This window comes from Streptomyces monomycini, assembly GCF_022271435.1.
Classification (GTDB): domain Bacteria; phylum Actinomycetota; class Actinomycetes; order Streptomycetales; family Streptomycetaceae; genus Streptomyces; species Streptomyces monomycini.
Genome location: NZ_JAFIQY010000049.1, coordinates 1 through 55,411, shown reverse-complemented (window position 1 = coordinate 55,411; position 55,411 = coordinate 1). Strand labels below are relative to the sequence as shown.

At 72.1% G+C, this 55,411-nt stretch carries 59 protein-coding genes and 1 rRNA gene (1 of these 60 cut by a window edge); 43 read left to right on the top strand and 17 right to left on the bottom strand.

The genetic code is table 11. The features are described 5' to 3' along the window. Window positions 1–924: the 5' portion of an ABC transporter ATP-binding protein gene (locus JXZ78_RS35370; RefSeq protein WP_030021039.1), read on the bottom strand. The gene continues 810 nt to the left of window position 1, outside the view; 924 of the gene's 1,734 nt are visible here — the first part of the coding sequence; the start codon lies at window positions 922–924; its stop codon lies beyond the left edge, outside the window. A gap of 204 nt (window positions 925–1,128) precedes the next feature. Here JXZ78_RS35370 and JXZ78_RS35365 point away from each other — a divergent pair, with 204 nt between their 5' ends. The 7 genes from JXZ78_RS35365 to JXZ78_RS35340 all read left to right on the top strand — a co-directional run bounded on the left by JXZ78_RS35365 (window position 1,129) and on the right by JXZ78_RS35340 (window position 6,645). Continuing rightward, window positions 1,129–1,374 carry a MoaD/ThiS family protein gene (locus JXZ78_RS35365; protein WP_030021040.1) on the top strand — a complete coding sequence of 82 codons (246 nt, stop codon included), beginning with the start codon at window positions 1,129–1,131 and terminating at the stop codon, window positions 1,372–1,374. Window positions 1,375–1,382: 8 nt separating this feature from the next. Beyond that, window positions 1,383–3,062, top strand: coding sequence for a hypothetical protein (locus JXZ78_RS35360; protein ID WP_238783585.1), 1,680 nt, complete (start codon window positions 1,383–1,385; stop codon window positions 3,060–3,062). A 724-nt stretch (window positions 3,063–3,786) separates the two neighbouring features. Next, the gene (locus JXZ78_RS35355; protein ID WP_030021042.1) at window positions 3,787–4,497 is read left to right on the top strand and encodes an LmeA family phospholipid-binding protein; all 711 of its coding nucleotides are present in this window, start codon (window positions 3,787–3,789) and stop codon (window positions 4,495–4,497) included. Between the two features lie 285 nt (window positions 4,498–4,782). Beyond that, window positions 4,783–4,890, top strand: a complete 108-nt coding sequence (locus JXZ78_RS41200) for a putative leader peptide (RefSeq protein WP_360125604.1) — start codon at window positions 4,783–4,785, stop codon at window positions 4,888–4,890. Window positions 4,891–5,024: 134 nt separating this feature from the next. After that, entirely contained in the window at window positions 5,025–5,870 is an 846-nt protein-coding gene (locus tag JXZ78_RS35350; RefSeq protein WP_030021043.1) for a sulfurtransferase, read from the top strand. Window positions 5,871–5,926: 56 nt separating this feature from the next. Next, window positions 5,927–6,214 carry a DUF1416 domain-containing protein gene (locus tag JXZ78_RS35345; protein WP_030021044.1) on the top strand — a complete coding sequence of 96 codons (288 nt, stop codon included), beginning with the start codon at window positions 5,927–5,929 and terminating at the stop codon, window positions 6,212–6,214. A 119-nt stretch (window positions 6,215–6,333) separates the two neighbouring features. Next, window positions 6,334–6,645: a DUF3099 domain-containing protein gene (locus JXZ78_RS35340; RefSeq protein ID WP_078624352.1), complete on the top strand. Its 312-nt coding sequence runs from the start codon at window positions 6,334–6,336 to the stop codon at window positions 6,643–6,645. 31 nt (window positions 6,646–6,676) lie between these two features. On the opposite strand, the gene JXZ78_RS35335 is transcribed toward JXZ78_RS35340, so the two are convergent. Next, window positions 6,677–7,042 carry a DsrE family protein gene (locus JXZ78_RS35335; RefSeq protein WP_030021046.1) on the bottom strand — a complete coding sequence of 122 codons (366 nt, stop codon included), beginning with the start codon at window positions 7,040–7,042 and terminating at the stop codon, window positions 6,677–6,679. 89 nt (window positions 7,043–7,131) lie between these two features. Between JXZ78_RS35335 and JXZ78_RS35330 the strand changes: the two genes are divergently transcribed. The 8 genes from JXZ78_RS35330 to ygfZ all read left to right on the top strand — a co-directional run bounded on the left by JXZ78_RS35330 (window position 7,132) and on the right by ygfZ (window position 15,019). After that, window positions 7,132–8,454 (top strand): hypothetical protein, encoded by a 1,323-nt coding sequence (locus JXZ78_RS35330; RefSeq protein ID WP_030021047.1) that lies wholly within the window; start codon window positions 7,132–7,134, stop codon window positions 8,452–8,454. After that, window positions 8,451–9,353, top strand: a complete 903-nt coding sequence (locus JXZ78_RS35325; RefSeq protein WP_030021048.1) for a hypothetical protein — start codon at window positions 8,451–8,453, stop codon at window positions 9,351–9,353. The genes JXZ78_RS35330 and JXZ78_RS35325 overlap by 4 nt, the downstream gene beginning before the upstream one ends. Window positions 9,354–9,639: 286 nt before the next feature. Next, a complete protein-coding gene (locus JXZ78_RS35320) occupies window positions 9,640–10,203 on the top strand; it encodes a heme-binding beta-barrel domain-containing protein (RefSeq protein WP_030021049.1) in 564 nt (187 codons plus the stop codon). 243 nt (window positions 10,204–10,446) lie between these two features. Beyond that, window positions 10,447–11,559: a FecCD family ABC transporter permease gene (locus tag JXZ78_RS35315; RefSeq protein ID WP_030021050.1), complete on the top strand. Its 1,113-nt coding sequence runs from the start codon at window positions 10,447–10,449 to the stop codon at window positions 11,557–11,559. A gap of 73 nt (window positions 11,560–11,632) precedes the next feature. Beyond that, complete coding sequence (locus JXZ78_RS35310) at window positions 11,633–12,427, top strand: ABC transporter ATP-binding protein (RefSeq protein ID WP_030021051.1); 795 nt, start codon at window positions 11,633–11,635, stop codon at window positions 12,425–12,427. Between the two features lie 8 nt (window positions 12,428–12,435). Further along, entirely contained in the window at window positions 12,436–13,494 is a 1,059-nt protein-coding gene (locus JXZ78_RS35305; RefSeq protein WP_030021052.1) for an ABC transporter substrate-binding protein, read from the top strand. 21 nt (window positions 13,495–13,515) lie between these two features. Beyond that, window positions 13,516–14,019, top strand: coding sequence for a Fur family transcriptional regulator (locus JXZ78_RS35300; protein ID WP_050502611.1), 504 nt, complete (start codon window positions 13,516–13,518; stop codon window positions 14,017–14,019). A gap of 19 nt (window positions 14,020–14,038) precedes the next feature. Beyond that, window positions 14,039–15,019, top strand: a complete 981-nt coding sequence (gene ygfZ / locus JXZ78_RS35295; protein WP_030021054.1) for a CAF17-like 4Fe-4S cluster assembly/insertion protein YgfZ — start codon at window positions 14,039–14,041, stop codon at window positions 15,017–15,019. 69 nt (window positions 15,020–15,088) lie between these two features. On the opposite strand, the gene dtd is transcribed toward ygfZ, so the two are convergent. Then, window positions 15,089–15,514: a D-aminoacyl-tRNA deacylase gene (dtd, locus tag JXZ78_RS35290; RefSeq protein WP_030021055.1), complete on the bottom strand. Its 426-nt coding sequence runs from the start codon at window positions 15,512–15,514 to the stop codon at window positions 15,089–15,091. Between the two features lie 183 nt (window positions 15,515–15,697). Here dtd and JXZ78_RS35285 point away from each other — a divergent pair, with 183 nt between their 5' ends. The 5 genes from JXZ78_RS35285 to JXZ78_RS35265 all read left to right on the top strand — a co-directional run bounded on the left by JXZ78_RS35285 (window position 15,698) and on the right by JXZ78_RS35265 (window position 20,148). Continuing rightward, window positions 15,698–16,366 (top strand): RsiG family protein, encoded by a 669-nt coding sequence (locus tag JXZ78_RS35285; protein WP_030021056.1) that lies wholly within the window; start codon window positions 15,698–15,700, stop codon window positions 16,364–16,366. Window positions 16,367–16,420: 54 nt separating this feature from the next. Then, on the top strand, window positions 16,421–17,401 hold the full coding sequence (locus tag JXZ78_RS35280) for an asparaginase (RefSeq protein ID WP_030021057.1): 981 nt from the start codon (window positions 16,421–16,423) through the stop codon (window positions 17,399–17,401). Between the two features lie 132 nt (window positions 17,402–17,533). Then, complete coding sequence (locus JXZ78_RS35275) at window positions 17,534–18,775, top strand: GNAT family N-acetyltransferase (protein ID WP_030021058.1); 1,242 nt, start codon at window positions 17,534–17,536, stop codon at window positions 18,773–18,775. Between the two features lie 135 nt (window positions 18,776–18,910). Next, entirely contained in the window at window positions 18,911–19,342 is a 432-nt protein-coding gene (locus JXZ78_RS35270; RefSeq protein WP_030021059.1) for an ankyrin repeat domain-containing protein, read from the top strand. 239 nt (window positions 19,343–19,581) lie between these two features. After that, window positions 19,582–20,148 carry an NADPH-dependent FMN reductase gene (locus tag JXZ78_RS35265; protein ID WP_030021060.1) on the top strand — a complete coding sequence of 189 codons (567 nt, stop codon included), beginning with the start codon at window positions 19,582–19,584 and terminating at the stop codon, window positions 20,146–20,148. Between the two features lie 143 nt (window positions 20,149–20,291). Here the strand turns inward: JXZ78_RS35265 and JXZ78_RS35260 are convergent, their stop codons facing one another. Further along, window positions 20,292–20,495, bottom strand: a complete 204-nt coding sequence (locus JXZ78_RS35260; protein ID WP_030021061.1) for a hypothetical protein — start codon at window positions 20,493–20,495, stop codon at window positions 20,292–20,294. Between the two features lie 88 nt (window positions 20,496–20,583). Then, window positions 20,584–21,969, bottom strand: a complete 1,386-nt coding sequence (locus JXZ78_RS35255) for a carotenoid oxygenase family protein (protein WP_030021062.1) — start codon at window positions 21,967–21,969, stop codon at window positions 20,584–20,586. Window positions 21,970–22,321: 352 nt separating this feature from the next. Between JXZ78_RS35255 and JXZ78_RS35250 the strand changes: the two genes are divergently transcribed. Beyond that, a complete protein-coding gene (locus tag JXZ78_RS35250; RefSeq protein ID WP_033038229.1) occupies window positions 22,322–23,215 on the top strand; it encodes a putative protein N(5)-glutamine methyltransferase in 894 nt (297 codons plus the stop codon). A 28-nt stretch (window positions 23,216–23,243) separates the two neighbouring features. Here the strand turns inward: JXZ78_RS35250 and JXZ78_RS35245 are convergent, their stop codons facing one another. Beyond that, window positions 23,244–23,963, bottom strand: a complete 720-nt coding sequence (locus tag JXZ78_RS35245) for a DUF5710 domain-containing protein (protein WP_030021064.1) — start codon at window positions 23,961–23,963, stop codon at window positions 23,244–23,246. A 177-nt stretch (window positions 23,964–24,140) separates the two neighbouring features. Between JXZ78_RS35245 and JXZ78_RS35240 the strand changes: the two genes are divergently transcribed. The 6 genes from JXZ78_RS35240 to JXZ78_RS35215 all read left to right on the top strand — a co-directional run bounded on the left by JXZ78_RS35240 (window position 24,141) and on the right by JXZ78_RS35215 (window position 28,716). Further along, entirely contained in the window at window positions 24,141–25,061 is a 921-nt protein-coding gene (locus tag JXZ78_RS35240; protein ID WP_030021065.1) for an RNA polymerase sigma-70 factor, read from the top strand. Beyond that, window positions 25,049–25,507: an SRPBCC family protein gene (locus JXZ78_RS35235; protein ID WP_030021066.1), complete on the top strand. Its 459-nt coding sequence runs from the start codon at window positions 25,049–25,051 to the stop codon at window positions 25,505–25,507. The genes JXZ78_RS35240 and JXZ78_RS35235 overlap by 13 nt, the downstream gene beginning before the upstream one ends. Window positions 25,508–25,519: 12 nt before the next feature. Next, window positions 25,520–26,473, top strand: coding sequence for a phosphotransferase family protein (locus JXZ78_RS35230; protein ID WP_030021067.1), 954 nt, complete (start codon window positions 25,520–25,522; stop codon window positions 26,471–26,473). A gap of 729 nt (window positions 26,474–27,202) precedes the next feature. Further along, complete coding sequence (locus tag JXZ78_RS35225) at window positions 27,203–27,637, top strand: helix-turn-helix domain-containing protein (RefSeq protein ID WP_030021068.1); 435 nt, start codon at window positions 27,203–27,205, stop codon at window positions 27,635–27,637. A 34-nt stretch (window positions 27,638–27,671) separates the two neighbouring features. Beyond that, window positions 27,672–28,277: a hypothetical protein gene (locus tag JXZ78_RS35220; protein WP_030021069.1), complete on the top strand. Its 606-nt coding sequence runs from the start codon at window positions 27,672–27,674 to the stop codon at window positions 28,275–28,277. A 97-nt stretch (window positions 28,278–28,374) separates the two neighbouring features. Beyond that, window positions 28,375–28,716, top strand: a complete 342-nt coding sequence (locus tag JXZ78_RS35215) for a DUF2516 family protein (RefSeq protein ID WP_030021070.1) — start codon at window positions 28,375–28,377, stop codon at window positions 28,714–28,716. Window positions 28,717–28,828: 112 nt separating this feature from the next. Here the strand turns inward: JXZ78_RS35215 and JXZ78_RS35210 are convergent, their stop codons facing one another. Together JXZ78_RS35210 and JXZ78_RS35205 are read right to left on the bottom strand one after the other, a co-directional pair. Continuing rightward, a complete protein-coding gene (locus JXZ78_RS35210) occupies window positions 28,829–30,250 on the bottom strand; it encodes a PP2C family protein-serine/threonine phosphatase (RefSeq protein WP_030021071.1) in 1,422 nt (473 codons plus the stop codon). Between the two features lie 416 nt (window positions 30,251–30,666). After that, a complete protein-coding gene (locus JXZ78_RS35205; RefSeq protein WP_030021072.1) occupies window positions 30,667–31,692 on the bottom strand; it encodes a C40 family peptidase in 1,026 nt (341 codons plus the stop codon). A 682-nt stretch (window positions 31,693–32,374) separates the two neighbouring features. Between JXZ78_RS35205 and pstS the strand changes: the two genes are divergently transcribed. The 4 genes from pstS (at window position 32,375) to pstB (ending at window position 36,488) form a co-directional block, all read left to right on the top strand. Then, window positions 32,375–33,502, top strand: a complete 1,128-nt coding sequence (gene pstS, locus JXZ78_RS35200) for a phosphate ABC transporter substrate-binding protein PstS (RefSeq protein WP_030021073.1) — start codon at window positions 32,375–32,377, stop codon at window positions 33,500–33,502. 95 nt (window positions 33,503–33,597) lie between these two features. Next, window positions 33,598–34,599, top strand: a complete 1,002-nt coding sequence (gene pstC / locus JXZ78_RS35195) for a phosphate ABC transporter permease subunit PstC (RefSeq protein WP_030021074.1) — start codon at window positions 33,598–33,600, stop codon at window positions 34,597–34,599. Next, window positions 34,596–35,675, top strand: a complete 1,080-nt coding sequence (gene pstA / locus JXZ78_RS35190) for a phosphate ABC transporter permease PstA (RefSeq protein WP_030021075.1) — start codon at window positions 34,596–34,598, stop codon at window positions 35,673–35,675. The genes pstC and pstA overlap by 4 nt, the downstream gene beginning before the upstream one ends. Window positions 35,676–35,708: 33 nt before the next feature. Next, window positions 35,709–36,488 (top strand): phosphate ABC transporter ATP-binding protein PstB, encoded by a 780-nt coding sequence (gene pstB, locus JXZ78_RS35185; protein ID WP_030021076.1) that lies wholly within the window; start codon window positions 35,709–35,711, stop codon window positions 36,486–36,488. A 151-nt stretch (window positions 36,489–36,639) separates the two neighbouring features. On the opposite strand, the gene JXZ78_RS35180 is transcribed toward pstB, so the two are convergent. Both JXZ78_RS35180 and JXZ78_RS35175 read right to left on the bottom strand, forming a co-directional pair. Continuing rightward, the gene (locus tag JXZ78_RS35180) at window positions 36,640–37,638 is read right to left on the bottom strand and encodes an inorganic phosphate transporter (RefSeq protein WP_030021077.1); all 999 of its coding nucleotides are present in this window, start codon (window positions 37,636–37,638) and stop codon (window positions 36,640–36,642) included. 6 nt (window positions 37,639–37,644) lie between these two features. Beyond that, window positions 37,645–38,265, bottom strand: a complete 621-nt coding sequence (locus JXZ78_RS35175; protein WP_030021078.1) for a DUF47 domain-containing protein — start codon at window positions 38,263–38,265, stop codon at window positions 37,645–37,647. A 194-nt stretch (window positions 38,266–38,459) separates the two neighbouring features. Here JXZ78_RS35175 and JXZ78_RS35170 point away from each other — a divergent pair, with 194 nt between their 5' ends. After that, complete coding sequence (locus JXZ78_RS35170) at window positions 38,460–38,861, top strand: metal-sensitive transcriptional regulator (protein ID WP_030021079.1); 402 nt, start codon at window positions 38,460–38,462, stop codon at window positions 38,859–38,861. 58 nt (window positions 38,862–38,919) lie between these two features. Here JXZ78_RS35170 and JXZ78_RS35165 read toward each other — a convergent pair whose 3' ends face one another. Together JXZ78_RS35165 and JXZ78_RS35160 are read right to left on the bottom strand one after the other, a co-directional pair. Beyond that, a complete protein-coding gene (locus JXZ78_RS35165; protein ID WP_372498472.1) occupies window positions 38,920–39,117 on the bottom strand; it encodes a hypothetical protein in 198 nt (65 codons plus the stop codon). Window positions 39,118–39,356: 239 nt separating this feature from the next. Further along, window positions 39,357–40,343, bottom strand: coding sequence for an SCO4651 family lipoprotein (locus tag JXZ78_RS35160; RefSeq protein WP_030021081.1), 987 nt, complete (start codon window positions 40,341–40,343; stop codon window positions 39,357–39,359). Between the two features lie 145 nt (window positions 40,344–40,488). On the opposite strand from JXZ78_RS35160, the gene JXZ78_RS35155 reads away from it, so the two are divergent. Together JXZ78_RS35155 and JXZ78_RS35150 are read left to right on the top strand one after the other, a co-directional pair. Next, window positions 40,489–40,671 (top strand): hypothetical protein, encoded by a 183-nt coding sequence (locus tag JXZ78_RS35155; RefSeq protein WP_078624354.1) that lies wholly within the window; start codon window positions 40,489–40,491, stop codon window positions 40,669–40,671. Between the two features lie 188 nt (window positions 40,672–40,859). After that, on the top strand, window positions 40,860–42,449 hold the full coding sequence (locus JXZ78_RS35150) for an FAD-binding oxidoreductase (protein ID WP_030021082.1): 1,590 nt from the start codon (window positions 40,860–40,862) through the stop codon (window positions 42,447–42,449). 206 nt (window positions 42,450–42,655) lie between these two features. On the opposite strand, the gene JXZ78_RS35145 is transcribed toward JXZ78_RS35150, so the two are convergent. The 3 genes from JXZ78_RS35145 to JXZ78_RS35135 all read right to left on the bottom strand — a co-directional run bounded on the left by JXZ78_RS35145 (window position 42,656) and on the right by JXZ78_RS35135 (window position 45,074). Further along, a complete protein-coding gene (locus JXZ78_RS35145) occupies window positions 42,656–43,354 on the bottom strand; it encodes a phosphatase PAP2 family protein (protein ID WP_030021083.1) in 699 nt (232 codons plus the stop codon). A 209-nt stretch (window positions 43,355–43,563) separates the two neighbouring features. Continuing rightward, the gene (locus JXZ78_RS35140) at window positions 43,564–44,568 is read right to left on the bottom strand and encodes an NlpC/P60 family protein (RefSeq protein WP_030021084.1); all 1,005 of its coding nucleotides are present in this window, start codon (window positions 44,566–44,568) and stop codon (window positions 43,564–43,566) included. A gap of 170 nt (window positions 44,569–44,738) precedes the next feature. Next, a complete protein-coding gene (locus JXZ78_RS35135; protein WP_063726107.1) occupies window positions 44,739–45,074 on the bottom strand; it encodes an ATP-binding protein in 336 nt (111 codons plus the stop codon). 108 nt (window positions 45,075–45,182) lie between these two features. On the opposite strand from JXZ78_RS35135, the gene JXZ78_RS35130 reads away from it, so the two are divergent. The 8 genes from JXZ78_RS35130 (at window position 45,183) to JXZ78_RS35095 (ending at window position 53,764) form a co-directional block, all read left to right on the top strand. Then, on the top strand, window positions 45,183–45,356 hold the full coding sequence (locus JXZ78_RS35130; RefSeq protein WP_372498471.1) for a DUF397 domain-containing protein: 174 nt from the start codon (window positions 45,183–45,185) through the stop codon (window positions 45,354–45,356). A 43-nt stretch (window positions 45,357–45,399) separates the two neighbouring features. Beyond that, entirely contained in the window at window positions 45,400–45,630 is a 231-nt protein-coding gene (locus JXZ78_RS35125; RefSeq protein WP_030021085.1) for a DUF397 domain-containing protein, read from the top strand. A gap of 236 nt (window positions 45,631–45,866) precedes the next feature. Further along, window positions 45,867–46,175 (top strand): DUF8827 family protein, encoded by a 309-nt coding sequence (locus JXZ78_RS35120; RefSeq protein WP_030021086.1) that lies wholly within the window; start codon window positions 45,867–45,869, stop codon window positions 46,173–46,175. A gap of 602 nt (window positions 46,176–46,777) precedes the next feature. Then, entirely contained in the window at window positions 46,778–47,626 is an 849-nt protein-coding gene (locus tag JXZ78_RS35115) for a DUF8175 domain-containg protein (protein ID WP_030021087.1), read from the top strand. Then, a complete protein-coding gene (locus tag JXZ78_RS35110; protein WP_030021088.1) occupies window positions 47,616–48,995 on the top strand; it encodes a hypothetical protein in 1,380 nt (459 codons plus the stop codon). Before JXZ78_RS35115 ends, JXZ78_RS35110 begins: the two co-directional genes overlap by 11 nt. After that, window positions 48,992–50,554 (top strand): SCO6880 family protein, encoded by a 1,563-nt coding sequence (locus JXZ78_RS35105; protein WP_030021089.1) that lies wholly within the window; start codon window positions 48,992–48,994, stop codon window positions 50,552–50,554. Before JXZ78_RS35110 ends, JXZ78_RS35105 begins: the two co-directional genes overlap by 4 nt. Before the next feature lie 28 nt (window positions 50,555–50,582). Next, the gene (locus JXZ78_RS35100) at window positions 50,583–52,007 is read left to right on the top strand and encodes an ATP-binding protein (RefSeq protein WP_030021090.1); all 1,425 of its coding nucleotides are present in this window, start codon (window positions 50,583–50,585) and stop codon (window positions 52,005–52,007) included. Between the two features lie 140 nt (window positions 52,008–52,147). Then, window positions 52,148–53,764: a type IV secretory system conjugative DNA transfer family protein gene (locus JXZ78_RS35095; RefSeq protein ID WP_275128537.1), complete on the top strand. Its 1,617-nt coding sequence runs from the start codon at window positions 52,148–52,150 to the stop codon at window positions 53,762–53,764. Window positions 53,765–53,775: 11 nt separating this feature from the next. Here JXZ78_RS35095 and JXZ78_RS35090 read toward each other — a convergent pair whose 3' ends face one another. Continuing rightward, window positions 53,776–54,354, bottom strand: coding sequence for a GNAT family N-acetyltransferase (locus tag JXZ78_RS35090; RefSeq protein ID WP_372498470.1), 579 nt, complete (start codon window positions 54,352–54,354; stop codon window positions 53,776–53,778). An 81-nt stretch (window positions 54,355–54,435) separates the two neighbouring features. On the opposite strand from JXZ78_RS35090, the gene JXZ78_RS35085 reads away from it, so the two are divergent. Further along, window positions 54,436–55,233: a DUF6796 family protein gene (locus JXZ78_RS35085; protein ID WP_030021093.1), complete on the top strand. Its 798-nt coding sequence runs from the start codon at window positions 54,436–54,438 to the stop codon at window positions 55,231–55,233. A gap of 69 nt (window positions 55,234–55,302) precedes the next feature. Here the strand turns inward: JXZ78_RS35085 and rrf are convergent. Then, a 5S ribosomal RNA gene (gene rrf / locus JXZ78_RS35080) occupies window positions 55,303–55,411 on the bottom strand; the annotation flags it as partial.

The following is a 55,411-nucleotide window of genomic DNA, read 5'->3' as shown; positions in this document are numbered from 1 at the left end:
GATGCGCTCGGCGCAGACCTCGGCGCGCGGCAGCATCATCACCATGAACGTCGCCATCATGATCGACATGAGGATGTACATCAGGTAGCTGAGGAAGGCGGTCAGCGCGCCGATCTGCATCCCGCCGCTGTCGATACGGTGCCCGCCGAACCACACGACGGCCACGCTCGACACGTTCACCACCAGCATGACCAGCGGGAACATCAGCGACATCAGCCGGCCGGCGCGCAGCGACACGTCGTACAGGTCGTGGTTGGCGCCCGCGAAACGCTCGCGCTCGTACCCGTCCCGGACGAAGGCCCGGATGACCCGTATACCGGTGATCTGCTCGCGCAGCACCCGGTTGACGGTGTCGATCCGGTCCTGCACCCCGCGGAACAGCGGACGCATCCGCCGGGTGACCAGCGAGACGAGGATCGCCAGCACCGGGACGATGACCAGGATCAGGCCGGACAGCGGCACGTCCTGGTTGAGCGCCATCACCACGCCGCCGACGCACATGATGGGCGCCGCCACCATCATCGTGAACGTCATCAGGACCAGCATCTGGACCTGCTGCACGTCGTTGGTGGTACGGGTGATCAGGGACGGCGCGCCGAACCTGCCCACCTCGCGGGAGGAGAAGGACTGCACCCGGTCGAAGACGGCGGCCCGGATGTCACGGCCCAGTGCCATGGCCGTGCGGGCACCGAAGTAGACGGCGCAGATCGAGCAGGCGATCTGCAGCAGGGTCACGGCGATCATGACCCCGCCGAGGCGGAGGATGTAGCCCATGTCCCCCTTGACGACACCGTTGTCGATGATGTCGGCGTTCAGGGTGGGCAGGTAGAGGGTGGCCAGCGTCTGGACGAGCTGGAGCAGCACGATCAGGGATATGGGGCGCATGTGGGGCCGCAGATGCGCCCGCGCCAATCGGACCAACACCGTTCGAGCCTATGCGAGCCCTTGTCCGCGGCAATCGAATTTCCCCGCACCACTCGAACGAAGCAGGAGGTTTTGCCAGAACTTGTCCGGACAGCCGCCGAACTTGCCCGGAACGGTACCCGCCGCGGCGTACGCCATCATGGAGGCCTCTGACGACGCACGACGAACGACGATGAAGAGGCCGCCGTGACAACAACTGGCACCGTGCGCTACTGGGCCGCGGCGAAGGCCGCCGCCGGCACCGCCGAGGAGCCGTACGCGGCGGCGACACTCGCCGAGGCACTGGCCGCGGCACGCGAGCGGCACGCCGCGAACCCCGAGTTCGCCCGCGTCCTGCTGCGCTGCTCGTTCCTGGTGGACGGCGACCCGGTCGGCGGCCGCGACCACGCGGCCGTCCGGCTGGCCGAGGGCGGCACCGTCGAGGTCCTGCCGCCGTTCGCGGGAGGATGAGCGAGACCATGAGCGAGAACCAGCCGCAGAATCCGTACGGGTCCTACGACCCGTACCAGCCGCAGGACCAGCGGCAGCAGCCGCAGCAGCCCGCGCATCCGCAGCAGGCCGCCGCCGATCCGCAGGCGCCGTACGACGCGCACGGCTCCTACGGGTCCGGAGACGCGTACGGGACGCCGGCCCCGCAGTCGTACGGCGGTCACGGCGGTCACGGCGGTCACGGCGGCGCGTACGGCCAGGCGCCGCAGCAGGGCTACGGACAGCAGCCGCCGCAGCAGCCGTACGAGCACCAGGCGTACGGGACCCCGCCGTACGGCCAGCAGCAGCCCCCGCAGCAACACCCCCAGCAGACCTACGACGCGTACGGACGTCCGCAGCAGAGCGCCTGGCCCGCGGCTGCCGGACAGCAGCAGTCCGGCCAGTACGGACAGCAGGGCCAAACCGGTCAGGCCGGCCAGTACGGACAGCAGAATCAGTACGGGCGGCAAGGCCAGGCCGGCCAGTACGGGCAGCAGAGCCAAGGCGGCCAGTACGGACAGCAGGGGCAGGCCGGCCGGTCCGGCCAGTACGCCACTGGGCCGGACGGCCGTCCCGCCTACGGACAGGCCTCGCCCGGAGCCACCTCGTACGGATCCGACGCCTACACCACGGGCGACGACCGGGACGGCCCGCAGACCCAGACCTGGACGGCGCCGACCTGGGACACCAGCGTCCAGCTGCCCGTCGTGGGCGGCCCGGACCCGGGGGGCCCCGGCCAGTCCGCTCCGGACCCGTCCGCCGCCGAAGAGACCGCGTACCTGCCGAAGCAGAGCCCGGAACCGGCCACCGCCCGCGCCCCGCAGCCGCAGCCCCCGTCCCATGCGCAGTCCCGGCACCGGGGCGCGCCGGAACCCGAGCGGTCCGCGGACGAGCCGACGCCCGACCTGTCGCGGCTCGCACCCAACCAGCGCGCCCGCGCCGAGGGCCGCTCGCCGATCATCCCGCCCGGCCTGCAGCCCGCCGCCGTCACCGCCGTACTGGCCCTGCTCCTCGCCTTCGCCGCGCCGCTGCCCCGGGTGGCCCTGTCGGTGCCGGTGGTGCTCCTCCAGGCCGTCACCGCGGCGGGCTGGTTCCGCCTCAACGGCATGTGGCCCGCCCGGCAGGGCATCGCCCTTGCCTTCCTGGCGGGCGTGACCACCGACATCGCGCTGCTGGCCACCGAGCGCGACCAGGCGCCCGTGGTCGCCATCGGCACCCTCGGCGTCTGGTGCCTGTTCGTCCTCGTCCTCCAGCTGCGCAACCGCAGCAGCGCGGACGAGCGGATGTACGCGCTGACCGCCGGCCTCACCTCCACCGCCCTGGTGGTCCTGGCCGCCGGGCAGCTGGCCGCCACGAACAACGCCGTGACGGTGGGCTGCGTCGCGGTCGCGGTGACCGCCCTCGCCCGCGCGCTGCCCCTGCCGTCGGCCGCCTCCCTGGTCGTCGCCCTGCTCGGCGGCGCCGGCGCGGGCATCGCGGCCGGCCAGCTCACCGGCCTGGGCGCGTCCGGCGCCCTGCTGGGCCTGGTCGCCGGCGGCTGCGCCCTGATCGGCCTCCGGGTGGCCAGCTACGACTACCCGTCCCGCTTCGTGCACATGACGGCGGGCGTCGCCCTGCCGCTGACGCTGGCGGCCCCGGCGATCTACGTACTGGGGCGGGCGCTGGCCTGAGAGGCGACTGTCGTGGGCGGGTCCGGTGGTGATCACGGGCCCGCCTTTGGCGTTCTTCGGGGTGACGGCCTGCCTTTGGCGCTCGTCGGGGTGACGGCCCGCCTTTGGCGTTCGTCGGGGTGACGGCCTGCCTTTGGCGTTCTTCGGGGTGACTGCTCGCCCTTGGCGTCCGTCGGGCTGACGTCGGCTGCGCGCCATACGGGCGCTCGCACACATTCCCCCACCGGGGGTCTACCCAGGCGTAGCCGCGCGGAAGCCCACGCCACGCGGCCGAACCGAGCCGGGGACAGCCGGCCCGCCCGCCATACGGGGCGACCGCACACATTCCCCCACCGGGGGCCTACCCAGGCGAAGCCCCACCGAAGCCCACGCCACGCGGCCGAACCGAGCCAGGACCAGCCGGCCCGCCCGCCCGCCATACGGGGCGACCGCACACGTCCCCCCATTGGGGGCCTACCCAGGCGTAGCCCCACCAAAGCCCCGGCGCTCAAGCGGCGAGACACCGCGAGACGCCGCGGGACACCGCGAGACGCGCAGGACACCCCGGGACACCGCGAGACGCCGCAGCCCCCCGGGACACCCCGGGACCCCCCAGGACACCCCAGCCACCGACCGGAAAAGACACCGCCCCCCATGGTCCGGTTAGGCTCGCACGCATCCGACCGGGGGCCTGACCCGGAAAAACCGGGCCGATTTCGGCCCCACGCCTGGGGGTAGTGGTTCGATGCGCGCACTGCGAGTGCTGTTGGTGATCGTCGTGATACTCGGCGGCCTGTTCGTGGCCGCCGACCGGATCGCCGTGAACTTCGCCGAGGACAAGGCCGCTGACAAGATCCGCAGCAGCCAGGGCCTGGACCGTACGCCGGAGGTGTCGATCACCGGCTTCCCGTTCCTGACCCAGGTCGCGGGCCGCAGCCTGGACCAGGTGGACGCCAGGATCGACGGTCTGAACGCCACCGCCGAGGGCCACACGCTGCGTATCCAGGAGTTGTCGGCGCAGTTCCACGACGTGAAGCTGACCAGCGACTACACCTCGATCGAGAGCGCCGCGAGCGCCACCGGCGAGGCCCGTATCTCCTACGCGGACCTGACCACCGCCTCGGGCAAGAACGTCAAGGTGAGCTACGGCGGCGAGAAGAACGGCAAGAGCCAGGTGAAGATCTCGCCGAACCTGCCGAACCTGCCGATGCTGAACTCGCTGGAGGTCACCGGCACGGTGAGCGTGGTGAACGGCGACACCGTCCGGCTGCGCGCCGACACCCTCCCGGCCCTGTGCTCCCAGCTGTCGGCCTGCCGGAACCAGGTCCGTGCGCAGACCGACCACGAGTGGAAGCTGGACCGGCTGCCCGGCGGCCTGAAGCTGGACAAGGTGGTCTCGACGCGGGAGGGCATCTCGATCTCGGCCAGCGGCAAGGACGTCAAGCTGCCCGGCTGATCCGTCCGGACACCGCCCGGCCGGGGCTCCCCCCCACCCCCGGCCACCGGCCACCGGCCACCGGCCACCGGCCGCCGAAAACGGTACGGATCGCCGCCATCCACCCGCCCGTCCGTACACTGAGACATCCCGTCCCGTACGCCAGACTCCTTCCGGCGCGCGGACCACCGCAGCGCGCCCCGCACACCCCTCGCACCACCCCTCCGTACCGCCATACGGACGGACACGTCTCAGCATCCGACACGCCGGTGACACGCCCCGCCGCGCCTCCCTACGATCGGTCGCATGCAGAGCTCTCTGAGCGGTTCCCGTTCGCGGGGACAGGCGAACCTCACGAAGCGGCGGGCAGTCGACCTGTGCCGCGTCGCCGCCATGCTCTGTCGCACTGCCTGACGGGCAGCCTCTTACCCCGTCTCCGCCCGGCCCGCTGAGGCCACACCCGCACTTCCCCCACGCAGCGCCGCGTCCTTCGCCCGCAGCGCGCACCGGCGTACGCGTGCCCCGTAACTGCCCCGGAGGAGAACAACATGAGCCGTAGCGACGTCCTGGTGGACGCCGACTGGGTCGAGGCCCACCTCGACGACCCGAAGGTGGTCGTCGTCGAGGTCGACGAGGACACCTCGGCCTACGACAAGAACCACATCAAGAACGCCGTCCGCATCGACTGGCAGAAGGACCTCCAGGACCCGGTGCGCCGCGACTTCGTCGACCAGGCGGGCTTCGAGAAGCTGCTCTCCGGGAAGGGCATCGCCAACGACGACACCGTCGTCCTCTACGGCGGCAACAACAACTGGTTCGCCTCGTACGCCTACTGGTACTTCAAGCTGTACGGCCACGACAGCGTCAAGCTGCTCGACGGCGGCCGCAAGAAGTGGGAGCTGGACTCCCGCGACCTGGTCGACGGTTCGCAGGTGCCGAACCGTCCGCGGACCGACTACAAGGCGAAGGCCCAGGACACCTCCATCCGCGCCTTCCGTGACGACGTCGTCGCCGCGATCGACAACCTGAACCTCGTCGACGTGCGCTCCCCCGACGAGTTCAGCGGCAAGCTGCTCGCCCCGGCACACCTGCCGCAGGAGCAGTCGCAGCGCCCCGGCCACGTGCCCAGCGCCCGCAACATCCCGTGGTCGAAGAACGCCAACGACGACGGCACCTTCAAGTCGGACGACGAGCTCAAGGCGCTCTACGAGACCGAGAACGTGGACCTGGCGAAGGACACCATCGCCTACTGCCGCATCGGCGAGCGCTCGGCGCTCACCTGGTTCGTGCTGCACGAGCTGCTCGGCCAGTCCAACGTCAAGAACTACGACGGCTCCTGGACCGAGTACGGCTCGCTGGTCGGCGTGCCGATCGAGCTCGGCGCCGCCAAGTAGGCGCACCGGCGCAGTACCGCCTCCCCGTACCCCTCGACTCACCAAGGACGACTCATATGTGTGGAGCACAGGCCGGCGGCCCGGACGCTTCGACGATCAAGCCGGGCGAGACCACGATCCAGGGCAGCGTGACCCGCGACGGCCAGCCCGTCACCGGTTACGTGCGCCTGCTGGACAGCACCGGCGAGTTCACCGCCGAGGTCCCCACCTCGGCGACCGGGCAGTTCCGCTTCTACGCGGCCGAGGGCACCTGGACGCTGCGCGCCCTGGTCCCGGGCGCGACCAAGGACCGTACCGTCGTCGCGCAGCACGGCGGTCTCGCGGAGGTCACCATCGCCGTCTGACGGCGGTACGCACGTACGCACGTACGGCCGACGGGCCGCACCCCAGGGGGTTGGACGCCTTGGCCGGGGTGCGGCCCGCCGCGCTTCCCAGCCACCGCCGCCGGATCTACGGTGGAACCATGTCCGCGCACCAGCGTCCGCCCGCGCAGCGCCGGCACCGCCGGTACTTCGTCCTGATGGGCGTGTGCATCGCCCTGTTCGTCCTGGCCTGGGGCGTGGTACGGCTGTGGTCCGTGCCGGCGGCCGTGGCGATGTGTGTGGTCGCCATGGTCATCCCGCCGTTCGCGGCGATCATCGGCAACCGGCGGGAGCCGGGTGAGCGCTGGTGGGACGAGTCGGGCGACCCGGAGTCGGACCGGTGGTGGCGCGAGATCGACGACCACCGCCCCGGGCCGGGCTCCGGGTCCGGTTCCGGCTCGGGCCGCCGCTGAGCCGCCGCCGGGCCGCCACTGAGCAGCGCCCTCAGTAGACGAGCGCCTGCACCCCGTCCGGCATGACCTCGCTCACGAACACCTGGGCCCCGGCGATCCGGGCCCCCTCGATGAGGTCCTTCTCCTCGATGTCCCGGCGGGCCGCGCACTGCGTGCACACGGTGATCGTGCCGCCGCCCGCCACGATCGAGTCGATCAGGTCCGGCAGCGGCGCCGCGTGCGGCAGCTCGAACTCCGCCGCGCGCCCCGGCAGCGCGAACCACGCCGACTCCCCGGTCAGCCACAGCGAGACGTGCACCCCGCTGGCCACGGCCACCGCCGCCACCGTGAACGCCTGCGAGCACCGCTCGGGGGCGTCCGCCCCCGCCGTCACCTTGATCACCAGCTTCTTCGCCATACGGCCACTTTAGAGCTCCTGCCAACGCAACCTTTCGGCCCCGTAGTTGGTCAGTTGTCCGACCTGCACACGATCTTTATGGGGGCCGCATGCAGCCGGACCGTCCTGACCAGCCGCCCCGCCCGGGGTTACGCCACCGCTTCGCGGGCCGTACCCGCCCGCTGATCGCCCTGGGCGCCGCGCTCGGCGTCGTCGGCGGCGTGGCCGCGGGCTACGCCGTCCAGTACGGGCGGCCGCCGACACCGCTGCCGCCGTTGGCGGCGGGCGTGGCGGCGCAGCAGCCGCGGCAGACGGCCGGGGACGCCGTACCGCGCCCCGTGGCCGCGCCGTGGTCCGACGGTGACCTGGAAACGCTTCTCGCGCCACGCCCGGAGGACGCGCGGCCGCAGGGCTCCGGCAATCCGCGGCTGCGGCTGGACGGGTTCGCCGCGGGCTACACCGAGCCCGCCGAAGTGTTCAAGGGGCTGGTCACGAGCGGCTTCCAGCGGGCCGTGCACGACATCTGGTGCCTCGGCAGCCTCACGGTCCGGACCGATCTCGTCCAGTTTCGCGACATGTGGGACGCGAGCGCCGCGCGGTACGTGGAGGACGGGCAGGGGTTCGACGAGACACAGCACGCGCACAAGGTGAAACTGGCCGGTACCCCCACCGGTGTGCTGCTCGTGGAGGCGAAGGCGCGGGAGTTCCCGGGCAGCGCGCCCCTGTACACCGCCCGCGCGCTGGCCCGGCGCGGCACGGTCGTCATGGACATGGCCTTCCAGGACACGAAGCCCCTCGACGAGGCCGCCCTGCGCACCTTGGCCCAGCGGCAGCTCGACACGCTCATGAAAGCCCCGGCCCAGGCCCCGCCCCGCACCATGGGCGATCCGCAGGCCACCGGCCCGGGAGCCGCCGCGCTCCGCACCGAGCTGCTGCCCGCCCCGGGAGGACTCGCGTACGGGCCCGATCCGGGCTCCTTCCGCAACGACAGCACGGTCGGCGCCGAACAGTCCGAGCTGCTGGCGCGGCAGCTGTCCGCCTGGCTGCCCGCCGAGCGGCGGGACGCCTTCTTCTCCGCGCTGCGGCGCCGGGGCGTCATCGAGTCGGCCGTACGGACGTACCGGGCGCCCGGCCAGATACTGGAGGTGCAGCTGTTGCGCCTGAAGCCGGGCGGCGCGGACGGCCTCCCTGCCGCCCTCGCGGGCGACGGAGTACGTACCGGGCCGAGCGTGCCGGGCCACCCCGAAGCGCACTGCGTCCTGCCCGAGGGGTCCGGCGCGAAAGGCATGGCATCGATGCTGTGCGCCGGGCAAGTGCGGGATCGCCTGGTCGTCCTGACCGCTTACGGGCCCGAAGCGCTGGACACCTCGCACGGGGCCCGGCACCTGTCCCAGCAGCTCCAACGGACCGGCACGCGCGGAGGCACCGCATGACCGACGCCAGCTCCCTGACCGTGGACGGCCCCGCCGACCCGGCGGACTCCGACCCGGCGGACTCCGGCACAGCGGACTCCAGCACACCGCCTCCCGCCGGCCGCCCGCGCCGCCTCCGCCGGGTCCTGCCCCGCGTCGCGGCGGCCGTCGTGGTCTGCGGCCTCCTCGGCACCGGCATCGCCTACGGGATCACCTCGGCCGACCGTACCGACCTGCCCGGCCTGGGCACGCCGGGCGACGGCCGCTGGCCGTACCCGGAACAGCACCGGCCGCCGCTCCCCCAGGGCGCGCCCGCCCCCTTCGCGAAGACGCCCGACGCGACCGGCGGTCCCCCCGGCGTCCACCACGCCGACCTCGGCGGGCTGCGCCTGACCGCCCCCGAGGGCGCCACGGTGGACCTCGACAAAACCAGCGGGAAGAACGCGCCGGACACCGCCGCCTTCACCGCGGAGTACGAGGCTCCGTCCGGCGACCTGCTGCGACGGCACCTGGCCGACTACGCCCCGCGCCGTACCGCCTCCCGTGGCTGGACCATGCCGGACGGCACCCGGGCCCGGGTCCACCTGATCCAGTTCGAGAGCGCGGCGGTGGTCCAGTACTTCCGGCAGACGGCGCTGAACGACTGGAAGGGCACGGTCGTCACCCTGCGGGACGCGCGGACCGTCGTGCGGGACGAGGATTACAGCAAGGCCGTGCCGGAGCGGCCGGGCGACTCCGCCGACCCCGACACCGGGGAGGAGGTGTACCGGCAGACCGGTTCCGAAGGCGGCCGCTCCGTGCGCTACGCCTACCTGTCCGCCGGCGACACCCTCGCCCTAGTCGTCCACTCCCGCCCCGGCAGCACCGTACCGACGGCCTTCTACCAGTCCGTCGCCCTCCAGCAGCAGCTCCTGGGCTGAACCGGCGGCGCCGGGTCCCCCGGGTGCGTCAGGCGCCCGGGAGACCCGGCGGGACCGACCTCACAGCGCCGCCACCGAGCACGCCGACTAGACTCGCTTCCGGTCCGTAACACCTCACTCCGTCCGAGGAGCGCGCTCGTGCTTGAGGCAGTCTTCACCACCCTGCTCGTCCTGGTCGCCGTCGGCGTCGTCGCCTTCGCCGGGCTGACCTGGAAGAAGCTGTACCAGGGCCAGCGCTAGACCCACCGAACACACCAGACTTCCCCGACACAGATCGCCTGAGCTGATGATCGAGATCCCGTCCGACCTGAACCCGGCCCTCGTGCCCCTCGCCTTCCTGCTCGGCAACTGGGAGGGCGCCGGCGTCGCCGACTTCCCCGGTTCCGAGAAGTGCAACTTCGGCCAGGAGGTCACCTTCACGCACGACGGCCGTGACTTCCTCGAATACACCTCGCACAGCTGGGTGCTCGACGGCGAGGGCAAGAAGGTCGCTCCGCTGGAGACCGAGTCCGGCTACTGGCGCATCGACAAGGACCGCAAGGTCGAGATCGTGATGATCCGCGACGGCGGCGTCGCGGAGGTCTGGTACGGCGAGCTGGCCGACCAGAAGCCGCAGATCGACCTGGCCACCGACGCCGTGGCGCGGACCGCGGCCTCCGGCCCGTACACCGGCGGCAAGCGCCTGTACGGGTACGTGAACAGCGACCTGATGTGGGTCGGCGAGAAGGCCACCCCCGAGGTGCCGCTGCGCCCGTACATGTCGGCGCACCTGAAGAAGGTCGTCGACCCGCGCGAGTGGGCCAAGGACATCAAGGACCTGCCGGACGACGGCATCGCCTTCTTCAAGTAGACAAGAAGTAGCCAAACCGGCCTCCACAGGCCGCAGAGCGCCCCGCGGGGGAAGTCCGGTGAGAGTCCGGCGCTGACCCGCAACGGTGTGCGGAACACGCGTTCCGCCAGCCCGATCACCCGCGGGGGCGCCGGTTCCTGATCAACTCGCCGTGGACTGCGAGGGGACACCGCCGCGGGCCTCGCGCCACGCGGCGTCACCCCGGACCGTACGGACGCGGCCCGAGCCGAAGGCGTACGCCCCTTGGCCGCCCCAGCCCGTACCGCCGCCCCCGCCTCCGCCCCCGTCGGGCCCGACGGTGACCGGCCCCGTACCGGCTCGCCGCTGCCCACCGTGCCCCTGGTCGCCGGGCTCGCCCTCGTCCTGCTCGCGTCCCTGGTGTGCGGTGTCGGCCTCGGCGCCTCCGGCGTCGGCTGGGGCGAGGTGCTGCACCATCTCGGCGCCGGGCTGAGCGGCGGGACCATCACCTCCGACGAGGTCTCCGCCTACACCATCGTGTGGGAGCTGCGCTTCCCGCGCACGCTCCTGGCCGCCGTCGTCGGCGCCGGGCTGTCCGCCATCGGTGTGGCCGTCCAGGCCCTGGTGCGCAACGCCCTCGCCGACCCCTTCGTGCTCGGCATCTCCTCCGGCGCCGCGGTCGGCGCCAACGCCGTCCTGCTCTTCGGCTCGCTCGGCGCGCTCGGCGTCTGGGCCCTGTCCACCGCCGCCTTCGGCTCGGCGCTGCTGGCCATGGTGCTGGTCTACGCGGCGGCCCGCAGCGCGCACGGCCTGACCCCGCTGCGCCTGGTCCTGACCGGCTCCGCCATGTACTACGGCTTCTCCGCCCTCTCCACCCTGATGGTCTTCGCCGCCGACCGGGGCGAGGCGGCGCGGTCCGCCATGATGTGGCTGCTGGGCAGCCTCAGCGGGGCGGGCTGGGGCTCGCTGCCGGTCGCCGCGGTGGCGGTGGCCGGGGCGCTGCTGTACCTGATGCTCTCCGCGGGCCGCCTGAACGCGCTGGCCATGGGCGACGAGTCGGCCGCCGCGCTCGGCGTGGACCCCGGGCGGCTGCGCCGGGAGCTGTTCGCGGTCACGGCGGCCGTCACCGGCGCGGTGGTCGCGGTCAGCGGGGCGATCGGCTTCGTCGGGCTGATGGTGCCGCACGTGACGCGGATACTGGTGGGCGCCGGGCACCGGCGGGTGCTGGCGGTGGCGCCGCTGCTGGGCGCGGTGCTGATGGTGTGGGTGGACATCCTGTCCCGGGTGCTGCTGGCGCCCGTCGAGCTGCCGGTCGGAGTGATCACCGCGGTGCTCGGCGTGCCGGCCTTCGTGCTGCTGATGCGGCGGCGCGGCTACACGTTCGGAGGCGGGGGCTGATGCGGGGGCTGACGCAGAGCCCGATGCGGGGTCCGATGCGGGGTCACGGCGGTACGTACGGAGGCGGGGCCTGATGCGGGTCGACATCGACGCGGTGTCCGTGGACGTGGCCGGCGCGCGGCTCGTGCACGACATCACCCTGCGCGCGGACAGCGGCCGGGTCGTCGGGCTGGTCGGGCCCAACGGCAGCGGCAAGTCCACCCTGCTGCGCTGCGCCTACCGCGCGCTGCGCCCGGCCGCCGGGACGGTACGGCTGGACGGCACCGACCTGCACACCATGGGCGTACGCGAAGGGGCCCGGCACCTGGCCGCGCTGCCCCAGGAGTCGGCGACCGAGTTCGGGTTCACGGCCGCCGAGGTCGTCGCGATGGGGCGGCTGCCGCACCAGCGCGGCTCGGGCCGGCCGAGCGCCGCCGACCTGCGGGTGTGCGAGGAAGCGCTGGACCGTACCGGCGCCGCCCACCTCGCCGGCCGGGCCTTCCTGAGCCTGTCCGGCGGCGAGAAGCAGCGGGTGCTGATCGCCCGCGCGCTGGCCCAGGAGCCGCGGGTGCTGGTGCTGGACGAGCCGACGAACCACCTCGACATCGCGCAGCAGCTGGAGCTGCTGGCGCTGGTACGGGACAGCGGGCTGACGGTGCTGACCGCGCTGCACGACCTGAACCTGGCGGCCGTGCACTGCGACGAGCTGTACGTCATCTCCGGCGGGCGCATCGTCGCCTCCGGCGCGCCGCACGACGTGCTGGGCCCGGAGCTGCTGGCCGAGGTGTTCGGGGTGCGCGCGCACCGCGTACCGCATCCGGAGACCGGCGTCGTCCAGCTGCTGTTCGACCGCCTGCCCGCCCGTACCGACGCACCCACCACCTCATGAGGCCCCCCATGCGCACCCGTCGCCACCGCTCCGCCGCCCTGCTCACCGCCCTCGCGCTCGCCGCGCTCACCGGCTGCGGCGCGCACGTCGCCGAGGGCGGGAAGGACGGCGCCGCCAAGGCGTCCGGGACGGGCGGCGGCGGGTCCGGCCACTACCCGGTCACGATCGAGAACTGCGGGACGAGGACCACGTACGACAAGGCGCCGCGGCGGGTGGTCACCAACGACGTCGGGATCGCCGACATCATGTTCGCGCTCGGCCTGGAGGACCACATGGCCGGTTACGTCATGCCGGAGTACCGGGGCAGGATCGACGCCGTCGCCTGGAAGGACGCGTACGGCAAGGTGCCGTGGCTCTCCAAGAAGGCGATCACCAAGGAGATCGCCCTGGACGCCAAGGCCGACCTGGTCTTCGCGGGCTGGAACTACGGCTTCGGCGAGGACAGCGACGTCACCCCCGCCTCCCTGAAGAAGCTCGGCATCGGCAGCTACGTCCTGACCGAGTCGTGCCGCAACGGGACCGACGGCGGCCAGGGCAGCGCGCGCGGCGTGATGCCGCCGCTGGACGCGCTCTACACCGACCTGAAGACCCTCGGGAAGATCTTCGACGTCGAGGACCGGGCGGACGCGCTGATCGCCACGTACCGCAAGCAGATCGCCGACGCGCAGGCCAAGGTGCCCAAGGACGGTGCACGGCCCACCGTCTTCCTCTACGACGGCGGCCAGGACAAGCCGATGACCTCCGGCCGCTTCGCCGGGCCGCACGACATCATCACCAAGGCCGGCGGTGACCACGTCATGAAGGATCTCAACGACTCCTGGACCACGGTCGGCTGGGAATCGGTGGTCGAACGCGACCCCGACGTGATCGTCATCAACGACTACGGCACGCCGACCGCCGCACAGAAGAAGGCGTTCCTGAAGTCGTACGGGCCGCTGAAGAACGTCTCGGCGATCAAGAACGACCGTATTTTCGTACTGGACTACGCCGACCTGGTGGAGAGCCCGCGCAACCCGGCGGCCGTCGCCGCGCTCTCCGGTTACCTGCGGAACGTAGGCGGCCACTGAACGTCCTCCTACACTGTCGGTGTGGTGAGCAGCGACTGGCAGAGCGACCTCCGCAAGCGCGGGTACCGGCTGACCCCGCAGCGGCAGCTCGTGCTGGAGGCGGTGGACAAGCTGGAACACGCCACACCCGACGCCATCCTCACCGAGGTGCGCAGGACGGCGGGCGGCGTGAACATCTCCACCGTCTACCGGACGCTGGAGCTGCTGGAGGAGCTGAGCCTGGTCAGCCATGCCCACCTCGGGCACGGCGCGCCCACGTACCACCTCGCGTCCCGGCACCACCACATCCATCTGGTGTGCCGGGACTGCTCGGAAGTGATCGAAGCCGATCTGTCGGTGGCCGAACCGTTCACGACGATGCTGCGGGAGACGTTCGGTTTCGACACGGACCTGAAGCACTTCGCGATCTTCGGGCGCTGCGCGGCGTGCACCGGCCCCGGCGCGGGCACCGGCACCGATACCGGTGCCGCACGGACGCCGGCCGGCGGGCCGCCCGCCGAGGGCGGGTCGGGGCCCACCGCGTAGCCGGTCGTACGCTGGGGGTATGCCGCGCCCACGTGAAGCCAGTCCGCTGCTGTCGCTGCCCGGTGCCGTCCCGGCCGAGGCCCCCGACGAAGGTGTCGCCGCACACTACGGCGACCTGTTCCGCGAACAACGCACCCTCGCGGACGGCCGCGGTTTCGTCGACCTCTCGCACCGCGGCGTGGTCGCCGTCAGCGGCCCCGAGCGGCTGAGCTGGCTGCACCTGCTGCTGACCCAGCACGTCACCGACCTCGCCCCGGGCCACGCCACCGAGGCCCTGATCCTCTCCGCCAACGGCCACATCGAGCACGCCCTCTACCTCGTGGACGACGGGGAGACGACCTGGCTGCACACCGAGCCGGGCGACGAGGAGGCGCTGATCGCCTACCTGGAGAGCATGAAGTTCTTCTACCGCGTCGAGGTCGCCGACCGTACGGACGACCACGCGGTCGTCCACCTGCCGGCCGGCTCCATCGCCGAGGCGCCGAAGGACGCGGTCGTCCGGGAGACCCCGCACGGCCGGGACGTCTTCCTGCCCCGCGCGGACCTGGAAGCCTTCGCCTCGGCCAACGGCCCGGCCGTCGGCACGCTGGCCCTGGAGGCGCTGCGCGTCGAGGCGCACCGGCCGCGCCTGGGCCGCGAGACCGACCACCGCACCATCCCGCACGAGCTGGGCTGGCTCGGCACCGCCGTGCACCTCCAGAAGGGCTGCTACCGCGGCCAGGAGACGGTGGCCCGCGTCCACAACCTGGGGAAGCCGCCGCGCCGCCTGGTCTTCCTCCACCTGGACGGCAGCGAGGTGCACCTGCCGCCGCACGGCGCACCCGTACGCCTGGCCGCCGACGGCGCCGAGGGCCGTCAGCTCGGCTTCGTCACCACCTCGGCCCGCCACCACGAGCTGGGCCCCATCGCGCTGGCCCTGGTCAAGCGCAACGTGCCCGTGGACGCGCCGCTGCTCGTGGAGAGCACGGCGGCGGCGCAGGAGGTCGTGGTCGAGCCGTAGGACAGTCAGGAGGTCGCGGTCGAGCTCAAGGCCGCCGCCTGGAAGGAGCCGCGGCCCGGAAGCCGCGGCTCAGACCTCCAGGAGCACCGTGAACGGGCCGTCGTTCGTGAGCGAGACCTTCATGTCCGCGCCGAAGCGGCCCGTCGCGACCTCCGCGCCCAGCGCGCGGAGCCGCGCGGCGACCTCGTCGACGAGGGGTTCGGCCACCGGGCCGGGGGCCGCCGCGTTCCAGGTGGGCCGACGGCCCTTGCGGGCGTCACCGTAGAGAGTGAACTGACTGATCACCAGCAGGCCCGCACCCGTGTCCGAGCAGGACTTCTCACCGTCCAGGACGCGCACCGACCACAGCTTGCGGGCGAGCCGCTCCGCCTTCTCCGGAGTGTCGTCGTGCGTCACTCCGACCAGCACGCACAGCCCTTCACCGACGATCTCCCCGACCGTTTCGCCGTCCACCTCGACGCGTGCGCCGTCGACCCTCTGCACCACAGCTCGCATACCGCCCATGATGCACGGCACGCCCGGGCCCGGGACAGCCGTACCCTCCCGGGGCCGTTCGGGTGCCATGGCCATGGCTGGCCCTGCGGACGGCCCGCCCGCAGTGGCACGATGCGTGCACGCGGTGCGTCGCGCGGACAACGTGCCCGCACGGCCGCACCGGACGAGGGGACGGAACGACTCATGAGCACTGCCGGTCCCGGGCACACCCCCGGACCCGTACCGATCGCCCGTACGGCGCCGACGGCGGCCCGTACGACCCCGCCGGCCCCGGCACCCGCCGGGCCCGCCCGCACGGAGGACGGCCCCATGTTCCAGGCAGGCACGGCGCCGCACCGGCCGCCGCTGCAACGCGACCGCTTCCGCCCGGTCCCGCGGCCCGACCTGCACCGGCTGACCCTGCCCGACCTGCGCGTCGTGCGGCGCGAGGCGCAGCAGGAGGAGGCCGACCTGAGCTATGTGCGGCGACTGCTCCAGGGCCGGATCGACATCCTGCGGGCCGAGAGCACCCGCCGTACGGCCCCGCACTCGCCCCTGCTGGACCGGCTGCCGGAGATCCTGACGGACGGGCCGTCGCAGCACCGCTCCTCGGCCCGCCACGTGACGCTCGGGATGCCGCACAGCGAGGAGTACCGCCAGCTCGCGGAGCAGATGCTGGGCGAGGTGGAGCTGTCCGACCTCACGGCCCGTACGGACCAGGAGCTGCACGACGCGATGGGCCGGCTGGTCCGTTACGAGCAGCAGGTCTCCCGGCGTCGCCAGGCGCTGCAGCGGACCGCGGACGATTGCAGTGCGGAGATCGCCCGCAGGTACCGTGAAGGTGAAGCACAAGTAGACGACCTGCTCTCCTGACCCGACGGCGTACCGTTCCGGGGGATCGCGGGTCACTCCCCCGGAAGGCCCCCGATGAGTTCCTCCACCGTTACCGAAGGGTCCGCCCCGTCCGGTATGTCCCCCGTCCTCGCCGAGGTCGTGCGTTCGGGCTTCGTCGAGGGCCGGCACCGCGGCTCCCTGGTGGTCCTGGCGGCGGACGGCAGCGTGCAGAGCGCCCTCGGTGACGTCACCTCCCCGGTCTTCCCGCGCTCCGCCAACAAGCCGATGCAGGCCGCCGCCATCCTGCGGGCGGGCCTGGACCTGTCGGGCGAACGGCTGGCGCTGGCCGCCGCCAGCCACTCCGGCGAAAGCTTTCACCTCGACCTCGTCCAGAAGATGCTCAGCGAGCACGGCCTGGCCCCCGAGCTGGTGCAGACCCCGCCCGACCTGCCGCTGGACCCGGTGGAGGCGGAGACGTACCTGGCGTCCGGGCGGGTGCGCGAATCCCTGACCATGAACTGCTCCGGCAAGCACACCGCCATGCTGGCCGCCTGCGCCGCCAACGGCTGGCCGCTGGACTCCTACCTCCACCCGGACCACCCCCTCCAGCAGCTGGCCCTGGAGACGGTGCGCTCCGCCAGCGGCGAGCGCGTCGAGCACATCGGCACGGACGGCTGCGGCGCGCCGCTGATGGCGATATCACTGACCGGTCTGGCCCGCTCGTTCCGGCACTTCGTGCTGGCCGACGCCGGTACGCCGGAGCGGCGCGTGGCCGACGCGATGCGCGCCCACCCGGAGTACGTGGCGGGCACCCGCCGCCCCGACACCTGGCTGATGCGGGCGCTGCCCGGCGTGCTGTCCAAGATGGGCGCGGAGGCCGTGCAGGCGGTGGCGCTGCCGGACGGACGGGCGCTGGCGTTCAAGGTCGACGACGGCGCGAGCCGCACGCTCGGGCCGGTGCTCGCCCGGGTGCTGCGCCTGATGGGCGTCGAGTCGCCGGTGCTGGAGCGCATCGCGGAGGCGCCGCTGCTGGGCGGCGCCGAGCGGGTCGGGGAGATACGCGCGGCGTTCTGAGGGGCGCGGCGCAGGGCTGTTCGGAGGGCGGCGCCGGGCGTGCGGAGGGGGCGTCGCCCGGCCTCCCGGTGCCCGGCCGCGGCCCGCGAAAATGCCGCGACGGCCGTTCAGCACCGTGGCTACCGTACGGCCATGAGCATCGAGCTGCGCAAGGTCGGCGACGCGGACATCCCCGGTTGGATGCGAGCCGTGACCGTGGGCTTCCTGCGGCCGCCCGAGGTGTCCAAGGAAGAAATCGAGTTCCGCCGCGGCAACTACGTCCCGGACCGCACCCAGGGCGCGTACGAAGACGGCCGCTGGGTCGCCACGTTCCGCAGCTTCCCGCAGGAGCTGACCGTGCCCGGCGGCGCTCGGGTGTCCGCCGACGCCGTCACGTCCGTGACGGTCTCGCCCACCCACCGGCGGCGCGGGCTGCTCACCCGGATGATGACCGGCGACCTGCGGGCCGCCAAGGAGCGCGGCGACGCCCTCGCCTCGCTGATCGCCGCGGAGTACCCGATCTACGGGCGGTACGGCTTCGGCCCCGCCGCCTGGAGCACCGAGTGGCACATCGACGTGGCGCGGGCCGCGCTGGACCCGCGGCACGCGGGCCCGGACGACGGCGGCCGGGTCGAGTTCGCCGACGCCGCCGAGGTCCGGGAGCTCGGCCCCGCGCTGCACGAACGGTTCCGCGCCGGGCAGCCCGGCGCGATCGACCTGCCCGCCGTCTGGTGGCAGGTCCAGACGGGCGCCGTCCCGCTCCCGCACGTCCCCGCGAGCCGGCGCTTCCACGCCGTCCACCGGTCCGCGTCCGGCGAGGTCGAGGGCCTGGTCACGTACCGGACGACCAACGTGTGGGAACACCAGCAGCCGCAGAACACCCTCACCGTCGACCGCCTGACCGCGACCACCCCGGCCGCCGAGCGCGCCCTGTGGCTGTTCCTGTGCTCGATCGACTGGGTCCTGCACGTCAGGACCGGCCTACGCCCGCCCGACGACCTGCTGCCGCACCACCTCGGCGACCCGCGCGCGGCGCGCGTCGTGCAGCACTCCGACTACCTGTGGATCCGGCCGCTGGACATTCCCCGGCTGCTGGAGGCGCGTACGTATCCGACGGCCGGCTCCCTCGTCCTGGAGGTCGGGGACGCGGCGGAACTGGCCGACGGACGCTACCTCCTGGAGGCCGGGCCGGACGGCGCCACCTGTACGCGTACGGACCGCGGCGCGGACCTCACCCTGGACGTGGGCGCCTTCGCCTCGCTCTACCTGGGCGACGAGTCCGCGCTACGGCTGGCAGCGCTGGGCCGTGTCGACGAGGAACGGCCGGGCGCGCTGGCGACCGCCGACCTCCTGCTGCGCACGGCCCGCCGGCCGTGGTGCCCGGACGAGTTCTGACGGAGCCCCGGGCAGGGCCCCGGCGTGCGCCGGGGCCGCCCGGCAGGTGTGCTGAATAGGGTGGCGGGGACAAGTAAAGGCCCGGGCGGGAGTTGCAGGACACCGCCGCACCACCAGAGCAGGAGGCCGGCGACCATGAGTGACGCGAACACGGAGCCCCAGAGTCCCGACACGACCGAGCACGCGCACGACCCCGAGGTGCTGCAACTCGCGGCCAAGGTCTTCGACCTGGCACGGCACGGCGACACCAGCACCCTCGCCGCGTACGTGGACGCCGGGGTGCCCGCCAACCTCACCAACGACAAGGGCGACACCCTGGTGATGCTCGCCGCCTACCACGGCCACGCCGACGCGGTGGCGGCCCTGCTGGAGCGCGGCGCCGACCCGGACCGCCCCAACGACCGGGGCCAGACGCCGCTGGCCGGCGCCGTCTTCAAGGGCGAGGACGCGATCGTCCGCCTCCTGGTGGCGCACGGCGCCGACCCGGCCGCGGGAACTCCCTCCGCGGTGGAGACGGCCCGGATGTTCCAGAAGACGGACCTGCTCACGCTGTTCGGGGCGGAGTGACACGGGGCGGAGTGACACGGGGCCGAGTGACGCGCGGCGGCCGGTGAGCGGACGGCCTCTGGGAGGCGCGGGGGCCGCCGGTAGGTCCGGGGCCGCCGGAAGGTCCGCGGACCGCCGGGCCGCCCGGTGGCGCGGGTGAGCCCAGGGCCAGGCATTGACATCAACTTTGGTTGAGGTTTTAGCGTCGGGTCCCGAAGCCGACCACCGGCTCCGCCCCACCGCCTTCAGGAGGCCCCGCCATGCCCGAGCGCCCCTTCACCCTGGCCGTCATCGTCGGCAGCACCCGCGAGGGCCGGTTCGCGCCCGTCGTCGCGAACTGGTTCACCGCACACGCCGGACGCCGCGACGACGTCGTGGTCGACGTGCTCGACCTCGCCGAGATCGACCCGTACGCACTGCGGTACGGCAGCGAGGAGATGGCGTCCTACGCCAAGCGCGTCGGTGCCGCGGACGCCTTCGTCGTCATCACCCCCGAGTACAACCACTCCTTCCCCGCCCCGCTCAAGCACGCCGTCGACCTGCTGCGCCAGGAGTGGCAGGCCAAGCCGGTCGGCTTCGTCTCGTACGGCGGGATCTCCGGCGGCCTGCGCGCCGTCGAGCAACTGCGCCTGGTGTTCGCCGAGTTGCACGCGACCACGGTGCGCGAGACGGTCAGCTTCCCGATGGCCGGCAGCCTCTTCGACGACGACGGCAAGCTGCGCGAGCCCCTGGACGCCGACCAGGCCGCCACCGTGCTGCTGGACCAGCTCACCTGGTGGGCCCTGGCCCTGCGGGAGGCCCGGGAGGCCCGTCCGTACGGAGGGTGAGAACAGGCACCCGGCCTCATCCTTCGCGCTCGGCACGCACCCGTACGGGGGTCGGGCACGCGCTTGAGCGCGAAGGCCGGAGGGCTCCCGTCCCCCGTACGGGAGCCCTCCGGCCCGGTGCCCTCACCCCGCCCGGCACTCGCTCACGCCCTCTCCTCCCCGTACCGCTCCCGGGCGGCCGCCAGCGACCGGTCGAAGCCGCGCTGCGTGGCGTCGCACCAGTGCATCAGGTCGGCCAGCACCCGCTGGAGTGTCTCGCCCGGGCTCGCCCGCCAGCCCTGCTCGGAGAGCGTGTACGTCTCCAGCGCCGCCCCCGCGCGCGCCACCCGCTCGTCGTTGCCGGTCATACCGCGCCCCTTTCCGTCGCCGTCACGATCCAGCGTACCAATGCAACCGCATCGGAAAAGCCACGGCACCCTGATTCCGCCCCGCCCCTCACTCCCGGTCCGGTATCCACGCCCCGTGGAACCCGACCGGCACCCGCACCGGCAGGTGCACCCGCGCGACCGGCTCCCCCGTGAAATCCCGCGCGTCGAGGATGACGAGATCCGTGGCGTCGCGGCCCGGGTCGAACACGTACGCCATCAGCCAGCCGTCGTCCTCGGCGGCGTCCGGACCGGCGGGTACGAACACGGCCTCCCCCACGCCGCCCTGGGGCGCGAAGCGGCGCACCTCGCTGGTGCCGCGCTCCAGGTCGTACTTGACCAGGCCCACCCCCACCCGCTCTATCCCCGGGAAGTGCGCCACCCGTACGTCCTCGGCTCCGGATTCCAGCACCGCGTACCCGTACCGGTGCGGCAGCGTGAGCCGTCGCGGGTCCACCCGCGGCAGCTCCACCGGCCGGTCGTCCACCCGCGCACGCCGTACCCGGCCCGCCCGGAGGTCCACCGTCCAGCGCTCCAGCGCGGGCGGCGACCCGTCGGGACCCGTACGGCCCTTCGCGAACAGCCGGTCGTAGCGCACCAGATGGACGACGATCAGGCCGCTGCCGTCCTCCGTCTCGTACGCGTTCATCGGGTGGAAGACGAAGCACGGGTCGATCTCCAGCCACCGCACGTCCGACGCCGTCCCCTCCCGCGGCAGCACGCCCAGCCGGGCCGGGCGCCCCGGCTCCCACACGTACGGGAAGGACGGGCCGATTCCCACCCCGCCCGGGTTGAAGACCACCGGCAGGTCGTACAGCAGCACATGCCGCTCGGTCAGCGAGAAGTCGTGCATCATCGGCCGCCCGTCGACCGGGATGTCCACGCGCCGCCGGATCCGGCCGTCCGTCCCCGCGACCAGGTACTGCACGTACGGCCAGGCCCAGCAGTACGCCACGCAGTGCAGCTCGTCGGTGTCCGGGTCGACGGTGGTGTGCGCGGCGAGGCCGCCCGGCAGCGTGCCGGCGAAGTCGAAGGGGCCCACCGTGTCCAGGTCGCCGTCCAGCTCGTACGGCAGCGCGCCGCCCTCGACCAGCGCGAGGAGACGTCCGGCGAAGCGCGTGACGTGGGTGTTCGGGGCGAAGTCCATGTCCAGATGGCGCGGCCCGTGCAGGATCTTCTCGCCCAGCCGCAGCGCCATCGCGTCCGACCGCACCCAGCGGCTGCGGTACCACTCGGCCCGGCCGCCGCGCAGCCGCAGGCCGTGCAGCATCCCGTCACCGCTGAACCAGTGGTACGCCGCCGGGTCGTCCACGCCCAGCGGATTGGGCCCGTTGCGCACGTAGCGCCCGTCCAGCTCCTCCGGGATGTGGCCGGTCACGGCCATCTCGTACGCGGTGGTCTCCTCCCGCACCGGGGCGAACAGCCCCCGCATGTAAGGGTTTCCGGCACCCGCCATAGCCGCCCGCCTTCCCGGCCCCGCCCCGTGGTGACCCCCGGTCACCACCTCCCGCGGTGGCACCCCGCCTCCACCCTCCAGCCCCGGCACCGCCACGTCGAGACCGGCGGCAGCCCGACGGGCGCGCAGGACGCCACGCGCGCCCCCGGCAGGCGCACCGCCGCACGCCGCCGCGCCTGCCCTCCGTTCCCGGCTTCGGGTAAGGTGACCAGCCCACACACAGTGGACGACCAAGGAGGTGAGACCCATTACCGCTGTTCAGGCCGGGTGCTCTCACCTCACGGCTGTACGGTCCCTCCGAGGCAGGTGACCGCGAGAGCGCCCTTCGGTACCCCGAAAGGCTCCAACGCGCATGTCACTCCCGCTGCCCGCCCCCGCCGCCGCCCCGGCCCCCGCCGGACTCGTCACCAGACTCCGCGCGGCCGGCTGCGTCTTCGCCGAGGACGAGGCCCAGCTCCTCGTCTCCACGGCCCGCACCCCGTCCGACCTCAGCGCCATGACGGACCGCCGCGTCGCCGGCCACCCCCTGGAACAGGTCCTCGGCTGGGCCGAGTTCTGCGGCCTGCGGATCGCCGTCGACCCCGGCGTCTTCGTCCCCCGCCGCCGCACCGAATTCCTCGTCGCCCAGGCCGCCGCGCTCCTCCGGGCCCGCGGCACGGCCGGACCACGGCCCGTCGTCGTCGACCTGTGCTGCGGTACGGGCGCGGTCGGCGCGGCACTGGCCGCGGCCGCCGCCCTTTTTCCGGCCTCTCCCGCTGCCCCTTCCTCCGCCCCGCCCTCGGCCCCTCCCCGCATCGACCTGCACGCCACCGACATCGAACCCGCCGCCGTACGGTGCGCCCGCCGCAACCTCCGCCCCACGGCCGGCCAGGTGTACGAAGGCGACCTCTACGCACCGCTGCCGCCCGCCCTGCGCGGCCGCGTCGGCCTCCTCGTCGTCAACGCCCCCTACGTACCGACCGACGCGATCGGCCTGCTGCCCCCGGAAGCCCGCGACCACGAACCCCGCGTGGCGCTCGACGGCGGCGCGGACGGACTCGACGTACAGCGCCGGGTGGCGGCCGACGCGCTCCGCTGGCTCGCCCCCGGCGGCCACCTGCTGATCGAGACCAGCGGACGCCAGGCGCCGCACACCCTGGAGGCTCTCCGCCGCGGCGGCCTCGTCACCCGGCTGGCGACGGACGACGACCTCGGTGCGACCGTCGCCGTCGGCACCAGCCCGGCCAAGGGCGCCCAGACAGCCTGAGGTCCGGGCAGCGCAACCACCGTGGGCCCTACCGCCCCCGCTCTCGCCCCCGCTCCCTACGGAGCGTCTCCTCGGCGGTACGGGCCCGCGCCTCCGCTCCCGGCGGCGGCGCCAGCGTGATCCCGGCCTTCGTGAGCATGCTCAGATCCAGCTCCCACGCCACCCGGGACCGCCGCTCCCACACGTCGAACGCGTCTCTGACGTGCTGCCGGGCCGCGCCCCCGGTCATCCCGGTGACCTGCACCAGGTGCGCGAACGCCTGCGCCGCCAGGCCACGTACCTGCGCGAACCCGAAGTGGGTGACCGTGTGGCAGTCGGTGCACAGGCAGATGAGCCGCTTGAGGGTCTGCACCCGGGCGGTGTCGTCGAAGGCCCACCGCTCGTGCGCCTCCAGCCACCGCCTGGCGTCCTGGTCCTCCCCGACGCCGCATATCTCGCAGCGACGGTCCGCCCGGCGGGTGATCGTACGGCGCAGCCGCTCCCAGTCCTTGGCGGCCACGCACGACCGTACGTTGGTGAACCAGCAACTGCGCGGCACCAGGTCGACGAAGAGACCGCTGCCGAGGCCGCGGTCCTCACCGGGCAGCAGGTCGGGCACGTCCGGCGCCGCCGCCCAGCGTTCCAGCGCCGCCATCCCCGGCCTGGGCGCGTACCACCGCCTGGCCGCCGGGTCCCAGCGCGCGCCGCCCTGCTTGGCCTCGTCCTTCTCCGCGAACGGCACGTCCAGCCAGACTCGTTCGACAGCCATGGAACACCCCCCTTGAACACCGGCCACCACGACCAACAGCATCCTGCCCGCACTGTGAGCCGAACCACACCGCCGGACTGTCACGCTTCTCCGACGCGACGTGTCTTCATGGCACCCGAGGAGAGGAACCGGACGCCATGCCCAGCTGCCACGCCCCCCGCACGGCAAGGGCGGACCATGCCTGAGAACGCCTCCACGAACGCCTCCACGGACGCCTTCACCGAACACCGCTCCCTGCTGTTCACCATCGCCTACGAGATGCTGGGCAGCGCCACCGACGCCGAGGACGTCCTCCAGGAGAGCTATCTGCGGTGGAGCGCGGTCGATCAGGCCACGGTCGAGCATCCGCGCGCCTACCTGGTCCGTACGGTGACCCGGCAGGCCCTCAACCACCTGCGCGCGGCCAAGGCGCGGCGCGAGGACTACGTCGGCATGTGGCTGCCCGAGCCGATCCGCACGGCGCCCGGGGTGAGCGAGGACGTGATCCTGGCCGAATCCGTCTCGATGGCCATGATGCTCGTCCTGGAGACCCTGAACCCGACCGAGCGCGCGGTGTTCGTCCTGCACGAGGTGTTCGGCTACACCCACGGTGAGATCGCCGCCTCGATCGGCCGGACCGAGGTCTCCGTACGGCAGACCGCGCACCGCGCCCGCCGGCACGTCCACGCGCGGCGCCGTCGTTTCGAACCCGTCTCGGACGCCACCGCGGAGATCGCCCGGCGCTTCCTGGCCGCGGCGGCCACCGGCGAGATCCAGCCACTGATGGACCTGCTGGCACCCGACGTCGTAGTGATCTCCGACGGCGGCGGCAAGGCGGCCGCCGTGCGCCGCCCGGTCACCGGCCGCACCGAGGTCGCCCGGTTCGTCCTCGGCGTGTACCGCGGCGGCGCCGCCGCCACCCGCGTCGAACCGGCCACGTACAACGGCATGCCCGCCGCCCGGTTCGTGACGGACGGAGGCCTCGACTGGCTGGTCGCCTTCGAGATCCACGACGGCCGGATCACCGGCCTCTACGGCGTACGCAACCCGGACAAGCTGCACCACGCCGAAGCGGTGCGCACACTCGACAGAGGAGGACCCCACCCATGGAAACCATGACCGTGGAACGTGTCATCGACGCCCCGATCGCGACGGTGTTCGCCTGGCTCACCACGACCACCCACTACACCCGCTCGCCCCTGGTGGTGCGCTGCCGCCTGACCCGGCACGGCGAGGGCGCGCCGTACGGCGTCGGTGCGGTCCGCAGCCACCTCTGGCTGATCGGCTGGTTCCGCGAGCGCATCACCCGCTACGACCCGCCGTACGCCACCGAGTACGTCGTGGAACGCAGCCTGCCGCCCTCGCGGCACGAACTCGGCCGCATGACGTTCACCGAGACCCCCGAAGGCGGCACCCACGTCCGCTGGACCACCCGCGCCGAGATCCCCGTCCCCCTCCTCGGCGGCTTCCTCACCCGCCACGTGGCCCGCCCGATCATCACCCGCACCTTCGGCAACATCCTCGCCGCCGCGGAAAAGGCTTTGGCCGCGGCGCCGCCCGCATGATGACCTGACACGATGACCGACCCCCACGCCCCGTCAACTGTCCGGCCGAGAACACTGGATTGGGTGACCCGGCACCTGACACCCGGCGAACGGATCATCAACACCAAGCCCCTGCACGGCGGCATCACCGCCGAAATGCGGCAGCTGACCCTCAGCACGGGGAACGGGAGCACCCGCGACCTGGTGCTGCGCACCTTCGTCGACGCGCCCCACGCCGAGGACTGGCTGCACAGGGAGTCCGGCGCCCTGACCCAGCTCACCGGCACCGACGTCCCAGCCCCTCGCCTCGTCGCGGTCGATCCGACCGCCGCGCACTGCGAGCACCCGTCCCTCCTCATGACCCACCTGCCGGGACGCACGGTCCTCGACGACGAGGGACTGGAGACACGCGTCCCCCAACTCGCCCGCCAACTAGCGGCGATCCACACCCTGCGTCCCGTCGTGCAGCCCCGGGAGTACGTGGCCATGACGACGGCCGAAACCGTCATGATCCCGGCGGACGCCGACACGACGGCATGGGCAGCCGCCATCAACGTGATCCGCAAGCCCCCGCCGCCCTACGAAGGACGCTTCCTGCACCGCGACTTCCAGCCCGGCAACGTACTGTTCGACACCCCGCCCTCGACCCCCGCAAGCGCCCGCCTCACCGGCGTCGTCGACTGGGCGGCCACCTCCTGGGGCCCGGCGGACCTCGACGTGGCGCACTGCTCCGTCGTCCTCGCACTGCTGCACGGACCGGAATGGGGCCTGCGCTTCACCGACGCGTACGAGGAGGCGGGCGGCGCACTGGCCGCGACCGCGAGCGAACGGCGGTACTGGCGGGTGCGGGACGCGCTGGCGTCCTCGGAAGAACTGCCGGCGGTGTCCCGGCCCTGGCAGGAGGCAGGCCGGACGGACCTGACGCCACGGGTCCTGGAGGAGCGGCTGGACGCCTATGTCGGTGCGCTGATGGACGGGGCAGGGTGAGCGGGGGCGGCGATCAAGCCTGGGCCGGCCGCATCGACGGCCAGGGGCCGAACTCGGTCTCCGGGTAGCGCCCCGGCGGCCGGTCGAGCAGGTCGGTCCGCCGATGGCGCAGGTGTCGGTCGACATAGGCGTTGACGTGGACGCGTACCACCGCGGCCGACGGCCGTCGGGGAACTCGATGGCGAGCGCGTCGTGGGTGTGGTCGGTGAAGACGACGACGCGACACCGTGCCGACGCGCCGCCGGCCGGTCGGGGCGGGCAGCGTGAACCGGGCCTCCGATGAGCGAGCGGGCGAGGAAGTGCGGGGCGAGGCCGCAGACACGGGTGCGGCCGCAGCCGCCCTCAACGCCGGGACCAACGCGGCACCGGCCGGCAGTACCGCCCTCCGCGACGGCCGGAAGAAGCGTCGGTACGGTGACCGGGGTTCGGCGCTGCCCGTCATGGAGACCTCCCTAGGGGAGGGCGCGGTCGCTGACGGGCGCCGACCGCTCAGGAGGCACCCGCGTTCATACAACCGCCGCCCCCCGGCGGGCACACCGGGGCAGACCCGCTTCTTGCCCGCAGGGGTACCCGCCCGGCAGACCTTGCGTGCCGGCTCGCGACGCCGGCCCTCGCGACCCGGCACGCGCCGGCCGGCTGCGACGCCCGGCGTGGCCGGTCATCGCGCCCCGCCGCCACTTTTGCTAGCACCCGCTTGCAATAGTTAGCAGGATGCCGCACCATCGGGGCATGGCATCACTCAACGTCGGCAACCTCGGCGAGTTCCTGCGGGAGCAGCGGCGCTCCGCGCAGCTGAGTCTGCGGCAGCTGGCCGATGCCGCCGGGGTGTCCAATCCGTATCTCAGTCAGATCGAGCGCGGGCTGCGCAAGCCGAGCGCGGACATCCTGCAGCAGCTGGCCAAGGCGCTGCGGATCTCCGCCGAGACGCTGTACGTGCAGGCCGGGATCCTCGACGAGCGGAAGGTGGACGGGGTCGAGGTGCACACCGCGATCCTCACCGACCCCGCGCTGACCGAGAAGCAGAAGCAGGTGCTGCTGCAGATCTACGAGTCCTTCCGCAAGGAGAACGGACACGGGAGCGGGCGCGGCGAGAGCGGCGGCGCGACGGCGCACGAGCCCGCTCCGGACGCCCGAGAGGCCGACGGCGACCCGCACGCCACCTGAGCGACCGACCACTGATACCAGGAGGAACCACGCCATGGCCATCACCGACGACGTCCGCAAGGTGCTCACCGACCCGACCCCGCTGTACGCCTTCGCGGGCGGTGTGGACCTCGCCGCCGAGAAGGCCAAGGAGCTGCCGGCCCTGGTCGACAAGCTCCGCGAGGAGGCGCCCAAGCGCGTCGAGGCCCTCCGTAACACCGACCCGAAGACCGTGCAGGACCGCGTCACCAAGGAGGCCAAGGAGGCGCAGGACTGGATCACCCGGCAGCTGGGCCTGCTCGACGCCGACTTCAAGAAGCTGAGCCAGCAGACGCAGGACCTCGTGCTGCAGGGTGTCGGCCGGGCCGCCGAGGCCGCGGTCAAGGCCCGTGAAGGCTACGAGGGGCTGGCCGAGCGCGGACGCGGCGCGGTGCAGAACTGGCGCAGCGAGACCGCCGAGGCGACCGAGGACCTCGCGGTCGCGATCGAGCCGGAGCCCCGTCAGGAGCCGAAGCAGGAGCCCGCGGCGGCGACCGCGGCGACCGCGGGGGACGGCGTCGTGAGCGAGCCGGAGGCCAAGGGCACCACGGCCAGGAAGGCTCCGGCCGCCAAGAAGACGACGGCGAAGAAGACCGTCGCGCCGGGCGAGGACGGCAAGTAGGCGATCCGGGACAGCGGGCCGGGCACGCCACGCGTGCCCGGCCCGTTCTCCGGGTACGGTGGGCCGACGGCGGACCAGAGTCGAACGGGTGATGGCAGTGCTGATCTACGGGTTCCAGAACGTGCTGAGCTGGGTGCAGCTGGTACTGGCCGTGTACGCCGCCGCGATGCTCGTCGATGCGGCCGTACGGCGCGAGGACGCCTACCGGGCGGCCGACAAGCAGACCAAGGGCATGTGGCTGGTCTTCCTGGTGATCGCGACCGCGCTGCTGTTCCTGCTGCCGCTGATGTCGTTCCTGCCGATCATCGGCCTGATCGCCGTGATCGTCTACACCGTCGACGTACGGCCCGCGATCAAGGGGATCACCGGCGGCCGGGGGCCGCGCCGCGGCGGATCGAGTTCGGACGGGCCGTACGGGCCGTTCAACGGCGGGCGGTAGAGGCGTTCACCGGCAGGCGGTGAGGACGTACGGCGCGGGCGGCAGAGGCGTACGAGGGCGGGCGCGGTGGGCGCGTACGGTCCGAGGGGCACCTGCGTCGCTCGCGTACGCCTCAGTCCTGTACGCGTCCCCGGTCCAGCAGGAGGACGGCCACGTCGTCCGTCAGTTCCCCGCCGTTGAGGTCCCGCACCTCCGTGACCGCCGCGTCGAGCAGGTCCTCACCGCGTAGTCCGGCGGCCATCCGGCGCCCCACCAGCTCCGCCATGCCCTCCTGGCCGAGGCGCTGGTTGCCGTTGCCGACGCGGCCTTCGATCAGGCCGTCCGTGTACATCATCAGGCTCCAGGAGCCGCCCAGCGCGACCTGGCGGCGCGGCCAGCGGGCGCCCGGCAGCAGGCCCAGGGCCGGGCCGCCCTCCTCGTACGGGAGCAGCCGCGGCTTCCCGCCGGACCGGGCGAGCAGCGGTGCGGGGTGGCCGGCCAGGCACACCTGGGCGTGCCGGCCGTCCGGCGCGATGTCCACCAGGCACAGCGTCGCGAAGATCTCGTCGTCGGCGCGCTCGTGCTCCAGAACCTTCTGGAGCGTGGACAGCAGGGCGTCGCCGCACAGCCCGGCGAACGTCAACGCGCGCCAGGCGATGCGCAGTTCCACGCCGAGCGCGGCCTCGTCGGGGCCGTGGCCGCAGACGTCGCCGATCATCGCGTGCACGGTGCCGTCGGCCGTCCGTACGGTGTCGTAGAAGTCGCCGCCGAGCAGCGCGCGGCTGCGTCCGGGGCGGTAGCGGGCCGCGAAGCGCAGGTCGGAGCCGTCCAGGAGCGGGGTGGGCAGCAGGCCGCGCTCCAGCCGGCGGTTCTCCTGGGCCAGCATCCGCGACTCGGTGAGCTGGCGCTGCGCGAGGTCGGCGCGTTTGCGCTCGACGGCGTACCGCACCGCCCGGCTGAGGACGGCGCCGTCGAGTTCGTCGTGGAAGAGGTAGTCCTGCGCGCCGACGCGTACGGCCTCGGCGGCCCGCTCGGCGTCGGCCTCGGAGGTCAGCGCGAGAACGGCGTGGGAGGGGGCCATCCGCAGCACCGCGCGCAGGGCGCCGAGCTCGTCGTGGCCACCGTCCTCCTCCGGCGGGTGCCCGTCCCGGTCCGTACGCTCCGTGCGGTCGATGCGGTCGCTGACGCCCGCGGGTGTCAGGTCCAGCAGGATGCAGTGCACGTCGTCGGTGAGCAGCCGCTCCGCCTCGGTGAGGTTGCGGGCCGTACGGACCCGGGCCCTGCGGCCTTCCCCGTCCCGCATCTCGGGTACGGCGCTGCTGGGGTCGTCGCCTATGAGGAGCAGGGTCAGCCCGCCTTCGCCGGAGCGGGAGGGAGAGGGGGAGGGGGAAGGGGCCGGGGAGGGAGAGGGGGCGGGGGTGCCGGAGAGGGGCGAGGGGCCCGTGGTGTCCGCCGACGGCCCGGGCCCGGGCGTCGCGCCGTCGCGCGCGCCGTCCGCCGGCGCTGCCTCCTGCGGCAGTACGGCCGTCCGCTGGCGCGGAATGGGTACGGACATGCTCTGCTTCCTTCCCTCCCCCGAGGGTGCGCAGTGGCCCGCCGAAGCGCGCGCCACTGTGCCCGGTTCCGCCGCCGCCCGGCGGTCGGTCCGGGCGGTGCGCCACCGGGCACCGAGAGGCGACCATAGCGGTAGCGCGGACGCTTACGGAATGCCGGACGGCACCCGGCACTTGTCATATGCCGTGCCCCACACACCCGGTGACCTGGGCGGGGAGGGCCGCGGAATGACGAACATCACCTCTACGGCGTCAGGTTGGCCGGCAGCGCTCCGTGACGAAACGCACGTACTCCTCACGCTGTGTGCGGGGGCGCGAACTCCCCCGCGTACGGCAGCACGCCCCGCGCCAGACCCTGCGCCGCACGCCGGGGCGCCACCACTCGCGCCCCTGCGCACCTCGCCCGCCCCCGAAGCCCCTACTTGTCGGGCCGCACCACCCCGAGGATCGGCATCGACCCGGCCCCGGCGACCGTGATCTGCCGGCCCGGCCGCGGCGCGTGCACCATCGCGCCGTCCCCGATGTACATACCGACATGGCTCGCGTCGGCGTAATAGATGATCAGGTCGCCGGGGCGCATGTCCTTCAGGCCGATCCGCGGCAGCTGCCGCCACTGCTCCTGCGAGGTCCGCGGGACCGGCCGGCCGGCCGCCTGCCAGGCCCGCATCGTCAGCCCCGAGCAGTCGAAGGTGTCCGGGCCCTCCGCGCCCCACACGTAGTCCTTGCCGATCTGCGAAGTCGCGTACGCCACCGCCTCCTTGCCGGCCTCCGAGGCGTGCGCGCCGATGTCCTTCAGCACGCCGGAGTCCAGCCACTTCTGCTGCTCCTGGAGCGCCCGCGCGTCCTCCAGCTTCTTCAGCCGCTCCTTCTCCTCCGCGGCCAGCTGCGACTCCACCTGCTGCGCGGCCTCGATCCTCTTGCGGACGTCGAGCTGCGCGGTCTCCGTCTTCCTGCGGTTCTCCTCCAGCCGCTCCCAGCGGTCGGTGGCGTCCTGCGCGTACCCCTCCAACGCGTTCTTCGTCCGCGCGAGCTGGTCGCCCAGGTCCTTCGCGGCGTGCTGGCCCTTGCGGACGAGCGTGGCGTTGTCGAGGAAGCGCTCGGGGTCCTTGTTGAGCATGAGCCGGGCCTCGGACGGGATGCCGCCGCCCCGGTACTGCGCGCTGGCCAGCGCGCCCGCCTGGCGTTTGAGTTCGTCCATCTGCTTCTGCGTCCGGTCGATCGTCTGCGCCAGCTTGACGATCTCCTTCTGCTGGAGCGCGACCTGCTCCTTCGCCGCGTTGTACGCCTCGGTGGCCTGTTCCGCCTTGCGGTAGAGGCCCTCCAGCTCCTTGCGCACCTCTTCGAGGCGCTTTTCGGACACGGCGGGGCCGGGGTCGGCGTACGCGGCCGGAGCCGTCCCGCCGAGGATCCCGGTCACGCCCAGGACCACCGCCGTGGCGGCCACCACGGCACCGCGCAGCCCCCGTACGCCCCGCCGGCGCTCCACGCCCGCCCGGCCCCGTACATCCGCCGCGCTCCGTACACCCGCCCGGCGCCCCGCGCCCACCAGGTTCCGTACACCTGCCCTGCTCCCCGCGCCCACCACGTTCCGTACGCCCGTCAGGCCCCCCGCGCCCACCCGCCGCGGCTCGTCCGCCGCGCCCGCGCCGTCCCGTACGTCACGTTTGTCGTACGCATCGGGATTGTCCCGCCCTGCCCCCTGCCGCCCCACCAGCCACCTCCGGTCGTTCCGCACCGATTCGTGCACGTCCACAGGCGCGGATGCTGCCATACCGGCGGGTAAACCGACAGAGCACCGCGCAGGATTCCGGGCCGCCCGCGCGCCGCCCCCAGCCGACGGCCGAGGTTCACCCGGCGTTCACTCTCCTCCATCGGCGGCTTCACCTGATCTGCCTAATTTCGGCCGTACCGAGCGGCGCGCCACTCCTGCGGAGCGAACGCGGCACGGCATTGCTGAACCAACCGACCACCCGCTCCGGCGACCCTTGCCCGACCGCTGCGGCCGCCGCACAGTGACCTCGCGGTCACCATCCGGGTGACCACCCGGTCGCCACGCCGGTGACCACCACGTCCGCACCCCGCACGCCGAACACGAAGCGGCGCGCCCCAGGAAGGAACTCACGACAGTGAAGCAGCTGCAGCGCAACAACCGGGTTCGCGCCCTCGCCGTCGGCGCTCTCGCCGTCACCGGTGCCCTGACCCTGTCGGCGTGCGGCTCCGACGACACCAGTGGTGGCGGCGGGGCGGCTTCCGCGGCGAAGACCGGCAACATCAAGTGCGAGGGCAAGGGCAAGCTGCTCGCCTCCGGCTCGTCCGCGCAGAAGAACGCCATGGACGCCTGGGTGCAGGCCTACTCGGGCGCCTGCAAGGACACCAGCATCAACTACCAGCCCACCGGCTCCGGCGCGGGCATCACCACCTTCCTCCAGGGCCAGACCGCCTTCGCGGGCTCCGACTCGGCGCTCAAGCCCGAGGAGGTGGAGAAGTCCAAGCAGGTCTGCAAGGGCGGCCAGGCGATCAACCTGCCGATGGTGGGCGGCCCGATCGCGGTCGGCTACAACGTGCCGGGCGTGGACAGCCTCGTGCTGGACGCGCCGACCCTCGCCAAGATCTTCGACTCGGAGATCACCAAGTGGAACGACGAGGCGGTCAAGCGGCTCAACCCGGACGCCAACCTGCCGGACCTCAAGATCCAGGCGTTCCACCGCTCCGACGACTCCGGCACCACCGACAACTTCACCAAGTACCTCAAGGGCGCCGCCCCCGGCGCCTGGAAGCACGAGCCCGGCAAGACCTGGGAGGGCAAGGGCGGCCAGGCCGCGTCCGGCTCGGCAGGGGTGTCCTCGCAGGTCAAGCAGACCAGCGGGGCGATCTCCTACTTCGAGCTGTCGTACGCCACGGCCGGCAAGATCAACACGGTCAAGCTGAACACCGGCGCCAAGGACCCGGTCGAGGCCACCGTCGACAACGCCTCCAAGGCCATCGCCGAGGCCAAGCAGGTCGGCAAGGGCAGCGACCTGGCCCTGAAGCTCAACTACACCACCAAGGCCGAGGGTGCCTACCCGATCACCCTGGTCACGTACGAGATCGCCTGCGACAAGGGCAACAAGGCGGAGACCCTGCCCGCCACCAAGTCCTTCCTGACCTACATCGCCAGCAAGGACGGCCAGAACGCCCTCAAGGAGCTGGGCTACGCGCCGCTGCCGGCCGAGATCGCCGACAAGGTCCGCTCGACCGTCGCCTCGCTCTCCTGACCCACCGGGCGGCGGCCCGCGCCCCGCAGGCCGCCGCCCGTCCGGTGCACCGCCGCGCCAGGAGCCCCCGCCGGGCTCCGCAGACCGGAGAAACCATGAACTCAGCACCCTCGATATCCAGCGCACCACCGCCACCACCCGCGCCGCCCGCCGCCTCCCCGGTGTCCGGCAGCGCGGTCCGCCCCGGAGACCGGATCTTCCTCGGCCTGTCCCGCGGCTCGGGCATCGCCCTCCTGGTGATCATGGCGGCCATCGCGGCCTTCCTCACCGTCCGCTCGGTGATCGCCGTCTCCGGGGACCACGCGAACTTCCTGACCTACTTCGAGTGGACCGCCTCCGGCACCGAGCCGAAGTTCGGCATCGCCGTCCTCGCCTTCGGCACCGTGGTCAGCTCGGTGATCGCGATGGCCGTCGCGGTCCCGGTCGCGGTCGGCATCGCGCTGTTCATCTCGCACTACGCGCCGCGCAAGCTGGCCTCGCTGCTCGGGTACGTCGTCGACCTGCTCGCCGCGGTGCCCAGCATCATCTACGGCCTGTGGGGCGCCCTGTTCCTCGTACCGCACCTGACCGGCCTCTACAGCTGGCTGGACGACTACCTCGGCTGGACCGGGATCTTCTCCTACGCCGACGAGGCCCCCCGCTCGCTGTTCACCGTCGGCATCCTGCTCGCGATCATGATCCTGCCGATCGTGACCAGCGTCAGCCGCGAGGTCTTCCTCCAGGCGCCGAAGATGCACGAGGAGGCCGCGCTCGCGCTCGGCGCGACCCGCTGGGAAGTCATCCGGATGTCCGTCCTGCCGTTCGGCCGCTCCGGCGTCATCAGCGCCTCGATGCTGGGCCTGGGCCGCGCGCTCGGCGAGACGATGGCGGTGGCCACCGTCCTGTCCCCCAGCTTCCTGATCAACACCAGCCTGCTGGACGGGGGCGGCGGCACCTTCGCCCAGAACATCGCCAGCAAGTTCAGCGAGGCCGACGAGTTCGGGCAGGACGCCCTGATCGCCTCCGGCCTCGTCCTCTTCGTCATCACGCTGCTCGTCAACGGCGCGGCCCGCCTGATCATCGCCCGCCGCAAGGAGTACTCGGGGGCCAACGCATGAGTAACACGGTCACCGCGCGACGGCCCGTCGCCGACAGCGCGCCCCTCCCGGTCTCGCTCAAACAGCCCCGGCTGCCCCGCTGGGCCCCCGCCGGGCTCGCCGCGGCCGCGGCCGCCGTGGGCTGCGGCATCGGCCTGGCAGCGGGCCTGGAGAGCCGTATCCAGTGGGGCCTGATCGCCGCCCTGCTGTTCGTCCTCGGCACGTTCCTGCTCGCCGCCGCCGTCGAAGGCACCCGGCAGGCCAAGGACCGCCTCGCCACCAGCCTGGTGTGGATCTGCTTCCTGCTGGCCGTGGTCCCGCTCGCCTCCCTCATCTGGGAGACCGTCGCCCGCGGCATCAAGGTCGTCGACGGCTACTTCCTCAGCCACTCGATGGGCACCCTGCCGGACGCGATGGCCGGCGGCGGCATCTACCACGCCCTCGTCGGCACCCTCCAGCAGGTCGGCCTGGCCGCGCTCATCGCCGCGCCGATCGGCCTGCTCACCGCGATCTACCTGGTCGAGTACGGGCGCGGCAAGCTGGCCAAGGCCGTCACCTTCTTCGTCGACGTGATGACCGGCATCCCCTCGATCGTGGCCGGCCTGTTCGTCCTGTCGGTGTGGATCCTGATCCTCGGCTTCGGCCCGTCCGGCTTCGCCGGCGCGATGGCGCTGGCCATCCTGATGATGCCGGTGGTCGTGCGCTCCACCGAGGAGATGCTCAAGCTGGTCCCCAACGAGCTGCGCGAGGCGTCCCTGGCCCTCGGCGTGCCGAAGTGGCGCACCATCCTCAAGGTGGTGCTGCCCACCTCGGTCGGCGGCATCGCCACCGGCGTGATGCTGGCCATCGCCCGTATCACCGGTGAGACCGCACCCGTACTGCTGCTGGTCTGGGGCGCGAAGACGATCAACAGCAACCCCTTCGAAGGCGCCCAGCAGTCGCTGCCGCTGTACGTGTTCCAGCAGTGGCAGCAGGGCTCCGACGCCTCGTACGACCGTGCGTGGGGCGCGGCGCTCGTCCTGATCGCCTTCGTCATGATCCTCAACCTGGTGGCCCGCGGCATCGCCCGCTGGAAAGCCCCCAAGACCGGCCGCTGACTCTCCAGCGTCACGAAAGAAGCAGTGATTTCCATGGCCAAGCGAATCGACGTCAGCGGCCTCTCCGCCTACTACGGCAGCCACCGGGCCATCGACGACATCTCCATGACCGTCGAGCCCCGCTCGGTGACCGCCTTCATCGGCCCCTCGGGCTGCGGCAAGTCGACGTTCCTGCGCACCCTGAACCGGATGCACGAGGTCACCCCGGGCGGCCGCGTCGAGGGCAAGGTGATGCTGGACGACGAGAACCTGTACGGCAGCGGCGTGGACCCGGTGGCGGTACGCCGTACCGTCGGCATGGTCTTCCAGCGCCCGAACCCGTTCCCCACCATGTCGATCTTCGACAATGTCGCGGCGGGCCTGCGCCTGAACGGCACGGTGAAGAAGAAGTCCGAGCTGAACGACGTCGTCGAGAAGTCCCTCAAGGGCGCCAACCTCTGGAACGAGGTCAAGGACCGGCTGAACAAGCCCGGCTCCGGCCTGTCCGGCGGCCAGCAGCAGCGGCTGTGCATCGCCCGCGCCATCGCGGTCGAGCCGCAGGTGCTGCTGATGGACGAGCCGTGCTCGGCCCTCGACCCGATCTCCACCCTCGCCATCGAGGACCTGATCGGCGAGCTGAAGGAACGGTTCACGATCGTCATCGTGACGCACAACATGCAGCAGGCGGCGCGCGTCTCGGACCGTACGGCCTTCTTCAACCTGGCCGCGGTCGGGCAGCCCGGCAAGCTGGTCGAGATCGACGACACCGAGCGGATCTTCTCCAACCCGTCGGTCCAGGCCACCGAGGACTACATCTCCGGCCGCTTCGGCTGAGCGCCCGTCCGGGCTCCGCGCGGGGCCCGGACCCGGGCCCGCCCCGTACGTCCTGCGGTGCTGCATGGCGGTGCCACCGCAAGGACGAGGCCCGCCCTCCGGAACCGGAGGGCGGGCCCACAAGAACGTGCGGCTCAGCGGCCGTGCGGCGTCACGCGAACACCAGATGGACGCACCAGTAACACAGGGCGGCCACCGCCGCGCCGGCGGGCATGGTGATGAACCAGCCCATGACGATGTTCTTGGCGACACCCCAGCGCACCGCGCGGGTGCCCTTGGTCGAGCCCACACCCATGATCGCCGAGGTGATGACGTGGGTGGTGGAGATCGGCGCGTGGAACATGAACGAGGCGGTGTACATGACGGACGCCGCGGTCGTCTCGGCCGCGAAGCCCTGCGGCGGGTCCAGTTCGATGATCCGCCGGCCGAGCGTGCGCATGATGCGCCAGCCGCCCGCGTACGTGCCCAGTGACAGGGTCAGCGCACAGGCGATCTTCACCCAGACCGGGATGGCGTCGCCGGCACCCTGGACGTCCGCGATGACCAGCGCCATCACCACGATGCCCATGGTCTTCTGGGCGTCCTGGAGGCCGTGCCCGAGCGCCATGCCGGCCGCCGAGACCGTCTGCGCGATGCGGAAGCCCCGCTTCGCCTTGTGCGGGTTGGACTTCCGGAACAGCCACATGATCACGACCATCACGAGATAGCCGAGGACCAGCCCGATCACGGGCGAGAGGAACATCGGAACGACGATCTTCTCTATGACGCCCGACCAGTAGACGGTCGTACCGCCCGCCAGCGCCGCGCCCACCATGCCGCCGAACAGCGCGTGCGAGGACGACGACGGCAGGCCGAAGTACCAGGTGACCAGGTTCCAGACCACCGCTCCGACCAGGGCGGCGAAGAGGATGCCCATCCCCTTGGAGCCCTCGGGCGTGGAGATCAGTCCCTCACTGACCGTCTTGGCGACCCCGCTGCCCAAAAAGGCGCCGGCGAGGTTCATCACCGCGGCCATCGCGAGCGCCGCCCGCGGGGTCAGGGCCCGGGTGGAGACCGAGGTCGCGATGGCGTTCGCGGAGTCGTGGAAGCCGTTGGTGTACGTAAATCCGAGCGCGACCCCGATGGTCACGATGAGCGCGAAGGTGTCCACCGGAGGTCAGGACTCCTTGACCGCGATCGTCTCGACCGTATTGGCGACATGCTCGAAGGCGTCGGCCGCCTCTTCCAGGATGTCCACGATCTGCTTGAGCTTGAGCACCTCGATGGCGTCGTACTTGCCGTTGAACAGGTGCGCGAGCAGCTTGCGGTGGATCTGGTCGGCCTGGTTCTCCAGGCGGTTGACCTCGATCCAGTACTCGGTGAGGTTGGACATCGTGCGCAGGTTCGGCATCGCCTCGGCGGTCAGCTCCGCCGCCCGCGCCAGCACTTCGATCTGCTGCTCGACGCCCTTGGGCAGTTCCTCGATGTTGTAGAGGACGACCAGATCGACGGCCTCCTCCATGAAGTCCATGATGTCGTCGAGCTTCGAGGCGAGGTTGTAGATGTCCTCGCGGTCGAACGGCGTGATGAACGAAGAGTTCAGCTGGTGGAAGATCGCGTGGGTCGCGTCGTCCCCCGCGTGCTCCGCCGCCCGCATCCTCTCGGCGATCTCTGTCCGCGCGGAGGCGTCCGCCCCGAGCAGTTCCATCAGGAGCTTGGAGCCTGTGACGATGTTGTCCGCGGACGCCGCGAACATGTCGTAGAAGCTCGTCTCCCTGGGGGTCAGACGAAAGCGCACGTGAAATCCTCGGGGTGCATCGGATTCGGTCGAGTTGATGCTAGGCGCATCATCCAGCCACAGCTAACCGGCATTCCTTCAGTGTCGCCCATCGGGCAGCATGCTCTGCACGGGGTACCGCCCGCGCCCGCGAATTTCTGTACCATATACCCACTAGGGGTATATGGAATGCCTACGTATCACGGGAGATGGCCATGACGACCACGGACGCCGACACCAACGGCACCACCGCAGCCGCCGCGGCCCACCACGCCGGCGGGCCGGAAACCGCCCTCGCCGCCGGCCCCGACGCCGTCACCGCTCACGATCTGGGCATCCACGGCTACGCGCAGCACAAGGACGCACACCTCAAGAGGCTGCGCCGGATCGAGGGCCAGATCCGCGGCCTCCAGCGGATGCTGGAAGAAGATGTGTACTGCATCGACATACTCACCCAGGTGTCGGCGAGCACGAAGGGCCTGCAGTCCTTCGGCCTCCAGCTCCTGGAGGAGCACCTGCGGCACTGCGTCGCCGACGCCGCCGTCAAGGGCCCCGAGGCCATCGACGAGAAGGTCAAGGAAGCCACCAAGGCCATCGAGCGGATGCTGCGCACCTGAGCGCGGAGGCCGGACGTACGGTTGCCGCGCAACCGTCACGCCCGGCGCCGCCGCCCGCTCACCTGGGGTTCCCGGGTCCGTGACCCGGTTGCGCGCGGTCCGCGTCCACGTCCAGCACCTCGTCGATACGGTCCGAGCTGAGCCGATCCTCGCTCGCGGCGGCCGCCGCGATCATCAACTCACCAGTCAGGTCGATCTCGACGAGGGCTACGTGGTCCTGAACCGTCGAGTTGCGGTGTCCGGCCACGTACAACACCTCCTCCTTCGAGCGCCTCCCCACTCTTCTGGTGGTTACCGCCCAGAGTAGGTACGGGCGCACGCTCCGCGCATGGCACGGATGGACCATTTCCGCCAGTTCGCACAAGCCGTGGACACGTGCCCCGGACGCCGCCGCCCGGTCCGGGCCGGGCCCGCCGGCCGCGCCGCCCGGACACCCGCGACGACCACGCCCGGCCGCCCACGGCGACCGTGATCAGCCGCCCGCGGCGACCGTGATCAGCCGCCCGCGGCGGCGACCTTGCCCGTGTAGATGTCGGCCCGGTCGGGCAGCCGGACCGGGACCGGCGCCCCGAAGCCGTACAGCGTGGTGGTGGAGGTCACCGACGTCCCGCCCGTCGTACCGTTGGCGAAGCGGAAACGCTGGCGCACCTTGCGCAGCCGCCCGGTGTCGTCCAGGTACGCGTCGAAGGGCACCACGTCGGTGGTGAAGCCTTTCTCCGCCGCGGTCAGCGCGGGCCGCACCGCCGCGGACGCCGCGCGCGCCGCGGCCCCGATGTCCGTCGTCCCGCTGAAGTGCCGCACCGGGACGCCGTCCAGCCGCTCCCGCCCCTCGTACGTCACCTCCCGCACGCCCCGCAGCAGCTCGGCGGCGGCCATCGGATCGGTCGCGCCGCCGGTGACGAGATTGCCGTCGGCCAGCGAGGCGGTGTCCACCCGCACCCACTTGCCGGCCGGCACGCCCGCCCCGCGGTTCTTCATGTACAGCGCGGACGGCGTGAGGATCTCGGTGATCGTGCGCTGCGCGCCGCTCCCGTCGCCGGTGTCCGGAAGCCGTACGTCCAGCTGCCCGGTCCGCTCGCGGTAGTCGTGGCCGCCGGTCCCCCGGATGGCGACGCGGGTGCCGCCGCTGACGGTCTCCAGCTCCGTACGCACCCGGGAGGAGCCGGCCCGGACCAGCGCGTCGGCACTGGCACGCAGGGCCGCGGCGTAGTCCGTACGGCCGGCCGGGGAGCCGGCGTCCGCCGGGCCGGCGGGGTCCCGCGGCCCGGCGGACGGACGGTCGCCCGGTGAGCGGGCACGGTCGGTGAAGGGCGGCCCGGCCGCGGACCCGCCCACCGGGCCGTCTGCGGAGCGGCGGGCCGAGGTGTGGTCGTCGGCCGCCGCCCCGTTGGGGGAACAGCCCGTGGTGAGCAGCCCGGCCAGCAGGCCCACCCCGCACACGGCGGCCGCGACGGCACCGCCTCGCCTGTCCTGCACCACCATCGCGTACGAGCCCCCTCGGCCGCTCTGCTCGGGTAGTAGCGGACCGGGATGTTCCGGTTGTCCGGACCACCACGACCCGTTCCGTTCAACGACTGTTCAGCCCGCTTCGTCACGCCCGTACACCTGGGGCGCGTAGCGTGGCGCTGTGCAGGACCGAGCAGCACAGGAGCCGACGGCGCCGCTCTCCGGGGCGCCCGACCACCGGACCACCACCACCGAACGAGGTTCGTTCTGCCTGGCCCGCTGCATCTGCGGCTGGCACGGCCCGGCGCGCCGGGCCCGCTCCCAGGCACGGACGGACGCGGAACAGCACCACCGGGCGGGGTGAGCACCGGCCCCGCCGACCGGCTCCGGGCGGACGCGCCGCGCCCGCCCGGCAGGCCCCCACGCCCATAACCGCACGTAGCGCCCCAGAGCCATGCCCCTGGAACCTCCCCGGGCCCCCGCCCCATCTGGGTAGGGGGAAGCATCCACGGCGCGCGGACCCGCAAAGGGTCCCAAAAGGGGCAGTTCACAATGAAGCGGCGCACGATACTGGCAGCCGGCGGCGGACTCGCGGCGGCGACCGCCGGCTTGACCACCGCCTGCAGCACCGACACCGGCCACGCGAACACCCCCGGCGGCGCCGCGTCCGGCGGCGTCGGCCTCAACACCAGCTCGCAGACGGGCAGGCCCCCGGCCGCCAAGGCGTCGTGGGACGCGCTGCGCAAGAGCCTCGACGGCAAGCTGATACGCGCCGGCGAAGCCTCGTACGACGCGGCCCGCCGCCTGTACAACACCCGTTACGACAACCTGAAGCCCGCGGCCGTCGCCTACGTCCGCCACCCGGCCGACATAGCCGAGTGCCTGTCCTTCGCCCGCCGCTACAACGCCCCCGTCGCGATACGCAACGGGGGTCACTCGTATGCCGGTTGGTCCAGCGGCAACGGCAAGCTCGTCATCGACGTGTCCGCCCTGAACTCGGTCTCCGCCCCCTCCGGCGGCATCACCCGCATCGGCGCCGGCGCCAAGCTCATCGAGGTCTACGAAGGCCTCGGCAAGCACGACGTCACGATCCCCGGCGGCTCCTGCCCGACCGTCGGCATATCGGGCCTCACCCTCGGCGGCGGCCACGGCGTCGCGTCCCGCGCCTACGGTCTGACCTGCGACAGCCTCGTCGGCGCCACCGTCGTCACCGCCGACGGCAAGACCGTCGAGTGCGACGCCAAGCGCGACAGCGACCTCTTCTGGGCGCTGCGTGGCGCCGGCAACGGCAACTTCGGCGTGGTCACCGAGCTCCGCTTCCGCACCCACGCCGCGCCCCGCTCGGTCATGGCCTACCTGACGTGGCCCTGGGCCAAGGCCACCGCCCTGCTGCGCTCCTGGCAGGAGTGGGGCCCCACCCAGCCCGACGAAATATGGTCGTCCCTGCACCTGGACGCCCACCCTGGCGGCACCCCGACCGTCTCCGTCGCCGCCTTCTCCCTCGGCTCCTACGGCGACCTCCAGAACGCCGTCGACAAACTGGCCGACCGCGCGGGCGGGCCCGGGCCCGCGAAGTCCGTACGGCTGACGCCCAGCTCGTACCTCGACGCGATGGAGTCCTACGCGGGGTGCTCCTCGAAGACCACCGAGCAGTGCCACCTGCCGGGCGCCCTCCCCGGCCGCGACGCCGCCGGCAAGCTCGCCCGCGAGACGTACGCCGCCCGCTCCGACTTCTACGACCGCTCGCTGGACGCGGCCGGCATCCGCGCCCTGCTCGGCCAGATCGAGGCCGCGAGCCGCAAGGGCGTCGCCGGCAACACGTCGCTGACCGCACTGGGCGGCGCGATCAACCGGGTCCGCCCCACCGACACCGCCTTCGTGCACCGCCGCTCGCGCTTCCTCGCGCAGTACCTGGCGTCCTGGAAGGCGGGCGGCACGGGCGCCGCCCAGAGCGCCTGGCTGGACGGCGTCCACGGCGCGATGCGGCGCTACGCCTCGGGCGCCGCCTACCAGAACTACACGGACGCGGCCCTGACCGACTGGAAGAAGGCCTACTACGGCCCGGCCGCCGGCCGCCTCACCGAGCTGAAGCGGCAGTACGATCCGAACGGGCTGTTCAGGACGTTTCCGCAGGCCCTGTGACGGTACGTCCGTCCGCTTGCGGCGGGGTGGCGGTACGTCCGTCCCGTTGGACGGGTGATGGCCCGCCCGCCCCCCGTACAACGGAGGTGACGGCGTGTCCGCCCCCTGTACGACGAGGGTGACGGCCCGCCCGCCCCCATACGACGAGGGAGGACCGGGCTGTCGGCCCCGGTCCTCCCTCGTCGTCCGTCCGTTCCTCTCCCCGGCTACGCCGCCAGGTCCTCGTCCCGCTCCTCGCGCGCCACCGGCGGTACGGCCGTCACCGGCTCGGAGACCGCACGGGGCGCGGGGCCGCCGGCCCGGACGAGCCACCATGCGGACGAGCGCCCCACGGCCGTCGTCACCGGGATCAGCATCGCCTGCGCCACCGGCGCCAGCAGCAGCGCCACCGCCGTGCCGAGCGCGAAGCCGCCGATGACGTCCGTCGGGTAGTGCACGCCCATGTAGACCCGGCAGAAGCCTTCCAGCAGCGCCAGGCCGATACCGATCAGCCCGTACTTGCGGTGGGCGATGAACAGGCCCACGCCGACCGCCATGGTCAGCGTCGCGTGGTCGCTCACGAAGGAGAAATCCGTCTTGCCGGGCACGAGGACTTCCAGCCCCGCGTGGACCCGGAACGGCCGGGGCCGCTCCACCACCGCCCGGATCGGGATGTTGGCCAGCAGCGCCACCCCGGCGGCCAGCGGCGCCCACACCAGGCCCGCCACCCTGCCCGGCGCGTCCGGCCGCCTGCGCGCGCCCCACCAGGCGATCAGACAGAGCACGGCGAGCGCGGCGATGAGGCCGTACTCCCCCACGAACTTCGTGGCGCGGTTGAGCCACTCCGGTGCGTCCTTCGCGAGGCCGTTGATGCCGTCGAGCACGTTCACATCGGGGTTCGACCCGTCCACTGCGAGTCCAGCCATCTGCCGCGGCCCCTTACCTTTCGCGCGCGCGAGCGCCGTGTGAGTGCTGCCAACCCCCGTGGTCGTCGGGCGTGGCCGGAATTCCACGGCCTCGCCATGTCTCCATGCCCAGGAAACGCGATGGACAGCCGAGCCGTTCCAGCTTCCACCGGATGATCACCAGGACGTTATCGAAGAGAGACTGATGTCCGCAGTTCAGGGCCCCATGTTCACGCAGCGTTCGGTCGGGGCAGCGCTTTCGCGCCATCTTCGGTGACCCGGGTCGCACCGATGTAGTCCGGTGTGTCGATCTTGTCGAACCGGATCACCGCGCCCGTGTACGGAGCATTGATCATGTATCCGCCGCCCACATAGATCCCGACGTGGTGGATGGACCGCGGATCGTTCAGGTTGTGCGCGAAGAACACCAGGTCCCCGGGGAGCAGCTCGTCCCGCTTCGGATGCGGCCCGGCGTTCCACTGGTCGTTGGCCACCCGCGGCAGCTCGATGTCCACCGCGTGGTACGCCGCCTTCGTCAGCCCCGAGCAGTCGAACCGCCCGTCCTGGTCCGGCGTGCCGTTCCCGCCCCACAGGTACGGCTTGCCCAGCTGCTCCTGGGCGAAGGAGATCGCGGCGGCCGCCTGCCGGGAGGCCGGCACCCGCCCGACCGGCGCCTCGAAGCTCTTGGCGAGGGTCGTAATGATCTTCACGTAGTTCTGCGTCTCGCTGATCGCCGGCACCCCGCCCGCCTTGATCACCCGGTACGCGCCCGCGTTGTACGCCGCCAGCATGTTGTGCGCCGGATCACCGGGCACGTCCTTCACGTACTTCGCCAGCTCGCAGTCGTACGACGCCGCCGACGGGATCGCGTCCGCCGGGTCCCACACGTCCCGCCGCCCGTCCCCGTTGCCGTCGATGCCGTGCGAAGCCCACGTACCGGGGATGAACTGGGCGATGCCCTGCGCCGCCGCCGGGCTCTGCGCCCTCGGGTTCCAGCCGCTCTCCTGGTACAGCTGCGCGGCGAGCAGCGCCGGGTTGATGGCGGGGCACAGATTGCCCCACTTCTGCACCAGCGGCTGGTACGAGGCCGGCACCGCGCCCTTCGCCAGCCCCACCGCCCGGCCCGCACCACCCGCCAGGCCCGCGGCGGCCGTGTACGTACCCACCACGAGCAGCGCGAGGAAGCAGAGCACCAGCCCGACCCCGACCCCACCGGCCACCCAGTATTTGCGCACCCCACAACCCTCCCCCAAACGGGCGCGTTTCACCGCCGTTTTCGTCATGTACCTCGCCACACCACGGCTGTACGGGCCACCTCCCGCGCTCCCGGCAGACCGCCCCGGGCGCGCGGATCCACGCCGCGCCCGCCCCTCGCTCCCCCAGCTCGAACCAGACCGACTTCCCGTCACCCGGCCCGTGCCGACACACACTCCACTCGTCGGCACACACCCCACTCGTCGGCACACACCCCGACCAGGTACAGCCCGCGCCCGCCCGTCGCGTCGTCCGCGTACCACCGCCGTACCGGCAGCCCCGGCGCCCCGTCGTGCACCAGCACCCGCAACGTGCCCGGCCCCGGCCACTCCCCGTACAGCGTCACCGGCTCCGAACAGCCACTGCGGCGGCGGGCGTTGACAGCGTTCGTCACCACCTCGGAGGTCAACAGCAGCGCGGTGCCCGCCAGCCCGCCCCGCCCGGCCGAGCGCACCGCCGTACCGACCGCGTTACTGGCCGTACGCACCCACCCCGGATCCGGGACGAAGCCCGAGTCTCATGAGGGCCGGGACTCGCTGCCCCTGATCCACCACCTCGTGCACACGTTGTAAGGAACCACCATGTCGCAGCTCGTCTGGCGCGAGTCTTCCTGCAGTGCGCACCCCAGGACGACTGCGTAGAGGTGGCCGCGAGCGCGAGCGGACCGATCCTCTACCGGGAGAGCGACCACCCCGGGGGGGTCGCCCAGGCCACCGGCCACGCCTGGACCGCGTTCCTCCGGGCCGTAAAGTCCTCCGCGTACGAGTGAGTGCACGAGGTCACCGCCCACCGCGGGCCCGACGGAGGAACTTATGCCGACCACCCCGACTCCCCCCACTCCCCCCGAGAACCTCACCTGGCAGAAAGCCACGGACGACGAGAGCGCGCCCGAGTACATCGAGGTCGCCTTCGGGGCCGACGGCGACGTCCATCTGCGGACGAACACCGAACCGGACAACATCGTCACCACGACGCGCGTCAAGTGGGACGCGTTCGTCCTCGGCGTGAAGGCCGGGGAGTTCGACCACTTCGTGGGGCTTTGAGGTCACTCACGCCCCTCTGTCCGTACATTGCCCGGCGTGTTCGACCGTGATACACACGGTGATGCCGACGGGCCGTCAGGCGCCGTGCGCCCCTGCCCGCACGCAATCCCCACGGGATCCGTCAAAGAAAGCCGCCAAGTCGACATCTGGTGGCGGTTTTGTCGGCGAAGATAGATGCTGGCTCGTACCGTGTGGCGCGGGTACACAACAACCCATAAGGGGCGGTGAGTTCATTCATGCACTTGGCGGCCGAAAAGGGCGACATCACCACCATCATTGGCGGAATCGCCCCGGACTGGGGTCCGTTCGGGACACTGGGCAACGAAGCACGCGTCATGATCGAGGTGGTCATGGCAGTAGCGATTCTGCTCTGCCTCGGCATCGCGATCTGGGGCGCGGCCAAACAGCGCATCGGCGCCACCGCGCTGCGCGACACGTTCAGCGCCGAACAGGGCAAGGGCCTCATCGTGGCCGGCCTGACCGGTGTGTTCATCATCGGGTCGCTCGGCACGCTCTTCACGATCGTGTACGGGATGGCCGTGTAGCCAGGGCGGCCGGGGACGGCCGCGCCGGTGCCCGGGAAGCGGCCCGGCCGACCTGTACGGACCGGCGGGCCGAACCGGCCGCCGGCCGACCGGCCCTCCGTGCCGCGGCCCCCGTCGCACCACCACCCCACCGTCCCCTCCCCACATCCCGAATCCCCTCACCCACGCCCCCGCACGCCACCGGCGCAGCGCACCACGGACCGCCTCCTCCCGTACGCCCCGCCGGACGCCCGCACCACAGCCCCTCCTCACCTCACCCACCACCGGCCACACCCTTCGCCGAGAGCACCCGCCGATGCCCGCTCATTCCGCCCCGAACCGTTCCGCTTTGCGCCACTCCGGCGAGCAACGGGCCGATTGGGCCGCGTACCGGGCGGGGACACAAGGGCTTGGCGGGGACCGAGCGGCGGCCGCGGCCCACGGGGTGGACGCACCTGCCGCAGAGTCCCCCATTCGCCTCTTCCGCCCGACATCTGAGGTCCCGTCACGGTGAGATCTACTCGTACCACTGCGCCCGAGCCGCTGCCCGCGCGGCTACGGTCATATACGGGCGGCAAAAGGACAGCAGTGACGGCCAGGTCGGTTGAGGGGGCACAGGCACGATGAGTCTCAGCGATGGCGGTGGATACGGCGGTGGCGAGCCGGGCGGCCCGGACACGGGCGGCCAGACCCGCACCAGACTTCCCGACGGCGGCGGCGACCCGTACGGGGCGGGCCGCCGCACCCGTACCGGCTCCTCCAGCCGGAACCTGATCACGATCGTCGGCGTGGTGGTCCTCCTGATCGCGGCCATCGCCTTCGCGAACCGCGGCGGAGACGGACAGGGGTCCGGCGACGACAGCGCGAAGGAAGCGGACGCCCGCTCCACCGCACCGACCGGCACCAAGCCGGTCGGGGGCAAGAACGGCGGCATCGCGTCGGGCTTCGCGAAGACGGAGCAGGGGGCGCAGTCGGCGGCGGCGAATTACGCGGTGGCACTCAACAGCGACGGCATGTACACGAAGGACCGGCGGCGGACGATAGTCACCACGGTGTACGCGCCGGACGTGGCGGCAGCCCGCGCAAGCGCCCTCGACACGGCGTACGGCAACCCGAAGTTCCTCGGCCGCATCGGGCTGAAGCCCGACGGCCGGGCTCCTGACGGGTCGACATTCGTCTCCCGGGCCAACCCGGTCGGCACCAAGGTCGAGAGGTTCTCGGGCACCGCGGCCAAGGTCTCGGTCTGGTACTCGGCCCTCTTCGGCATCGCCGGCTCCGATTCCAAGAACCCGGTCGCGGAGGGCTGGTACACCAACACCTTCGACCTGCAGTGGATCGACGACGACTGGAAGATCACCGACTTCACGCAGAAGGACGGCCCGGCTCCGGTCGGCCGGGACCAGACCGCGTCGTCGGCCGAGGAGATGTCCAAGGCTGTGCAAGGCTTCGGAGGGTTCACGTATGCCCGCTAATCATCGTCGTCGCGCTCTCTCCCTCACCGCCATGGTGACGGGCGTACAGACGACTGTCCTCCTCCTGGCGTCACGCGCCTTCGCGGAGCCGAGCCCCGCCCCCACGCCCACACCTACGGGTACGGGCAGCCCGTCCGCGAGCCCTTCGCCGAGCAACGAGGCCTGCGACCTCATTCGCGGCCTCGCCAGGGAATACTGCCAAGAAGGCGACAAAGCCAACACCACCCCCAAATCCCCCGGCGGCCTGACCGACAACAACCCCCTCGACCCCCTCACCTCCCTCGCCAAGGGCTGTGCCGACGCCGCCGCCTGGATCGTCAACAAGCTGTCCGACGCCGTGAAGGCGACCTCGCAGGTCGACTTCACCAACGCGGCCTTCCTCAAGCAGTACGCCGTCGTCTTCGCCGCCTCGACCGTACTGACCCTCGTGCTGTGGCTGCTCGCCGTCGCCAAGCGCGCCGTGCGCGGCGTGCGGCTGACGGAGGCGATCAGCGAGGCAATCGGCTTCCTCTGGCTGACCGTGCTCGCCTCCGCGTTCACGCCGCTGATCCTCTACACCGTCGTCTCCGCGACGGACGGCATCACCGAGATCATCGCGAAGGGGACGGGCGCGCAGACCGACACCTTCTTCGGGGCGTTCGCGGGGGCGCTGAAGAAGGACACGGACATCGGCGGCGGCCCGATCATGCTGATCGTGGTCTCGCTGGTCTCGGTGCTGGCGGCCGGTGTGCTCTGGCTGGAGCTGGTGATCCGGGCGGCCCTGCTGTACGTGGGCGCGCTGCTCGGCACGGTCGTCTACGCGGGCCTGGTCGACAAGAACATGTGGGGGCACGTCCGCCGCTGGGCGGGCATCATGATCGCGGTGATCATGGTGAAACCGGTCATCGTGATCGTCCTGGGCATCGCCGGCGCGCTCACCACCGGCGACGGCCCGAACGCCATCTCCGCCGTCGTCTCCGGCCTCGCGATCATCCTGCTGGCCATCTTCGCCAGCGCCGTGATCTACCGTTTCGTCCCCGGTTTCGGCGACGAGATGGTCTCGGCCCGTACGAACAAGAAGCAGGCCACCGAGGGCTCGCAGGCCGCCGCCGTGATCTCCTCGCCCGCCGCGCTGGTGTCCCAGGGCATCAAGACGCACAGTTCCCGCAGGTCCGGCGGGGGCGGCCAGGAGCAGGGCGGCGGCCAGGCCCGGCCGGCCGACGCGGTCTCCGGCGGTGTGGCCGCCCACGGCAGCCGCGGCGGCGGCTCCGGCGGCCGCGTCCCGGCCCCCGCCTCGCCCGCCCCCCGCGCACATCCGTCCCCCGGTTCCAGCTCCGGCTCCGCCGGCAACGCCCGCTCCGGCAAGACTCCAGGAGGTGACGGGCGTTGACGACCCAGTCTCACCCGATCACGCCCCGCCGCACCTACCTGATCGGCCGCGCCCGACCGAACGCGATCGTCGGCAAGAACCGCGAGACCGGTGAGATCGCGCTGATCATCGCGGGCGCGTTCATCGGCATGGTGTGCGGTCTGCTGGTGCCGGTGCTGTCGCTGCGCATCGCCACCCTGACCGGCTTCCCGCTGCTGGCGATCGCCGCGGTCTACTTCCCGTACCGCGGCCGTACGTTCTACAAGTGGTTCGAGATCAACCGCAGCTACCGGCGTACGGTCCGCCGCGGCACGACGTACCGCTCCGGCGCCGCCGAGGCCGGTGTCCGGCTGGACGGCCGCGAGGTGGAGATCGGCCCGCCGCCCGGCATCGGCCGCATCAACTGGCTGACCGCCCCGTTCGGCCCGGACGAGATCGCCGTCCTGCTGCACGCCGACCGCCGCACCGTCACGGCCGCCATCGAGATCGAGGGCCCGGGCGTCGGCCTGCGCGACAGCGAGGACCAGGAGGCCCTCGTCGAGCGGTTCGGCACGCTGCTCAAGCACGTCGCCAACGGGGACGGCTTCGTCACCCGCCTCCAGATGCTGGCCCGTACCCTCCCCGCCGACCCCGACGCCCACGCCAAGGACGTCGCCCAGCGCGGCAACCCGGACTCCCCCGACTGGCTCCAGGACTCCTACGACCAGCTCCAGTCCATGGTCTCCACCTCCTCCGAGCAGCACCGCGCCTACCTCGTGGCCTGCATGCACTACACCCGCGAACTGGCCGCCGAGGCGCACACCATGGCGCGCGCCGCGCACCTGCACAACGGCGGAGTGATCCGCAAGAAGCTGGACCGGGACGCGGGCCTGGCCGTCGTCATGGCCCGCGAGCTGACCGACATCTGCGCGCGGCTGGCCGAGGCCGACATCCGCGTACGCCAGCCGCTCGGGCAGAGCCGGCTGTCCTCCCTGGTGCACTCCATGTACGACCCGGACCACCCCATCGACCACATCCAGGCGATGAGCCAGCGCAACGCCTGGCCGGCCGAGCTGGACGCGATGGAGCCGACGTACCTCCAGGCCAAGACCCGTGAGTCGACCACCCGCGCGCCCTGGTGCCACGCCACGGCCTGGGTCAAGGAGTGGCCGCTGACCCCGGTCGGCGTCAACTTCCTGGCCCCGTTGCTGGTGCACACTCCCGACGTCATCCGTACGGTGGCGGTCTGCATGGACCTGGAGCCCACCGAGATCGCGATCGAGCGGATGCTGACGGAGAAGACCAACGACGACGCGGAGGCCAGCCGGGCCGCCAAGATGAACCGGGTGGTCGACCCGCGCGACGTGGCCCACCACGGCCGCGTCGACCAGCGCGGCGAGGACCTGGCCTCGGGCGCCGCCGGCGTCAACCTCGTCGGCTACATCACCGTCTCCTCCCGCTCCCCGGAGGCGCTGGCCCGCGACAAACGCACCATCCGCGCCTCGGCGGGCAAGAGTTACCTCAAACTGGAGTGGTGCGACCGGGAACATCACCGCGCCTTTGTGAACACGCTGCCGTTCGCGACCGGGATCCGCCGCTAAGCCGCTGGGAGGCGCGTACGTCATGGCCATGCTCGATCCGCTCGCAGCGCTCACCGAGGCGTTCACCAGCTTCCTGTTCGGGAAGGTGGAGACGACGCGGCTTCCCGTACGGACCTCCACCGGCCAGGCCCAGGCCGTCTACCTGCCGACCGCCGCACCGGGCCTGGGCGACTCCGGCGTGATCATCGGCCGCGAGGTCTACAGCGGCAAGGGCTACATCTACGACCCCTTCCAGCTGTACGGACAACAGCTGCCCGCCCCGCACTGGCTGGTCCTCGGCGAGTCCGGCAACGGCAAGTCGGCGCTGGAGAAGACGTACGTCCTGCGCCAGCTGCGCTTCCGCGACCGGCAGGTCGTCGTCCTGGACGCCCAGGGCGAGGACGGCGTCGGCGAGTGGAACCTGATCGCCGAACAGCTCGGCATCACCCCCATCCGCCTGGACCCCACCGCCGCCCTCAACGGCGGCATCCGCCTCAACCCCCTCGACCCGTCGATCACCACGACCGGCCAGCTGGCCCTGCTCCGTACGATCATCGAGGTCGCCATGGGCCGCGGCCTGGACGAGCGCTCCGGCTTCGCGCTCAAGGTGGCCCACGCGTACGTCAACGAGACGATCACCAACCGGCAGCCGGTCCTCACCGACATCGTCGAGCAGCTGCGCCACCCGGAGGAGGAGTCGGCCGAGGCCATGAACGTCGACATAGACGACGTACGGGCCTGGGGCCTGGACGTGGCGCTGGTCCTCGACCGGCTGGTCGACGGCGACCTGCGCGGCATGTTCGACGGCCCGACCACCGCCGGCATCGACCTCGACGCACCGCTGATCGTCTTCGACCTCTCGCACATCGACCGCAACTCGATCGCGATGCCGATCCTGATGGCCATCGTCGGCGTGTGGCTGGAGCACACGTGGATCCGGCCCGACCGGAAGAAACGGATCTTCCTGGTCGAGGAGGCCTGGCACATCATCAACTCGCCGTTCGTCGCCCAACTCTTCCAGCGGCTCCTGAAGTTCGGCCGCCGCCTCGGCCTGTCCTTCGTCGCCGTCGTCCATCACCTCAGTGACGTGGTCGACGGGGCGGCCGCCAAGGAAGCCGCGGCGATCCTGAAGATGGCCTCCACCCGCACGATCTACGCCCAGAAGAGCGACGAGGCCCGGGCCACCGGCGCCGTCCTGGGCCTGCCGCGCTGGGCCGTCGAGATCATTCCGACGCTCACCCCCGGCATCGCGGTGTGGGACGTCAACGGCAACGTCCAGGTCGTCAAACACCTGATCACCGAGGCGGAACGGCCCCTGGTCTACACCGACCGGGCGATGACCGAGAGCTCCGCGATGCTGACGGAGGAAGCGCTCGCGATCGGGCGGGCGGCGGACGCGGAGGCCGAACGGCGGGCCGAAGAGCTGGCGATGCGGCGGCAGTTCCGGGACGAGTCGAGCGAGACGGTGGCGTGACGCGGGGATACGGGAACGGTCAGGGGAACGGGCACGGCGGTACGGGCCTCCAGGGCGGCGCAGGGGGACCTGCCGGACCGGGTGGCCCTGCCGGACCGGTCGGCCCGGGTGGCGGGCGGGGGCGCGGCGTCCCCGACTCCCTGCTGATCGGCGTGCTCGTCTTCCTCCTCGGCCTCACCGTCCTGGCCTGGACGGCGACCGGCCTGGCCGGACTCTTCACCCACGGCGCCTGGCCGGACGGCGTGACCTTCACCCGTACGCCACTGGCCCTGCGCAGCCTCATAGGCGCCCCGCACGACCTCGCCGCCGCCTGGCCCGACACCCCGGCCGCACAGCTCTCCGGATACGGGCTGTTCTGGGGCATCCTCATCAGCGAACTGCTGGTCCTCGTCGTCCTGACGGTCTTCGCCCTGGGGACGATCGCCCGCTACCGGGCCGTACGGGCCAATCGGCGTGCTGCGGGGAAGGACGGCGGGCGGGGCAGGGGCGCCGGGCGGGAAGGGGCTGCCGGGGCTGCCGGGGCTGCCGGGGCTGCCGGGGCTGCCGGGCGGGACGGTACCGCCGGCGCCGCCGAAGCCGTCGCAACGCCTCCGCCGGCCACGGAATCCGTCACTCCGACGGCCACCGGACCCGTCACGCCGACGGCCTCGGAACCGGCTGCACCACCGGTCCCGCCGCCCGCGGCACCACCGGTCTCGGAATCCGCGGCACCAGCAGTCGCGCCCACCGCTACAACCGCTGGAACCACCGCAAGCATCCCGCCCATCCCTGTCCCCGCCCCTGTCCCCACTCCCACCGTCACTACCCCCGACCTCCTCCCGGCCCCCACCCCAGCCGTTCACTACGGCAGCGACCGCCGCCAGGCCGGCGCGCTCGCCGCGGCCGCCGTCGCCGCCGCCGAAGGCCCCCTCGTCGTCGCCACCACCGACCCCACCCTCTGGGCCGACACCAAGGACGGCCGCGCCAAACTGGGCCCGCTGCTGACCTACGACCCGCAGCACCTCCTGGACACCCCGGCCCGGACACGCTGGTCACCGACGTCCGGCTGCGAGGACATCGCCACCGCCGCGGCCCGCGCGGCCGCGCTCCTCACCCCCGTGCGCCCCGCCGGCACCCTCGACTCCGCGGTGGCCGACGCCGCGACGACCCTGCTGCGCTGCTGGCTGCACGCCGCCGCCGTGGACGGGCGGCCCTTCCGCCAACTGCACCGCTGGGCCCACACCAAGGGCGCCGCGCACGAGCCCGTACGGATCCTGCGTACGAACCAGAAGGCGTCGGCGGGCCAGGCGGGCGAGCTGGAGTCCGTACTGACCGCACACGCGGAACGCCGCGAGATGGCCCAGGAGTTGGTCTCCCGCACCCTGGCGTCCCTGGCCTCGATCCACATCCGGGACGCCTGCAATCCGGCGCGATCCGATGCCCTTCTTCTCGAATCTTTCATCGACGAAGGGGGAACGCTCTACGTGGTAGGGGAATCCATCGAGGATCCGCGAACCAATCCGGGTGCGATGCCGTTGTTCGTCGCACTCCTCTCCAACGTGGTCGAGCGCGGCCGCCGCATGGCCGAACGGTCATCCGCCGGTCGGCTCGACCCACCACTCACCCTCGTCCTGGACGACATCGCGGCGCTGGCGCCGTTCCCCGCCCTGCCCGGCCTCCTCGAAACCGGCCGTGCGCAGGGGCTGTTGACGCTGGCGACGATGCGCTCCCAGGAGCAGGCCCGCGCCCGCTGGCCGCACGCCACGCTCCCGGCCTGACCGGCGGGCCGCTACGCGCGCTCCAGCGCCATCTCGTGCTCGACAGCGCTCTCGTCCTTGGGATCGGCCATCGTCCGGCCCGTCTCGACGAAGCCCAGCGACCGGTAGAGGGCCGCCGCGCGCTCGTTCTCCTCGTGCACCCAGAGCCGTACGCGCTCCACCGTCGGCCGTGACCGGCCCCACGCCCACTCCACGGCGGCCGCGAACAGCTCGCGCACCAGCCCCGTACCGCGATGCTCCGGACGTACGTAGACCCCGACGATGTGCGCCCACGGCGCCTCGCCACCCCGCTCGTCCGCGCCCTCCTTCTCGACGAGCACGACGACCATGCCGCCCCAACTGCCGTCCGGTGCCTCGCCGATGAACGTCAGCGGGTCCCGGTCCTCGTCACTCCGCGCCGCCCGCCGCTGCCACACCTCGTCCGGGTACGCCGCGACCTTCTCGAAGGGCTCGTTGAAAGCGATGCGCGCCACCGGGTCGGACAGCGCCGCCAGCCGGAGTTCCCTGAGCCGCTTCCACTCGTCCGCCTTCACCGGCCTGATCAGATAGCCCATCGACCCAGCATCCCAGCAGCCCGTCCCTCTGGCCACACGTAATCCTCCCTCCCCACCCCGCACTTGCTAGTTAGGCTAGCCTCACCTAACTATTACTCCTCTCATGGAGGCACCGTCTTGCCCCGAGCCATACCCACCTCCGAACCCGCACCACTCACCTCCCGCACCGACAACCACACCGACACCGACCCCGACCCCGACCCCGACCCCCACAGCCTCCGCGCCCTCCGCCTGGCCGGCATCGCCGGAATCCTGACCTCCGCGGCCTGGCTCGTCGGCGACATCCTCCTGCTCGGCAAGCCCATGGTCGCGCCGGACCAGTACCCGATCCTCACCACGTACGACGGGATGGCCCGCGACTCCCTGGCCGCGATGCTCCCCGCCTCCACCACCCGCCTGGCCTGGGGAGCCCTGCTCGGCGTCCTGACCGGACCGCTCTACCTCTACGCCTGCCGCCACTTCCGCCACGCTCTTCTCCCGCAGCCCCGTCGGCTCGCCCTGCCGCCCTTCCTCCTCCTGACGGCCGGCTACGCGCTCGCCCCCTTCGCCCACGGCTCGTTCTTCTACTGGGGTCAGGCCGCGAAGGCGGTGCACGAGTCCGGCGCCGACTCCGCCGCGCTGACCGCCCTCCCGGGCGACCTCGCCACGGTGCTCTTCATCCCGTACGCGGTGCTCCTGGCCCTCTGGGGCGTCGGCTCGGTCTGGCTGGCCGTCCTCGTCCTCCGTGGCGGCACCGCCCTGCCCCGCTGGATGAGCATCGCGAACCCGCTGGTCTGCACGCTCATCGGCACTCTCGTCACCAAGCTCTGGCCCGGTGCCATGGGTACGGCCCTCCAAGGAGCTGCCCTGAGCGTCGGCAACCTGCTGCTCTTCTCCCTCACCACCGCGGTGTTCTGGAGAAAGACGACAGCCTGACGCTGTCCCGGAACGCAAAAAAGCTCCGGTCCCTGAACCAGAAGGTTCAGGGACCGGAGCTGAAAAATTGTTCGGCGGCGTCCTACTCTCCCACAGGGTCCCCCCTGCAGTACCATCGGCGCTGAAAGGCTTAGCTTCCGGGTTCGAAATGTAACCGGGCGTTTCCCTAACGCTATGA

Bases quoted from the DNA above. Each gene is read 5' to 3' on its own strand.
- JXZ78_RS35235 (WP_030021066.1), top strand. From the start codon at position 25,049: ATGGAAACCATGACCGTGGAACGTGTCATCGACGCCCCGATCGCGACG.
- pstB (WP_030021076.1), top strand. From the start codon at position 35,709: ATGGCCAAGCGAATCGACGTCAGCGGCCTCTCCGCCTACTACGGCAGC.
- JXZ78_RS35305 (WP_030021052.1), top strand. From the start codon at position 12,436: ATGCGCACCCGTCGCCACCGCTCCGCCGCCCTGCTCACCGCCCTCGCG.
- JXZ78_RS41200 (WP_360125604.1), top strand. From the start codon at position 4,783: ATGCAGAGCTCTCTGAGCGGTTCCCGTTCGCGGGGACAGGCGAACCTC.
- JXZ78_RS35110 (WP_030021088.1), top strand. From the start codon at position 47,616: ATGCCCGCTAATCATCGTCGTCGCGCTCTCTCCCTCACCGCCATGGTG.
- JXZ78_RS35115 (WP_030021087.1), top strand. From the start codon at position 46,778: ATGAGTCTCAGCGATGGCGGTGGATACGGCGGTGGCGAGCCGGGCGGC.
- JXZ78_RS35125 (WP_030021085.1), top strand. From the start codon at position 45,400: ATGCCGACCACCCCGACTCCCCCCACTCCCCCCGAGAACCTCACCTGG.
- JXZ78_RS35340 (WP_078624352.1), top strand. From the start codon at position 6,334: ATGTCCGCGCACCAGCGTCCGCCCGCGCAGCGCCGGCACCGCCGGTAC.
- JXZ78_RS35320 (WP_030021049.1), top strand. From the start codon at position 9,640: ATGATCGAGATCCCGTCCGACCTGAACCCGGCCCTCGTGCCCCTCGCC.
- JXZ78_RS35160 (WP_030021081.1), bottom strand. From the start codon at position 40,343: ATGGTGGTGCAGGACAGGCGAGGCGGTGCCGTCGCGGCCGCCGTGTGC.
- pstC (WP_030021074.1), top strand. From the start codon at position 33,598: ATGAACTCAGCACCCTCGATATCCAGCGCACCACCGCCACCACCCGCG.
- JXZ78_RS35260 (WP_030021061.1), bottom strand. From the start codon at position 20,495: ATGACCGGCAACGACGAGCGGGTGGCGCGCGCGGGGGCGGCGCTGGAG.
- JXZ78_RS35145 (WP_030021083.1), bottom strand. From the start codon at position 43,354: ATGGCTGGACTCGCAGTGGACGGGTCGAACCCCGATGTGAACGTGCTC.
- JXZ78_RS35245 (WP_030021064.1), bottom strand. From the start codon at position 23,963: ATGGCTGTCGAACGAGTCTGGCTGGACGTGCCGTTCGCGGAGAAGGAC.
- JXZ78_RS35280 (WP_030021057.1), top strand. From the start codon at position 16,421: ATGAGTTCCTCCACCGTTACCGAAGGGTCCGCCCCGTCCGGTATGTCC.
- JXZ78_RS35240 (WP_030021065.1), top strand. From the start codon at position 24,141: ATGCCTGAGAACGCCTCCACGAACGCCTCCACGGACGCCTTCACCGAA.
- JXZ78_RS35350 (WP_030021043.1), top strand. From the start codon at position 5,025: ATGAGCCGTAGCGACGTCCTGGTGGACGCCGACTGGGTCGAGGCCCAC.
- pstA (WP_030021075.1), top strand. From the start codon at position 34,596: ATGAGTAACACGGTCACCGCGCGACGGCCCGTCGCCGACAGCGCGCCC.
- JXZ78_RS35360 (WP_238783585.1), top strand. From the start codon at position 1,383: ATGAGCGAGAACCAGCCGCAGAATCCGTACGGGTCCTACGACCCGTAC.
- JXZ78_RS35265 (WP_030021060.1), top strand. From the start codon at position 19,582: ATGCCCGAGCGCCCCTTCACCCTGGCCGTCATCGTCGGCAGCACCCGC.
- JXZ78_RS35220 (WP_030021069.1), top strand. From the start codon at position 27,672: ATGGCCATCACCGACGACGTCCGCAAGGTGCTCACCGACCCGACCCCG.
- JXZ78_RS35225 (WP_030021068.1), top strand. From the start codon at position 27,203: ATGGCATCACTCAACGTCGGCAACCTCGGCGAGTTCCTGCGGGAGCAG.
- JXZ78_RS35285 (WP_030021056.1), top strand. From the start codon at position 15,698: ATGAGCACTGCCGGTCCCGGGCACACCCCCGGACCCGTACCGATCGCC.
- JXZ78_RS35210 (WP_030021071.1), bottom strand. From the start codon at position 30,250: ATGTCCGTACCCATTCCGCGCCAGCGGACGGCCGTACTGCCGCAGGAG.
- dtd (WP_030021055.1), bottom strand. From the start codon at position 15,514: ATGCGAGCTGTGGTGCAGAGGGTCGACGGCGCACGCGTCGAGGTGGAC.
- JXZ78_RS35325 (WP_030021048.1), top strand. From the start codon at position 8,451: ATGACCGACGCCAGCTCCCTGACCGTGGACGGCCCCGCCGACCCGGCG.
- JXZ78_RS35310 (WP_030021051.1), top strand. From the start codon at position 11,633: ATGCGGGTCGACATCGACGCGGTGTCCGTGGACGTGGCCGGCGCGCGG.
- JXZ78_RS35270 (WP_030021059.1), top strand. From the start codon at position 18,911: ATGAGTGACGCGAACACGGAGCCCCAGAGTCCCGACACGACCGAGCAC.
- JXZ78_RS35335 (WP_030021046.1), bottom strand. From the start codon at position 7,042: ATGGCGAAGAAGCTGGTGATCAAGGTGACGGCGGGGGCGGACGCCCCC.
- JXZ78_RS35100 (WP_030021090.1), top strand. From the start codon at position 50,583: ATGCTCGATCCGCTCGCAGCGCTCACCGAGGCGTTCACCAGCTTCCTG.
- JXZ78_RS35255 (WP_030021062.1), bottom strand. From the start codon at position 21,969: ATGGCGGGTGCCGGAAACCCTTACATGCGGGGGCTGTTCGCCCCGGTG.
- ygfZ (WP_030021054.1), top strand. From the start codon at position 14,039: ATGCCGCGCCCACGTGAAGCCAGTCCGCTGCTGTCGCTGCCCGGTGCC.
- JXZ78_RS35150 (WP_030021082.1), top strand. From the start codon at position 40,860: ATGAAGCGGCGCACGATACTGGCAGCCGGCGGCGGACTCGCGGCGGCG.
- JXZ78_RS35355 (WP_030021042.1), top strand. From the start codon at position 3,787: ATGCGCGCACTGCGAGTGCTGTTGGTGATCGTCGTGATACTCGGCGGC.
- JXZ78_RS35120 (WP_030021086.1), top strand. From the start codon at position 45,867: ATGCACTTGGCGGCCGAAAAGGGCGACATCACCACCATCATTGGCGGA.
- JXZ78_RS35170 (WP_030021079.1), top strand. From the start codon at position 38,460: ATGACGACCACGGACGCCGACACCAACGGCACCACCGCAGCCGCCGCG.
- JXZ78_RS35345 (WP_030021044.1), top strand. From the start codon at position 5,927: ATGTGTGGAGCACAGGCCGGCGGCCCGGACGCTTCGACGATCAAGCCG.
- JXZ78_RS35330 (WP_030021047.1), top strand. From the start codon at position 7,132: ATGCAGCCGGACCGTCCTGACCAGCCGCCCCGCCCGGGGTTACGCCAC.
- JXZ78_RS35250 (WP_033038229.1), top strand. From the start codon at position 22,322: ATGTCACTCCCGCTGCCCGCCCCCGCCGCCGCCCCGGCCCCCGCCGGA.
- JXZ78_RS35230 (WP_030021067.1), top strand. From the start codon at position 25,520: ATGACCGACCCCCACGCCCCGTCAACTGTCCGGCCGAGAACACTGGAT.
- JXZ78_RS35275 (WP_030021058.1), top strand. From the start codon at position 17,534: ATGAGCATCGAGCTGCGCAAGGTCGGCGACGCGGACATCCCCGGTTGG.